The organism is Bradyrhizobium sp. UBA2491 (assembly GCF_002341725.1).
In the GTDB taxonomy this organism is placed as follows: Bacteria; Pseudomonadota; Alphaproteobacteria; order Rhizobiales; family Xanthobacteraceae; genus Bradyrhizobium.
The window spans coordinates 1-55734 of record NZ_DDOP01000018.1; the positions used below are offsets into that span (position 1 = coordinate 1).

At 65.6% G+C, this 55734-nt stretch carries 56 protein-coding genes; 22 read left to right on the top strand and 34 right to left on the bottom strand.

The annotated features are described in order from the left end of the window. Together B2W55_RS05705 and B2W55_RS05710 are read right to left on the bottom strand one after the other, a co-directional pair. Window positions 1–562, bottom strand: a 562-nt coding sequence (locus tag B2W55_RS05705) for an FHIPEP family type III secretion protein (RefSeq protein WP_291532191.1), incomplete at its 3' end; no start/stop codon positions are given. A 277-nt stretch (window positions 563–839) separates the two neighbouring features. Beyond that, window positions 840–1049, bottom strand: coding sequence for a hypothetical protein (locus B2W55_RS05710; RefSeq protein ID WP_024583944.1), 210 nt, complete (start codon window positions 1047–1049; stop codon window positions 840–842). A gap of 266 nt (window positions 1050–1315) precedes the next feature. Here B2W55_RS05710 and B2W55_RS05715 point away from each other — a divergent pair, with 266 nt between their 5' ends. After that, a complete protein-coding gene (locus tag B2W55_RS05715) occupies window positions 1316–1735 on the top strand; it encodes a hypothetical protein (RefSeq protein WP_024583943.1) in 420 nt (139 codons plus the stop codon). A 108-nt stretch (window positions 1736–1843) separates the two neighbouring features. Beyond that, entirely contained in the window at window positions 1844–3079 is a 1236-nt protein-coding gene (locus B2W55_RS05720) for an MFS transporter (RefSeq protein ID WP_043855708.1), read from the top strand. Window positions 3080–3148: 69 nt separating this feature from the next. Here B2W55_RS05720 and B2W55_RS05725 read toward each other — a convergent pair whose 3' ends face one another. After that, complete coding sequence (locus B2W55_RS05725) at window positions 3149–3640, bottom strand: MarR family winged helix-turn-helix transcriptional regulator (protein ID WP_024583941.1); 492 nt, start codon at window positions 3638–3640, stop codon at window positions 3149–3151. A 312-nt stretch (window positions 3641–3952) separates the two neighbouring features. Here B2W55_RS05725 and B2W55_RS05730 point away from each other — a divergent pair, with 312 nt between their 5' ends. From B2W55_RS05730 to B2W55_RS05740, 3 genes are all read left to right on the top strand, one after another. Next, complete coding sequence (locus B2W55_RS05730) at window positions 3953–5512, top strand: porin (protein WP_024583940.1); 1560 nt, start codon at window positions 3953–3955, stop codon at window positions 5510–5512. 417 nt (window positions 5513–5929) lie between these two features. Then, window positions 5930–6520: a MarR family winged helix-turn-helix transcriptional regulator gene (locus B2W55_RS05735; protein WP_024583939.1), complete on the top strand. Its 591-nt coding sequence runs from the start codon at window positions 5930–5932 to the stop codon at window positions 6518–6520. Window positions 6521–6977: 457 nt separating this feature from the next. Next, window positions 6978–8120 carry an alpha/beta hydrolase gene (locus B2W55_RS05740; RefSeq protein ID WP_024583938.1) on the top strand — a complete coding sequence of 381 codons (1143 nt, stop codon included), beginning with the start codon at window positions 6978–6980 and terminating at the stop codon, window positions 8118–8120. Between the two features lie 29 nt (window positions 8121–8149). On the opposite strand, the gene B2W55_RS05745 is transcribed toward B2W55_RS05740, so the two are convergent. From B2W55_RS05745 to B2W55_RS05780, 8 genes are all read right to left on the bottom strand, one after another. Beyond that, entirely contained in the window at window positions 8150–8554 is a 405-nt protein-coding gene (locus B2W55_RS05745; protein ID WP_024583937.1) for a DUF4864 domain-containing protein, read from the bottom strand. 78 nt (window positions 8555–8632) lie between these two features. Next, a complete protein-coding gene (locus B2W55_RS05750; protein WP_024583936.1) occupies window positions 8633–10198 on the bottom strand; it encodes a caspase family protein in 1566 nt (521 codons plus the stop codon). Window positions 10199–10341: 143 nt separating this feature from the next. Further along, on the bottom strand, window positions 10342–10620 hold the full coding sequence (locus tag B2W55_RS05755) for a cyd operon YbgE family protein (protein ID WP_024583935.1): 279 nt from the start codon (window positions 10618–10620) through the stop codon (window positions 10342–10344). Continuing rightward, window positions 10610–10726, bottom strand: coding sequence for a cytochrome bd-I oxidase subunit CydX (gene cydX / locus B2W55_RS05760; protein ID WP_063830200.1), 117 nt, complete (start codon window positions 10724–10726; stop codon window positions 10610–10612). The genes B2W55_RS05755 and cydX overlap by 11 nt, the downstream gene beginning before the upstream one ends. A 15-nt stretch (window positions 10727–10741) precedes the next feature. After that, window positions 10742–11878 (bottom strand): cytochrome d ubiquinol oxidase subunit II, encoded by a 1137-nt coding sequence (gene cydB, locus B2W55_RS05765; RefSeq protein WP_024583934.1) that lies wholly within the window; start codon window positions 11876–11878, stop codon window positions 10742–10744. Window positions 11879–11888: 10 nt separating this feature from the next. Further along, window positions 11889–13454 (bottom strand): cytochrome ubiquinol oxidase subunit I, encoded by a 1566-nt coding sequence (locus tag B2W55_RS05770; protein WP_024583933.1) that lies wholly within the window; start codon window positions 13452–13454, stop codon window positions 11889–11891. Continuing rightward, on the bottom strand, window positions 13451–13741 hold the full coding sequence (locus tag B2W55_RS05775; protein ID WP_029879882.1) for a hypothetical protein: 291 nt from the start codon (window positions 13739–13741) through the stop codon (window positions 13451–13453). Before B2W55_RS05775 ends, B2W55_RS05770 begins: the two co-directional genes overlap by 4 nt. Beyond that, on the bottom strand, window positions 13693–14127 hold the full coding sequence (locus B2W55_RS05780) for a hypothetical protein (protein WP_024583931.1): 435 nt from the start codon (window positions 14125–14127) through the stop codon (window positions 13693–13695). The genes B2W55_RS05775 and B2W55_RS05780 overlap by 49 nt, the downstream gene beginning before the upstream one ends. 140 nt (window positions 14128–14267) lie before the next feature. Between B2W55_RS05780 and B2W55_RS05785 the strand changes: the two genes are divergently transcribed. Further along, window positions 14268–15020: a Crp/Fnr family transcriptional regulator gene (locus tag B2W55_RS05785; RefSeq protein ID WP_024583930.1), complete on the top strand. Its 753-nt coding sequence runs from the start codon at window positions 14268–14270 to the stop codon at window positions 15018–15020. 218 nt (window positions 15021–15238) lie between these two features. On the opposite strand, the gene B2W55_RS05790 is transcribed toward B2W55_RS05785, so the two are convergent. Beyond that, window positions 15239–15787 carry a cupin domain-containing protein gene (locus B2W55_RS05790; protein WP_024583929.1) on the bottom strand — a complete coding sequence of 183 codons (549 nt, stop codon included), beginning with the start codon at window positions 15785–15787 and terminating at the stop codon, window positions 15239–15241. A gap of 136 nt (window positions 15788–15923) precedes the next feature. Here B2W55_RS05790 and B2W55_RS05795 point away from each other — a divergent pair, with 136 nt between their 5' ends. From B2W55_RS05795 to B2W55_RS05805, 3 genes are all read left to right on the top strand, one after another. After that, entirely contained in the window at window positions 15924–17264 is a 1341-nt protein-coding gene (locus tag B2W55_RS05795; RefSeq protein WP_100555245.1) for an aspartate aminotransferase family protein, read from the top strand. Between the two features lie 106 nt (window positions 17265–17370). Continuing rightward, window positions 17371–18636 (top strand): D-amino acid dehydrogenase, encoded by a 1266-nt coding sequence (locus B2W55_RS05800; protein ID WP_024583927.1) that lies wholly within the window; start codon window positions 17371–17373, stop codon window positions 18634–18636. A 98-nt stretch (window positions 18637–18734) separates the two neighbouring features. Continuing rightward, a complete protein-coding gene (locus B2W55_RS05805) occupies window positions 18735–19418 on the top strand; it encodes a FadR/GntR family transcriptional regulator (RefSeq protein ID WP_024583926.1) in 684 nt (227 codons plus the stop codon). A 3-nt stretch (window positions 19419–19421) separates the two neighbouring features. On the opposite strand, the gene B2W55_RS05810 is transcribed toward B2W55_RS05805, so the two are convergent. Genes B2W55_RS05810 through B2W55_RS05820 form a run of 3 tightly spaced genes read right to left on the bottom strand, consistent with a single transcriptional unit; the run spans window position 19422 to window position 23535 of the window. Further along, window positions 19422–20717, bottom strand: coding sequence for a spinster family MFS transporter (locus tag B2W55_RS05810; protein WP_024583925.1), 1296 nt, complete (start codon window positions 20715–20717; stop codon window positions 19422–19424). A 55-nt stretch (window positions 20718–20772) separates the two neighbouring features. Continuing rightward, window positions 20773–21912, bottom strand: coding sequence for a serine hydrolase domain-containing protein (locus B2W55_RS05815; RefSeq protein WP_024583924.1), 1140 nt, complete (start codon window positions 21910–21912; stop codon window positions 20773–20775). A gap of 3 nt (window positions 21913–21915) precedes the next feature. Further along, complete coding sequence (locus tag B2W55_RS05820) at window positions 21916–23535, bottom strand: FAD-dependent monooxygenase (protein ID WP_024583923.1); 1620 nt, start codon at window positions 23533–23535, stop codon at window positions 21916–21918. Between the two features lie 224 nt (window positions 23536–23759). Between B2W55_RS05820 and B2W55_RS05825 the strand changes: the two genes are divergently transcribed. The 3 genes from B2W55_RS05825 (at window position 23760) to B2W55_RS05835 (ending at window position 25151) form a co-directional block, all read left to right on the top strand. Continuing rightward, window positions 23760–24176 (top strand): hypothetical protein, encoded by a 417-nt coding sequence (locus B2W55_RS05825; RefSeq protein ID WP_024583922.1) that lies wholly within the window; start codon window positions 23760–23762, stop codon window positions 24174–24176. Between the two features lie 323 nt (window positions 24177–24499). Continuing rightward, entirely contained in the window at window positions 24500–24946 is a 447-nt protein-coding gene (locus tag B2W55_RS05830; protein WP_145987258.1) for a hypothetical protein, read from the top strand. 19 nt (window positions 24947–24965) lie between these two features. After that, on the top strand, window positions 24966–25151 hold the full coding sequence (locus tag B2W55_RS05835; RefSeq protein WP_145987257.1) for a hypothetical protein: 186 nt from the start codon (window positions 24966–24968) through the stop codon (window positions 25149–25151). A gap of 13 nt (window positions 25152–25164) precedes the next feature. Here B2W55_RS05835 and B2W55_RS05840 read toward each other — a convergent pair whose 3' ends face one another. Then, a complete protein-coding gene (locus tag B2W55_RS05840; protein WP_024583919.1) occupies window positions 25165–25794 on the bottom strand; it encodes a TetR/AcrR family transcriptional regulator in 630 nt (209 codons plus the stop codon). A 155-nt stretch (window positions 25795–25949) separates the two neighbouring features. Between B2W55_RS05840 and B2W55_RS05845 the strand changes: the two genes are divergently transcribed. Genes B2W55_RS05845 through B2W55_RS05855 form a run of 3 tightly spaced genes read left to right on the top strand, consistent with a single transcriptional unit; the run spans window position 25950 to window position 29764 of the window. Next, window positions 25950–26447: a (2Fe-2S)-binding protein gene (locus B2W55_RS05845; RefSeq protein WP_024583918.1), complete on the top strand. Its 498-nt coding sequence runs from the start codon at window positions 25950–25952 to the stop codon at window positions 26445–26447. Further along, window positions 26444–27490, top strand: a complete 1047-nt coding sequence (locus B2W55_RS05850) for an FAD binding domain-containing protein (protein WP_024583917.1) — start codon at window positions 26444–26446, stop codon at window positions 27488–27490. Before B2W55_RS05845 ends, B2W55_RS05850 begins: the two co-directional genes overlap by 4 nt. A 3-nt stretch (window positions 27491–27493) precedes the next feature. Next, entirely contained in the window at window positions 27494–29764 is a 2271-nt protein-coding gene (locus B2W55_RS05855; protein ID WP_024583916.1) for a xanthine dehydrogenase family protein molybdopterin-binding subunit, read from the top strand. A gap of 208 nt (window positions 29765–29972) precedes the next feature. Here B2W55_RS05855 and B2W55_RS05860 read toward each other — a convergent pair whose 3' ends face one another. From B2W55_RS05860 to B2W55_RS05875, 4 genes are all read right to left on the bottom strand, one after another. Beyond that, window positions 29973–30959, bottom strand: coding sequence for an alpha/beta hydrolase family protein (locus B2W55_RS05860; protein WP_024583915.1), 987 nt, complete (start codon window positions 30957–30959; stop codon window positions 29973–29975). A gap of 2 nt (window positions 30960–30961) precedes the next feature. Beyond that, on the bottom strand, window positions 30962–31369 hold the full coding sequence (locus B2W55_RS05865; RefSeq protein ID WP_029879872.1) for a PaaI family thioesterase: 408 nt from the start codon (window positions 31367–31369) through the stop codon (window positions 30962–30964). Further along, window positions 31366–31683, bottom strand: a complete 318-nt coding sequence (locus tag B2W55_RS05870; protein ID WP_024583913.1) for an NIPSNAP family protein — start codon at window positions 31681–31683, stop codon at window positions 31366–31368. Before B2W55_RS05870 ends, B2W55_RS05865 begins: the two co-directional genes overlap by 4 nt. 187 nt (window positions 31684–31870) lie before the next feature. Beyond that, window positions 31871–33460 carry a gamma-glutamyltransferase gene (locus tag B2W55_RS05875; RefSeq protein ID WP_024583912.1) on the bottom strand — a complete coding sequence of 530 codons (1590 nt, stop codon included), beginning with the start codon at window positions 33458–33460 and terminating at the stop codon, window positions 31871–31873. Window positions 33461–33562: 102 nt separating this feature from the next. Here B2W55_RS05875 and B2W55_RS05880 point away from each other — a divergent pair, with 102 nt between their 5' ends. After that, a complete protein-coding gene (locus tag B2W55_RS05880) occupies window positions 33563–34336 on the top strand; it encodes an enoyl-CoA hydratase-related protein (protein ID WP_043855683.1) in 774 nt (257 codons plus the stop codon). A gap of 9 nt (window positions 34337–34345) precedes the next feature. On the opposite strand, the gene B2W55_RS05885 is transcribed toward B2W55_RS05880, so the two are convergent. Further along, window positions 34346–35359, bottom strand: coding sequence for a zinc-dependent alcohol dehydrogenase family protein (locus B2W55_RS05885; protein WP_024579797.1), 1014 nt, complete (start codon window positions 35357–35359; stop codon window positions 34346–34348). A 202-nt stretch (window positions 35360–35561) separates the two neighbouring features. On the opposite strand from B2W55_RS05885, the gene B2W55_RS05890 reads away from it, so the two are divergent. Further along, window positions 35562–36449 (top strand): DUF2066 domain-containing protein, encoded by an 888-nt coding sequence (locus B2W55_RS05890; RefSeq protein WP_024579798.1) that lies wholly within the window; start codon window positions 35562–35564, stop codon window positions 36447–36449. Here the strand turns inward: B2W55_RS05890 and B2W55_RS05895 are convergent. The 8 genes from B2W55_RS05895 to B2W55_RS05930 form a co-directional block, all read right to left on the bottom strand. Further along, complete coding sequence (locus tag B2W55_RS05895; RefSeq protein WP_024579799.1) at window positions 36446–37399, bottom strand: helix-turn-helix domain-containing protein; 954 nt, start codon at window positions 37397–37399, stop codon at window positions 36446–36448. The two genes, B2W55_RS05890 and B2W55_RS05895, sit on opposite strands and share 4 nt — an antisense overlap. Before the next feature lie 241 nt (window positions 37400–37640). Next, window positions 37641–37922, bottom strand: coding sequence for a hypothetical protein (locus B2W55_RS05900; RefSeq protein WP_024579800.1), 282 nt, complete (start codon window positions 37920–37922; stop codon window positions 37641–37643). A gap of 144 nt (window positions 37923–38066) precedes the next feature. Further along, window positions 38067–38657, bottom strand: coding sequence for a MarR family winged helix-turn-helix transcriptional regulator (locus B2W55_RS05905; RefSeq protein WP_024579801.1), 591 nt, complete (start codon window positions 38655–38657; stop codon window positions 38067–38069). After that, the gene (locus B2W55_RS05910; protein ID WP_024579802.1) at window positions 38654–39967 is read right to left on the bottom strand and encodes an MFS transporter; all 1314 of its coding nucleotides are present in this window, start codon (window positions 39965–39967) and stop codon (window positions 38654–38656) included. Before B2W55_RS05910 ends, B2W55_RS05905 begins: the two co-directional genes overlap by 4 nt. Before the next feature lie 37 nt (window positions 39968–40004). After that, window positions 40005–40328, bottom strand: a complete 324-nt coding sequence (locus tag B2W55_RS05915; RefSeq protein WP_024579803.1) for a non-heme iron oxygenase ferredoxin subunit — start codon at window positions 40326–40328, stop codon at window positions 40005–40007. Window positions 40329–40336: 8 nt separating this feature from the next. Next, entirely contained in the window at window positions 40337–40852 is a 516-nt protein-coding gene (locus tag B2W55_RS05920; protein WP_043855705.1) for an aromatic-ring-hydroxylating dioxygenase subunit beta, read from the bottom strand. Beyond that, window positions 40852–42225: an aromatic ring-hydroxylating oxygenase subunit alpha gene (locus tag B2W55_RS05925; RefSeq protein ID WP_029878882.1), complete on the bottom strand. Its 1374-nt coding sequence runs from the start codon at window positions 42223–42225 to the stop codon at window positions 40852–40854. Before B2W55_RS05925 ends, B2W55_RS05920 begins: the two co-directional genes overlap by 1 nt. A 203-nt stretch (window positions 42226–42428) precedes the next feature. Then, window positions 42429–43325 (bottom strand): LysR family transcriptional regulator, encoded by an 897-nt coding sequence (locus B2W55_RS05930; RefSeq protein WP_024579806.1) that lies wholly within the window; start codon window positions 43323–43325, stop codon window positions 42429–42431. Between the two features lie 109 nt (window positions 43326–43434). Here B2W55_RS05930 and B2W55_RS05935 point away from each other — a divergent pair, with 109 nt between their 5' ends. The 5 genes from B2W55_RS05935 (at window position 43435) to ilvA (ending at window position 50360) form a co-directional block, all read left to right on the top strand. Beyond that, the gene (locus B2W55_RS05935) at window positions 43435–45054 is read left to right on the top strand and encodes an FAD-dependent monooxygenase (RefSeq protein ID WP_024579807.1); all 1620 of its coding nucleotides are present in this window, start codon (window positions 43435–43437) and stop codon (window positions 45052–45054) included. A 12-nt stretch (window positions 45055–45066) separates the two neighbouring features. Continuing rightward, a complete protein-coding gene (locus tag B2W55_RS05940) occupies window positions 45067–45858 on the top strand; it encodes an alpha/beta fold hydrolase (RefSeq protein ID WP_024579808.1) in 792 nt (263 codons plus the stop codon). 19 nt (window positions 45859–45877) lie between these two features. Further along, window positions 45878–47284, top strand: a complete 1407-nt coding sequence (locus tag B2W55_RS05945; protein ID WP_024579809.1) for an MFS transporter — start codon at window positions 45878–45880, stop codon at window positions 47282–47284. Between the two features lie 18 nt (window positions 47285–47302). Then, complete coding sequence (locus tag B2W55_RS05950) at window positions 47303–48493, top strand: M24 family metallopeptidase (protein ID WP_024579810.1); 1191 nt, start codon at window positions 47303–47305, stop codon at window positions 48491–48493. Between the two features lie 325 nt (window positions 48494–48818). Next, a complete protein-coding gene (ilvA, locus tag B2W55_RS05955; protein WP_024579811.1) occupies window positions 48819–50360 on the top strand; it encodes a threonine ammonia-lyase, biosynthetic in 1542 nt (513 codons plus the stop codon). Window positions 50361–50381: 21 nt separating this feature from the next. On the opposite strand, the gene B2W55_RS05960 is transcribed toward ilvA, so the two are convergent. The 5 genes from B2W55_RS05960 to B2W55_RS05980 form a co-directional block, all read right to left on the bottom strand. Continuing rightward, window positions 50382–51809 carry an adenylate/guanylate cyclase domain-containing protein gene (locus tag B2W55_RS05960; RefSeq protein ID WP_024579812.1) on the bottom strand — a complete coding sequence of 476 codons (1428 nt, stop codon included), beginning with the start codon at window positions 51807–51809 and terminating at the stop codon, window positions 50382–50384. Window positions 51810–51923: 114 nt separating this feature from the next. Next, window positions 51924–52760, bottom strand: coding sequence for a TIGR01459 family HAD-type hydrolase (locus B2W55_RS05965; protein ID WP_029878886.1), 837 nt, complete (start codon window positions 52758–52760; stop codon window positions 51924–51926). 99 nt (window positions 52761–52859) lie between these two features. Further along, entirely contained in the window at window positions 52860–53537 is a 678-nt protein-coding gene (locus tag B2W55_RS05970) for a class II aldolase/adducin family protein (protein WP_024579814.1), read from the bottom strand. Between the two features lie 31 nt (window positions 53538–53568). Continuing rightward, window positions 53569–54294 (bottom strand): SDR family oxidoreductase, encoded by a 726-nt coding sequence (locus B2W55_RS05975; protein WP_024579815.1) that lies wholly within the window; start codon window positions 54292–54294, stop codon window positions 53569–53571. Window positions 54295–54309: 15 nt separating this feature from the next. After that, window positions 54310–55629 carry a sn-glycerol-1-phosphate dehydrogenase gene (locus B2W55_RS05980; RefSeq protein ID WP_043855703.1) on the bottom strand — a complete coding sequence of 440 codons (1320 nt, stop codon included), beginning with the start codon at window positions 55627–55629 and terminating at the stop codon, window positions 54310–54312. Between the last annotated feature and the right edge of the window lie 105 nt (window positions 55630–55734).

Below are 55734 nucleotides of genomic sequence, written 5' to 3' on the forward strand. Positions count from 1 at the left end.
CCTCGATGACGTGGCCGGCGGACAGGTCGGCGTCGATCGCCATCTGCTTGCCGGGCATCGAGTCCAGTTGGAAGCGCGCCGCGACTTCGGCGATACGGCCCGAACCCTTGGTGATGACCACGAAGTTCACGATCACCAGGATCGCGAACACGATGATGCCGATCACGAAGTTGCCGCCCATCACGAAGTTGCCGAACGCCTCGATGACGTGGCCGGCGGCCGCCGTGCCCTCGTGGCCATGGCTCAGGATCAGCCGGGTCGAGGCCATGTTCAGCGACAGCCGCAGCATGGTCGAGATCAGCAGGATGGTCGGGAATGACGAGAATTCCAGCGGCGCCTGGATGAACAGCGAGGTCATCAGGATCAGGATCGAGACCGTGATCGAGACCGCCAGGAAGAGATCGAGCACGATCGCGGGCAGCGGCAGGATCAGCACCACCAGGATGGTGAGGACGCCGAGTGCCAGCGCGAGATCGCCGCGCTTCAAAACATCGGCGATCTCGCCGAGGCTCGGCAATCCGCTCTTGCCTGCCGTGCCCTGACCCGCCGTGACGTCGACCATGGTAGCCGCTCTCCCCCGCGACTGGCGGCTGCGGCCGCCAAGCGTCTGCGCGACGGCCGCAGGGCCGCCGTTCCGAAAGTGAGGCACCGCGCTGGCGTCCACGGGGATCTCCACCCGTCATACGCGTTCGACGACACTCGACTTCACTGGGCAATTCTTGCCGGGTGTATGGTTAGCAAAGGGTTAATAAGTGCTGGCTATGGCACTGCGCAGGTCGTCGCAGGCGCCGGGCAGGGGGACCTCGCCCGGCGACCGCCCCATGGCGCCCGCGGATTGCTCAATGGGCGGAATGCATCCAGCTGCGCCACTGCGTCGGCTGGATGTCGAGCTGCCTGCTGCTGGCATGGTCGACCCAGTCGGCACCGTCCTTGTGGCATGGGAATGTCAGCGCATGGACCATGCCGTCGTAATCGAGGACACAGACCTCGAGCTCGCGGTCCGTCGGCGCTGACGCAACGGGTAGCCATTCGGTTGACGACGCATGCATGATGATCCTCCGACACTGTGCGCTTCGATGCTGACCTTGCTAGCGGCGCGCCGTCCCGGTGCGCCACCGGTGTGAGGCGGCTCGCATTGTATCAATCGTTCTCGTCAGCATGGATCACCGTTCGGCGACCGATATTCCCGCAATGGTCGGTCTGGCCACGACCGGCGCGGCATCCGATGCGGGTTGAACTTTCGCGGCCCGCCCTCCGACCAAGTTGCGAGCAACGCAATTCAGAGGCATCGATGTCGAAGCGGGCAGGTCGAGCGATGCTGATCGGATCTGCTGCGGTTGTTGCGTTGTGGTCGGCGCAGGTCCCGGCCGCGACGCTCCCCGACGACCGGAGCTGGCTGATCCGCATGATCGCCTGCAAGGCCAATGGCGCACTGATGGAGGTCTACCTCCCGCAATCCGTCGTGCTCGCCCCGCGCGGCGGCATGGCCGCCGGCCAAACCGTGGACGGCTACTACACGCTCGATCTCACCGAATTCAACAAGGGCAAGGGCCTCGAGCCGGTGCACGTGACGATGAGCGCGGACAAGAAGTTCGTGACGGTCGATCAATACACGCGCGGGCTGTCGCCGACGCGCATTCCCGTCGGTGGCGGTACGGTCGATTTCGATCACCGGTTCGGGCTCGACGCCAAATGCGGTCCGTTCCAGGCGCAGGATCCGAACTACCGCAATTGAAACGTCTCACGCGCCGGTGGGTTCACCGCGCCCCCTTGCTGCTGCATGCCTAATCTCTCGGCAATGTGGCTTGACCTTGAGCCGAATGCCGACGAAGTTCCGGCTGCCGTGGTCATTTCTTCTCAATTTTCCCCTGAAGCCGCAACGTTCATTCCCGACTCGCGCCGGGCGTGGCTGCGCCTCATCGTCGCCGTGGTGATCGGTTCGCTCGGCAGCGTCGGCATGTGGTCGGTGGTGGTGGCCTTGCCGGCGGTGCAAACCGACTTCGGCGCGAGCCGTGGAACGGCCTCGCTCGCCTTCACGCTGGTGATGCTCGGCTTCGGCATCGGCCAGGTCGTAACCGGCAAGATCAGCGACCGCTACGGCATCGTCGCTGCGATCGGAGCCGGGATCGGCATTCTTGGCCTCGGCTATATCGGCGCCGGTTATGCGCCGTCGATCTGGGCTTTCATTCTGCTGCATTTCGCCATCGGCCTGTCGTCGGCCGCGACCTTCGGTCCGCTGATGGCGGAGGCGTCGCACTGGTTCGAGCGCTACCGCGGGCTCGCGGTCGCGATCGCCGCCAGCGGCAATTATGTCGGCGGCACGGTGTGGCCGCCGCTGGTCAATTTCGGCATCCAGAGCGTCGGCTGGCGCACCACCCATATCGCGATCGGCATCTTCACCGCGGTCGCGATGGCGCTCGCGCTCGCCGTGCTGCGGATGCTGATGGGGGCTGCGACCCGGCGCAGCCATGTCAATGCGGCGCCGCCGCGGGTCGACCTCAGGCTGTCGACCAACGCGCTGACTGCGATCCTGTCGCTGGCGTCGATATCCTGCTGCGTGGCGATGTCGATGCCGCAGGTCCACATCGTCGCCTATTGCGGCGATCTCGGCTACGGCGTGGCGCGCGGCGCCGAGATGCTGTCGCTGATGCTGGGCTTCGGCATCATCAGCCGGATCGGCTCCGGCTTCCTCGCCGACCGGATCGGCGGCATCCGAACGCTGTTGATTGGCTCGGTGGCGCAGGGCTCGGCGCTGCTGTTCTACCTGTTCTTCGACAGCCTGACCTCGCTCTATGTCATCTCGGCGATGTTCGGCCTGTTCCAGGGCGGCATCGTGCCGAGCTATGCCATCATCGTGCGCGAGGCGATGCCGGCATCGGAAGCGGCGACGCGGATCGGCATCGTGATCTTCGCCTCGGTGTTCGGCATGTCGTTCGGCGGCTGGATCTCCGGCGTGATCTTCGACGCCACCGGCTCCTATGCCGCGGCCTTTGCCAACGGTCTGGCCTGGAACCTGCTCAATGTCAGCATCGTCCTGCTGCTCCTGATGCGGGCGCGGCAGCGGCTGGCCGTGGCCTGATCCGGAACGCACGCCACCCGCCGCAAAGCGACGAGACCATGATGCGCTTCCGTCGCAGCGCACCAAGAACTAAAGACCGGCCGAAATCCTGGCGATCGCCTTCTCCAGGCGATTCTTGATGGAGTCCATCTTGCCAGCGAGCTGCACCAGCTCGCGCAGATCGAGGTCGGCATAGACGAACTCGTTCAACTCCCGCCGCTGCGAGGACAGGTTCGCCATCTGCTTCTTGGCGTGATCGGTCAACGACAGGTTCACGACACGGGCATCTTCGGTCGAGCTCTTGCGGCGCAGCAAATTCTTCTTCTCGAGCAGTTTCGACTGGGTGACCACGAACGATTGATCGACGCGCAGCGCCCGCGAAACGGCGCCGACGGGCAGGCCGACATTGCGGTCCTCGGCATTCGCCAGCACGGTCATGATCATCCATTGCGGACCCGTGATTCCGATCATCTTGGCCCAGATGCTGCGCAACTCCTCCAGGCGGGTGCTGGTCGACACGATTTCCCAGGCCAGTCGTTCGGCTGCGTCCTGCAGTTTGTCGGTCGATCTGCGCTCGGTCATGGCGTCCCTTAACAAAAATTCATCTTCACAGATATCGAGCGATTTTTGAAGGCGGCCAGACAAAAATGTTCGTCGATGCGTTGCCTGAAGGACACATGGGTGCGCAAACATAGAATGACTAACTAATATAAGTTGAATATGTGACTGCCCAATAGCATTGTTCCGCCCCGTAGATGGGGGGCATCCACCATCTCACGCCTGCAGTGGCCGAGTTGACCACGAGCATCTTGAAAGCGGCTGCGCGGCAGCGGTTTTCGAGACGGGGAACGTTTGTCGCTTTGCCGTCGCGCAAGGCATCACTTGGAGGATAGCATGAATATCGTTAAGGGCCTTTTGTTGGGCTCGGTGGCAGCTCTCGTTGCGAGCAGTGGCGCTATGGCGGCCGACCTTCCGGTCAAGGCCAAGGCGGTCGAGTATGTGAAGGTCTGCTCGCTCTATGGTCCGGGCTTCTATTTCATTCCGGGCACCGACACGTGCATCAAGCTCGGCGGCTATTTGCGTGTCGACGTTCTCGCCAACACCAACTCGGATCATACCGGCAACTATGCCGGTCAGGCCGGCGCACAGAACCGCTTCACCAACGGCTACACTTGGCGTTCTCGTGAAGACCTCAACGTCGATACCCGCACCGCCACCGAATACGGCGTGGTGCGCACCTTCTTCGACGCGACCTTCAACTGGACCTCGGACAGCTATGGCGCCGGCGCCGCTGCCGGCTCGACCGTCTACTCGCCGATCGGAACCAATGCTGCGCCGAACAATGGCAGCTCGGGCGGTGTCGCCGCCGGTACGGTTGGCGTCTACTACGCCTTCATCCAGTTCGCCGGCTTCACCATCGGTAAGGCGGTCTCGCAGTTCTCGGCGCCGTGGGCCAACTATCCCGGCAACAACTTCGACGGTCTGGTCGGCGGCGGCGGCACCATCACCGGCGTCAACCAGTTCACCTACACCGCGCAGTTCGGCAACGGCGTGTCGCTGTCGCTGTCGGCTCAGGATCAGTCGGCCTATACCCAGGCCGGCGTGCAGAATCTCGGCGCGCTCGGGACCGGTGCGCTCGGCGTCTACGGCGCGAGCGATTATGCCGGCACCATTGCGCCTGACCTGATCGCGGCTCTCCGCGTCGACCAGGCCTGGGGCCTGTTCCAGGCGTCGTTCGCGGCGCACGACAATCATGCGGCCTACTACGGCGGCACTGAGTTGACCGGTCATCCGGACGACAAGTGGGGCTGGGCCGGTGCACTGGCTCTGTCGATCAAGAACATCCCGACCGGAGCCGGCGACACCATCAACGTCCAGGGCGTCTATACCAACGGCGCGACGCGCTACAACATCCAGGATCTTTCGGGAGCCGGCGCGTTCACCTATTTCGGCAACACCAGCGTTCCCGGCGCCTACCAGAGCATCGGCTTCGGCATCGCGCCGGACAGCGTGTTCGTCACCGGCGGTCAGCAGCAGCTGATCACGACCTACGGCCTGCGCGGTGCTTACATTCACAACTGGAACCCGTACTGGAACACCAGCATCTATGGTGCGTGGGCCCAGGTGAACTACAACGGCACGGCCAAGAGCTACATCTGCGGGCCGGGCGGAACGGGTGTGGGTGGATCGTTCGGCATCCTGCTCGGTGCCACCTCGAACCTGACGTCGTGCAACCCCGACTACAGCATTGCCCAGATCGGCACGCAGACCCAGTGGACGCCGGTGAAGAACCTGACGTTCTCGGCCGACTTCACCTACACCCATCTGGATCAGAACTACGCTGGTACGGTCACCTATCCTGGCAGCGCTTCGATCGGCAAGCCGGCTGCTGTGTACTCTCTCAGCAACCAGGACACCTACATGCTGCTGCTCCGCGCTCAGCGCAACTGGTAAGCGCTTGAGCTGATCACCAAGGGGCCCCGGCGGGTAACCATCGGGGCCCTGATCTTTGAGCAAGACGTTGTTATATGATTTACTAACATTATTGCATCATGTACAAACGCGTGTCGGTTGCTCTGCCGACCATGATGATGAGGAGATATTGGACGTCTTCATGAACTAACCTCCAAAGCCTCCGGCAATGCCCTGCCGGAGGCTTTTTCATTTCAGCACCATCGGGCGTGCGTTTCAGCGGAGCACCGGCATCGCCGCGCAATGCTCCGGCGGGGCGCAAATCATCGTGAAGTCCGGGATCGAAATCCGGCTCGCATCGTGATGCGCGACGCGAGCGGATGATCTGGACGAACGAAGTTGCGTCAGTTATGTGACTATATCATTTAATTGTGCCGCTCTCAGGAAGCGCCGCTCGGCATGACGAAGGCAACCGCAGAATCCGGCCGCAACCGCAGGCCTTCGTCGGCCCAGTCCCGGCGCGCGTCCGGCGCTCCGCCGCGAACCGGTCGTGTCGCGAAGGCGACCGAGTTGCAGTTGCAGCGGCTCACCGGCTGCCTGCACTCCCTGTCGTCGCGCCACCATCACCTGACGCAGGGCTATGCGGCGCATGCCGGCATCGCGGGCATTCAATACACGATCCTGACCACGATCCGCTATCTCGAGACCAAAGGCGACGTCTTCCCGGTGACCATCGCCGCTTATCTCCGCCTGACCAGCGCCGGCGTGACGAAGGCGATCCAGCACCTGAGCGAACTCGGGCTGGTCGAGAAGGCCGGGGATCTGGATGATCGTCGCCGCACCAAGCTGGCTGTCACGCAAGGCGGCTGCGCGCTGCTGGACTCGCTCGCGCCGATGCAGTCGAACGTCAACGATGTCTGGCTGGAGTGCATGAGCGACGAGGAATTCTCGATCTTTCTCGATCTCGTGGAGCGATTCGTCAGATCGAGTGATCGCGCGCTCGCGGTGCAGGGCTACCTCGGCAAGGATGGCAGCATCGTCGCTCTTTAGCTTGCTGATCGACTGGCGCAACGCCGGCGTGTTCAAGCGGCTTGTGGTGAAGTCACGCTCGAGTGATTGGCGGTGCGCCAGTACTCGCGAACCCGTGAGCGCGCGTGGCGCGGCGGCCGGTTCGGCACGCTTCGCCACACGCAATGAGCCAGTCGAACACATTCGAGGCATTTACCGAGCATCTGCTCGGCAGACGATTGCTGCGGCAACATTCTGCCGCAGGCATAAGCGCAACGCATTCCTGCGCCGCCTTATCGACGATTGTCGCCGCCGAACGACTTCAATTAAATGAACGCCCATTGGAATAAGTTTGTGGGAGAGCCGGGTGATTGGCGTTTGCGATTTCGGCGCCAACGTCGCGTGGCGACAGACGCGGCGGCTCGTCGGCTCGGATTGGCGGACTCGTATCGATAATTCGTACCTGCCGCAGAGCCGGGTGCCAACGAGTTGACCACATATGCATGACAACCGTGAGGTGCGAGGCACCGCGTCAAGCAGCGTCGAGTTCGACGACAAGGGCTGGCCCGCGTGGCCGGAACGCGAGGATCTGTCGGCGGAGTTCATCAAGCTCCTGGCTGCCGCGCAGGAAGGTGGCTCGTCGGTCTCCGAATGTTGGTTGACGTTGAGCAAGATCGACCTCGCCTCGGAGAATTCGTGGTCGGGAGAGTGGATCAAGACCGCCGAACTGAACGAAGCGAGAGCCGAACATGCGTCGCTCGGCGGAAACATGATAACCGCCCGTCGCAACTGGCTTCGCGCGACGACGTACTTTCACGCCGCCGCAAGGCCACCCGGATACTCGAATGATCTGCTGAAGCGTGCCGTCGACGGCATGCGGCGATGCGCGATCAACTTTCTGAAGAGCCGGGTTCCGGCCGGCCAGGTGCTCTCGATTCCGTGGACCGATGAATTGTCGCTCCAGGCCTATTATTTGCCGTCGGCGTTTCGCGATGACGGGCCCGTCATTGTCTGCATCGGCGAGCCGGGTTCCTACAAGGAAGAGTTGATCACCAAATACGCCAGCCATGCCAACGAGCGCGGATTCTCGCTGCTCGCCGTGGATCTGCTCGGGACTCAGACGGCCCTGCCTCCGCAATGGCTCGACGGCCACAAGTTCGAGGCCGCCATGAGCCGCGTGCTGGATTTTCTTTCGGAGAAGCCGGGGGTCGACGACACCCGGATCGCCATCGTGGCGGACGCGTGCAATTCGTCCCTGGTCGCCCGCGCGGCGGCCACCGACGCCAGGTTTGCCGCGGCCGTTTGCGACGCCGGGATCTGGGACTTGCACGAGAGAAGTTTCTTCCATCGGCAAGCAGGCGACGACACGCAAATCTGCTGGATCGACGAAGCCAACGCGATTTCACGCGGCATCGAATGTCCGGTGCTCGTCACGGCCGGCGAAGCCGGCTGGCTTCTGCCGGGTGCCTTGACGAAATTCGGCGACCAATTGAGCCACATTCATCGCGACGCCAGGCTGATCCTGTTCCGGCGTGCCGAAACCGGTGCCATGCAGGGACACATCGACAACCCCACATTGGCCAATGAGGTGATCTTCGATTGGCTCGAGGACAGGCTCCGGATAAGGAAGGGCCTGTCCTAGGGGATCACCGGCGGATCCGGAGGCCGCGATCACACCGACTGGCCGGCCTTGAGCAGCGCGCAGCCGGTGATCTTCAAACTGCCGTCGGCCTGCCGCTCCAGCGTGTAGAGCGCCTCCCACGCCTCGCCGTTGGCGTCGACGATGTGGACGCGTTGCGCGATCCGGCCGCCGTCGCTCTGCGCCGCGCCGAACTCGAAGCTGCGGTGGCGGTAGACCGGCGCGTATTTGCTCTGCACCATCGACATGAAGATGTCGGCCTGCGGAAAGATCTGCCGGATCGCGGGCGCGGCATAGGAATAGGCGCCCGCGGCGTCGTCCCGGCCGAACGCCTGCTCCTGGGCGCGGATCACGTCCTGCGCGGCGCCGACGTCGTCGGCCCGGGCGGGCGAGGTGAGGGCGAACAGGATGGCGGCAATGAGGACGATCGCGCGCATGCGGGGCTCCGTGTCGGATACCTGTTGTTACGGATGACACCCCACGCCGGTTTCCGCCGCAAGCAACGAAGTTGCCGCTCAGTGCCGCATCCCGCGCAGGTTCTGCTTCGCCTCGGGATTGCCGAGCGCGGCAGCCTTCTCGAACCATTGCCGCGCAAGCCTGGCGCTGCGGGCAACGCCGTCGCCCTCGTTGTAGATCACGCCGAGGCCGTTCATGCTGGCGGCGTTGTTCAGCGCGGTGCCCAGCTCGAACAGGCGAAGGGCCTCGGCATAGTCGCGCCCGGTGCATTTGCCGCGCAGATAGAGCAGGCCGAGATTGTTCATGGCGTCGGGATCGCCGGCCGCCACCGCGCTTTCGTAGAGCCTGACCGCCTCGGCGCAGTTGCGGCCCACGCCACGTCCCATCTCGTAGAGCCAGCCGAGGTCGACCATCGCGATCGGCTCACCGGCATCGACCGACTTCCTGTACCACCGTGCGGCTTCGGCACTGTCGAGCGGCACGCCGTTGCCGCCCTCATACATGACGCCGATATTGTGGGCGGCGAGCGGATAGCTTGCCGCGGCCGCCTGGTCGAACAAGCGGCGTGCCTCGGCATAGTCCTTGCGCGCGCTGGCGACCCGGCCGGCCTCGAAGGCGAAGCGGCCGACGCCGGGATAGGCCTGCATCGCCGCGTTGCAGGCCGCGGTCGCCTCCGGAATCCTGATCTTGTCGATGTCGACGCCCGGCTCGCTGGCGGCATGGCCGAGGTCGTAGGGCATCGCGGCGAGACGATCGCAGTCGGTCACGAGATCGCGGCGCAGCGCCTCGTCCGACGGCCGCGATTGCGCGGCGGTCGCCTCCGAGGTCAGTGATGCCTTAACCGCTTGCGGCACCGGCTCGCCGGCAAAATAGAATTTGGTCGCGATCGGCGAGGAGGCGAGCCACGGCAGCTGCCGGCCGCGGGTCGCCTTCTCCACCGCAAGCCCGACCTCGTTGAAGGTCCTGAACAGGCCATAGCCCCGATGCCGGATGGTCTCGGCCAGCGCACGCGTGTACGGGCTGTGGCCATTATCGCCGTCGAGCGCGACGCTGCGCGGCTGGGTCGCGAACGAGATCAGCGTGCCGGGCGGCGCCTGCATCTGCGCCAGGCCGCCGGTCCTGGAATGCACGCCGCGATCGCGAAACGGATTGTCGCGGCAGGCATCCAGCAGCACGAGGTTGATGCCGGCGCCGGACTTTTCCATCTGGTCGATCACGCCGGCCATCCCGATGCCCTGCATGAATACGTCACCATCGTCGCCGGGATTGGCGTCGACCGGAACGAGGTAATTGAGGCCGTGGGTCTCGACGCCGTGGCCGGCGTAATAGAACAGCGCCACATCGGCGCCGTCGAGTTCGCGTCCGAATGCCTGCAATGCCGCCTCGAAGCCTGGCTTGGTCAGATCGACCTGCGCGCCGCCGCCGACCACCAGGAAACCGAGCGAGGCGAGCGTATCCGACATCAGCCTGGCGTCGCCGGCCGGGTTCGGCAGTTGCGGCGCGCTCCGGTAGGCGGAATTGCCGATCACCAGCGCGACGCGTTTCTCCGCCTGCGCCGAGGTGCCGATGCACAGCACGAATGCCGCGACGATCAGGCGCGACAGGATGCCGTTTCGGCCGGACATGGGGATGCGCTCCGCGGGGCGGGATGGCCTTGCTCGTGATTGGTCGGAATGGCCGGGGCGAAGGTTCGACCCGACGCTTCGCCCACGGTCCGGTCACCGGCGGCTGGTGGAGCGCCGGGCGTGCCGGCGCGGATTCCTGCCGCTCACGCCATGGCCATGAGAAGTGCCCCGGCCAGCATCAGGGTCCACGCGCAGGCGGGCCCGAACAGGATCCGGAGCAGGGCGCCGTCCGGCCGGTATCCGATGCCATGGACGAACGCAGCCGCGACGCCGAGCATCAGCACCGGCAGCGCGGTATGCAGTCGTGCCTCCGCCACGTGGCGGAGCAGGAACGGAAACAGCATCAGCGCGACACTGACCGCCAGCGCGGCGGCGAAGGACGCCGCGCGGACGGCCGCCGCCACCGTGCCGTCACGGCGCATTGCGGTCGTTGGCGCTGTCCTGGGCATTGAGCTCGAACCACATGGCGTTGAGGATGGCGAAGGTCGCGGCGAAGCCGACGCCGAGGATCCATGAAAAGTACCACATTGCTGGTGATCTCCCTCAGTAGGAATGTCCGCCGCGTTCGATCATCGCGGCCGTGATCGGTCCGCGCAGCACGCGGTAGACCCAGGCGGTGTAGAGCAGGATGATCGGCAGGAAGACGGCGGTCGCGAACAGCATGATCTTCAGCGTCAGGTGGCTCGACGAGGAGTCCCAGACCGTGAGGCTGGCGTGCGGGTCGAGCGACGACGGCAGCATGAACGGAAACACGCTGAGCCCCGCGGTGGCGACGACGCCGGCAACGCCGACGCTGCTGCACAGGAACGCCGCCATCGCGCGCCGTGCCGACACCAGCGCCGCGGCGAGCGCCAGCATCGCGATGGCGGCGATTGGCGCGGCCATGCTCCATGGATAGGCATGGTAATTGTCGAGCCAGGCGCCGGCGCGCCGCGTCACCTGCTTGGCGAGCGGGCTCGACGGTCCGTCATGCGCGAGCTGCGATGTGATGGTGTAGCCGTCGATGCCGAACGCGACCCAGGCGCCGGCGAGCACGAACAGCACGATCGCGACGGGCCCGGCCAGCCGCGCGGCCCGCGCCGCGCGATCGGCGACCGGTCCGCTCGCCTTCAGCGCCAGATAGCATGCCCCGTGCAGCGTCAGCATCGCGACGCTGACGAGGCCGCAGACCAGCGCGAACGGGTTGAGCAGGCCGAGCAGGTTGCCCTCATAGATCATCCGCAGCGTATCGTCGAAGCGGAACGGGACGCCGACGATCACGTTGCCGAAGGCGACGCCGAAGATCAGCGCCGGGACCAGCCCGCTGACGAAGATCGCGACGTCCCATGCAACCCGCCAGCGCGGGCGGTCCAGCTTGCTGCGGAACTTGAACGCGACCGGGCGCAGGATCAGCGCCGCCAGCACCAGGAACATCGCGAGATAGAAGCCGGAGAACGCCACCGCATAGAGCATCGGCCACGCCGCAAAGATCGCGCCGCCGCCCAGGATCAGCCAGACTTGATTGCCTTCCCATACCGGGCCAACGGTGTTGATCGCGATGCGGCGCTCGATGTCGGTGCGCGCCACGAATGGCAGCAGGATCGCCACGCCGAGATCGAAGCCGTCCATCACCGCGAAGCCGATCAGCAGGATCCCGAGCAGCGCCCACCAGATCAATCGCATCGTTTCGTAGTCGAACATGACAGTCTCCCTATTCGGCGGGGCTTGCGGCGAGCCGCAATGCGGGCTGCTCCGACGGGGCACCCGAGGGAGGCCCGTCCTTCACGGTCTTCACCATCAGGTAGACGTCGACCACCGCGAGCGTCGAATAGAACACGACGAATCCGATCAGCGTGGTCCACACATCGGCCGCGGAGATGCTCGAGACCGCGAGGAAGGTCGGCAATACGCCTTCGATCACCCAGGGCTGCCGCCCCACCTCGGCGACGATCCAGCCGAGCTCGGCCGCGACCCATGGCAGCGGCAGGCTGATCAGCGCCAGCCACAGGAAGCTGCGATAGCGCTCGAGCTGCCGCAGGCTCGCCAGCATGAAGGCGAGCGCGAACAGCGCAATGAAATAGAAGCCGAGTCCGACCATGATCCGGAAGCTCCAGAACAGCGGCGATACCGCCGGCACGGTGCTCCACGCCGCGGCGGCGATCTCGTCGGCCGTGGCATTGCCGATGTCGGGACGGATCCGCTTCAAGAGCAGCGCATAGCCGAGATCGGCGGCGGTCGCATCGAGCCGCGCCCGTTCGGCGTCCGATGGCTGCTTGCGCAGCTTCTCGAGCGCGTCATAGGCGATCAGGCCGGAGCGGATGCGCTGCTCGGCGTGGCCGACCAGCTCCTTGATGCCCGGCACGGTCTTGTCGATCGAGCGGGTCGCGATCAGACCGAGCATCCAGGGGATCTTGACCTCGTAATTGGTGCGCCGGTTGGCGAGGTCGGGCAGCCCGAACAGCGTGAACGAGGCGGGGGCCGGCTCGGTGTCCCACATCGCCTCGATCGCCGCGATCTTCATCTTCTGGTTCTCGCCGGCAGTGTAGCCGCTCTCGTCGCCGAGCACGACGACGGAGAGCGCGGCGGCGAGCCCGAAGCTCGCCGCGACCGTCATCGATCGCTTGGCGAGCTCGATGGGGCGGCCGCGCAGCAGATAGAACGCGCTGATCGAGAGCACGAACATCGCTCCGGTGACGTAGCCGGCGCTGACGGTGTGGACGAACTTGGCCTGCGCGACCGGGTTGAACAGCACGGCCATGAAGTCGGAGACTTCCATCCGCATCGTGTCGGGATTGAACTTGGCGCCGACCGGATACTGCATCCAGCCATTGGCGATCAGGATCCAGAGCGCCGACAGGTTGGAGCCGAGCGCGACCAGCCATGTCACCGTGAGATGCTGGATGCGGCCGAGCCTGTCCCAGCCGAAGAAGAACAGGCCGATGAAGGTCGCCTCGAGGAAGAACGCCATCAGGCCCTCGATCGCCAGCGGCGCGCCGAAGATGTCGCCGACATAGTGGCTGTAATAGGCCCAGTTCATGCCGAACTGGAATTCCATCGTGATGCCGGTGGCGACGCCCATCGCGAAGTTGATGCCGAACAGCACGCCCCAGAACTTGGTCATCTCCTTCCAGATCGTGCGTCCCGTCATCACATAGACGCTCTCCATCACGCCGAGCAGCACGGCGAGGCCCAGCGTCAAGGGCACGAACAGGAAGTGATAGAGCGCGGTCAACCCGAATTGCAGCCGCGATAGCGATACGACATCCATTGACGTCATCGGATGGATTCCCGGTTGTTGAGGGGTGGATGGTTCAGGATCTGGCGGTCGAGCGTGTCGGCATCGATGCGGGGGCGGCGGTCCGGTCCGAACACGAAGATCGCTGCGAGCACGACGATCACGATCTTGATCGCGACCACGGTCAGGACATTTCGCTTGAGATCGGAGGTGCTCATGGCACTCGGATCATACAGCAACTCAAGATTGCGTGCACTGATCCAGATCAAGACAGATTGTATCAATTGATCCGCCGGCTGGCGCGGCGCAGCGCCGCGGCGGTCGGGCATCCCGGGCCTCGCATATCCGATGTCACGAAGGGACGTTCGATGGTGACGGCCTGGCAGCCGTACTGCCGCGCAACATCGGCGATGACATCGGCCACCGCGTCGTCGATCTGCGATCCGGCAAGGTGGGCCACGATCAAATCGCTGATGCTGAGCCGCTTGCGGACGCGCAGGTCGCTGTCGATGCGATAGCTGAACAGCGCATGGATCACGCCGCGGCGATCGCGGATCGCGATCAGCCCGGTGCGGGGTGAACTGCTGCGGCCGTGCCGGCGTACGAATTGCAGCCACTGATCCGTGGTAATACTGGCATCATGCATGAAGACCAGCGGATAGGCCGCGATGGCGTAATGCTGGTCGATCGGATGTGCCTGGAATTGCTCGTTCATCGTCCGAATTCCCCGATGAGCAGCGAAACTGTCGGGGAACGGCCGATGCGGCATTGATCTGCATCAATGCCGCGGACGGTTGATCCAGGTCAAATGACAGCCGATATAGTCGGGATCGAAACCATGCGGACCCCTGAGCGATGAGCATTGCCGGCCCCCAGCACGAGACCTGTGCCGGCGCGACAGCGCGCGATTGCAAGCATGGCCGTGCCGCAAATGGCTGCGAGGACTGCAAGGTCAGGCTGTTCAGCGTCTGCGCGGCGCTGGAGGCGACCGAGCTCGACGAACTCGACCGCATCAGCCAGGCGAAGCTGGTCCCGGCCAGGACGACATTGTTCGAGCAGGGCGCGCTGGCGGGCAGTGTGTTCAACGTCACCGATGGCGTGGTGCGGCTCTACAAATCGTTGCCGGACGGCCGCCGGCAGATCGTCGGGTTTGCGCTGCCGGGCGATTTCCTCGGGCTCGCATTGCAGGACCGTTACGGCGTCACCGCCGAGGCGGTCACCGCGGTCTCGGTCTGTCGGTTCGCGCGGTCGGCCTTCCTCGGCTATATCGACGGCAAGCCGCATCTGTTGCGCCGCTTGCACGAATTCGCCGGGCATGAATTGAGCCTCGCGCAGGACCAGATGCTGCTGCTCGGCCGGCGCACCGCCGAGGAGAAGATTGCCGCGTTCTTGCTCAACATGCAGGCGCGTCATGCGCGCATCGGGGCGGTGTCGGTCACCGTGGCGCTGCCGATGAGCCGGCAGGACATCGCCGATTATCTCGGTCTCACCATCGAGACGGTGAGCCGCACGCTGACGCGGCTTGCGCGTGAGAAGGCGGTGTTGATCGTGCCGGACGGCGTCCGCCTGCTCGATCTGGAACGGCTCAAGCTCGCCGGCGCGGGCTGATCGTCACGATGTCGGTTTTGATCCAGCGCAAGGTGATGGGGGCGTCCGCGCGCTAGGCTTTCTCCGCAACATGCAGGAGAACAACGATGCCTCTCGACACCATCCTGGTCCTGATCGCCACCGTCGCGATGTTTGCCACCGTTGCCGCCGTGATCGCCTATGGCGATCGGCAGACCCGCGACCTCTGACGATGCTGCGGCCGCTGCCGGCAGCGGATCTCAAAATGTCGGCGGCGTGCAGGCCGAGATCACCTCGCACGGCTTGGCGCCGATGCAGCGGAAGCGGTGCGGGCGGCGACTCTCGAAATAATAGGCATCGCCGGCATTGAGCACCCGCCGCTCGTCGTCGACCGTGACCTCGAGCCGGCCCGAGACCACGATGCCGCCTTCCTCGCCCTCATGCACCAGCGGCACCCGGCCGGTGTCGCTGCCGGGCTCGTAGCGCTCTTTCAGGATCTGCAACGCCCGGCCGAACAGATTGTCGCCGACCTGGAGGTAGGAGATCGGCTTCTTGCCGATCTCGGTCAGCTCGTCGGCGCGGTAGAACGCCCTGCGCGGCCGCTCCGGCTCGATCGCGAAGAATTCGGCGAGCCCCATCGGGATGCCGTCGAGGATGCGCTTCAGGGCGCCGACCGACGGGTTCATCTGGTTGGATTCGATCAGCGAAATCGTCGAATTGGTCACCCCGGAGCGCTTGGCGAGCTCGCGTTGCGACAGCTTGTGCCGCGCGCGGATGAATCGAAGCCGACCGCCAATGTCGACGCTCATGGCAAATCCCTGTTGCAGGTGTTGCGGATCGAACAAATCTTCGCAGACTGCCTCAACAAGATCAATGGCTTGCGCTGCGACAGAAAAGGACTTGTTGAGTGCCGGGAAGAGTGGTCCGACTAGGCAAACCCAGCCCATGGAGTGCACCGTGACCGTTCATCAGATTCCGAACACCATCAAGACCGATTCGTTCTGGATGCCGTTCACGGCCAACCGGCAGTTCAAGAAGGCGCCGCGGCTGTTCTCCTCCGCCAAGGGCATGTACTACACCTCGGTCGATGGCCGGCAGGTGATCGATGGCTCCGCCGGTCTGTGGTGCGTCAACGCCGGCCACAGCCGCCCGCAGATCGCAGCCGCCGTCGAGCGCCAGCTCTCCACGCTGGATTTTGCGCCCTCGTTCAACATGGGCCACCCGATGGCGTTCGACTTCGCCGAGCGTCTCGCCGAGATCGCCCCGAAGGGGCTGGATCGTATCTTCTTCACCAATTCGGGCTCTGAATCGGTCGACACCGCGCTGAAGATCGCGCTGGCCTATCACCGCGCCGCCGGCCAGCCGACCCGCACCCGTCTGATCGGCCGCGAGCGCGGCTATCACGGTGTCGGCTTCGGCGGCATGTCGGTCGGCGGCATGGTGGCCAACCGCCGCCAGTTCGCCAACCACCTGCCGAGCATCGACCATATCCGCCACACCCACGACATGGCGCGCAACGCCTTCGCCAAGGACCAGCCGGAGCATGGCGCCGAGCTCGCTGACGATGTCGAGCGGATGGTGGCGCTGCACGGCGCCGACACCATCGCGGCCGTGATCGTCGAGCCGGTGCCGGGTTCGACCGCGGTGCTGCCGCCGCCGAAGGGCTATCTGCAACGGCTGCGCGAGCTCTGCACCAAGCACGGCATCCTGTTGATCTTCGACGAGGTCATCACCGGCTTCGGCCGCCTCGGCGCGCCATTCGCCGCCAACTTCTTCGGCGTCACGCCGGACATGATGACGACCGCCAAGGGCATCACCAACGGCACCGTGCCGTGCGGCGCGGTGTTCGCCAGCCGCCAGATCCATGATGGGCTGATGGTCGGTCCCGACAACGCGATGGAGCTGTTCCACGGCTACACCTATTCGGCGCATCCGGTGGCCTGCGCGGCGGGTCTTGCCACGCTCGACATCTACAAGGACGAAGGCCTGCTGACCCGTGGCGCCTCGCTCGCCGAGTACTGGCGCGATGGCCTGCATTCGCTGAAGGGCCTGCCGAACGTCGTCGACATCCGCAATGTCGGCCTGATGGGCGCGGTCGAGCTCTCGCCGCGCGACGGCGCCGTCGGCGCACGCGGCTACGACGTCATGGTCGACTGCTTCAATCGCGGCCTCTACTTCCGCATGAGCGGCGACTCGCTGGCGTTGTCGCCCCCCTTGATCGTCGAGAAGTCGCATATCGACGACATCGTCTCGATCCTCGGCGACGCCATCAAGCGCGTGGCCTGATAATTGCTAGCTATTTTCTAGCTAGCTCTACAAATTGCTGTCGCCGTTGCGAAGCAGAATGGTTTCGCAGCGGCGATTGCGTTTTCGTTGCAGGATGTGAGGAAAAGTGAAGGTCCTTGTTCTCGGCAGTGGCGTGATCGGCGTCACCTCGGCCTATTACCTCGCGCGTGCCGGCCATGAGGTGACGGTGATCGACCGGCAGCCGAAGCCCGCGCTGGAAACCTCCTTCGCCAATGCCGGCGAGGTGTCGCCGGGTTATTCGTCGCCCTGGGCCGGCCCGGGCGTGCCGGTGAAGGCGGTGAAGTGGCTGCTGATGAGACACGGCCCGCTGGTGATCCGACCGAAGCTCGATCCGGTGATGTGGCTGTGGCTGCTCAAGATGCTGCGCAACTGCACCACGGCGCGCTACGCCGTGAACAAGAGCCGGATGATCCCGATCGCGGAATACAGCCGCGACTGCCTGCAAGCGCTGCGCGGCGAGATCGGCATCAAATACGACGAGCGCGCGCAGGGCACGTTGCAGCTGTTTCGCGAGCAGGCCCAGCTCGATCACACCGGCGACGACATCGCCGTGCTCAAGCAATATGGCGTGCCGTTCGAGGTGCTCGACCGCGAGGGCTGCATCAAAGCCGAGCCGGCACTTGCCGGCGTCAAGCAGAAATTCGCCGGCGGGCTGCGTTTGCCGCACGACGAGACCGGCGACTGCCACATGTTCACGCAGGCCCTGGCGCTTGAAGCCGAGAAGCTCGGCGTGCGCTTCAACTTCAATACCGGCATCGACGGGCTGAACGCCGACGCGACCCGGATCACCGGCGTTGCGACCAGCGCCGGCGTGATGACCGCGGACGCCTATGTGCTGGCGCTCGGCAGCTATTCGCCGCATCTGGTGCGGCCGCTCGGCATCTCGTTGCCGGTCTATCCGGTCAAGGGCTATTCGATCACGGTGCCGATCAAGGACGCCAGCGGCGCGCCTGAATCGACCGTGATGGACGAGAGCTACAAGGTCGCGATCACTCGGCTCGGCGATCGCATCCGGGTCGGCGGCACCGCCGAGATTTCCGGCTACTCGACCAAGCTCTACGACGCGCGGCGCGCGACATTGGATCATTCGCTGACCGACCTGTTTCCGCGCGGCGGCGACCTGCCCAAGGCGACCTTCTGGTGCGGCCTGCGCCCGATGACGCCGGATGGTCCGCCGGTGATCGGCGCGACGCGCTATGCGAACCTGCACCTCAACACCGGCCACGGCACGCTGGGCTGGACCATGGCCTGCGGCTCGGGCCGGGTGCTGGCCGACATGCTGTCCGGCAAGACGCCGGAGATCGACACCAAGGAGCTGTCGATCAATCGCTACGATCATCGCTTTGGATAGCATGTCGCGTCGCGGGCCGGTCGCGTGAATAGCGCTATTCGGCTTCTTGCGGGGGGAGTAGACTCGCGCAACAGTCCTTTCAGGATAGCGAGCCCGACGTGCCGAGAGCGGCGCCATCAGATCAAGAGTCCGACGCCGAAGAAGCCAACGAGCTGCTCCATTTCATCGAGCAGAACGAGCTCGGCGAGGGCGACCGTCTGCCGCCGGAGCGCGAGCTCGCCACCGAGCTCGGCATCAGCCGCCGCGCGTTGCGCAAGATCCTCACCCAGATGGAGCTCGAGGGGCAGCTCTGGCGCGGCCGCCGCAACGGCACGTTTCTCGGCCGCCGCACCGCCGGTCCCGTCAGCATCGAACGCCTGATCGCGCGCGGCAGTCCGGCCGCCGTGCTCGAGGCCCGCCTCGCCGTCGAACCCTCGATCGCCGCGATCGCGGCGGTCAACGCCAGCGAAGCCGATCTCGCCAACATCGAGACCTGCATGCGCCGCACCACCGAGGTGAAGGACGATGAGGCCTGGGTGCGCTGGGACGGCGCGTTCCACCTCGCGATCGCGGAGGCGACCCGCAATGACATCCTGGTCGGCCTGGTAACGGCGTTCAACGCCGCGCGATCGACCGGGGACTGGCAGGCCTTGCGGCTAGCCGCGATCACGCCCGAAAAGCGGCGCCGCTCGTTCGCCCATCACCGCGCGATCTGCGAGACGCTGCGGCGGCGCTCGGCCGACGACGCGGCCCGCGCGATGCGCGATCATCTGCTGACGACGCGACGAAACCTGTTCGAGTAACCGTCAGCCGATTGACTTGGCCCGTCGCCCGAGGTGATAGGCCGCGCGCCAGTAGTGGATGGCGGCCCACGCCGACATCAGCGACATGATCCCGAGCGACCAGCGCAGCGACTCGGCGCCGACGAACGGCACCAGGCGGTCGCTCAACAATCCCGTCAGGAAAGCGCCGCCGGCGATGCCGACGGCGTTGATGCAGAACATCGTCACCGCCGATGCGAAGCTGCGCGCATTCGGTTTTGCCAGCGACTGGATCGTCGCATAGGTCGGCCCGGGATAGAACAGCTGTAAGAAGGCCGAGACCGCGCCGAACGCCAGGAACAGGACATAGCTTGAGGTCAGCAGCGAGATGATCTTGGCGATGGTCGAGATCAGGAACGCCGCCGCGAGCAGCCGGAAGCCATACCTGACGTCCTTGTTCGAGAGCCAGCCGGCGATCAATCCGCCTGCCAGCGTGCCGACGATCGCAAGGATGCCGAGCAGCGTGCCGTAGGTCGCGCCGGTTGCCGCGGCCGACAGGTGGAAGGTGCGCATGATGTAGGCCGGCCCCCACGCGCTCACCGAGCCGTTGGCGATGCCGAGGATCATGCCGCCGACGATGGTGTTGCGGATCGCCGGATCGCTCAGCAGCGCGACCAGGCTGCCTTCCGACATCTGCCGGCCCGAGGTGCTGAGATCGCGCGCCGGTTCGCGGACGGTGGCAGCGACGATGAAGGACAGCGCCAGGCCGACACCGCCGACGATCATCAAGGTGGTGCGCCAGCCCAGCCGATCGGACAGCGCGCCGCCGACGGTCAATGCGATGAAGCTGCCGATCGCAATCCCGCAGGAGTAGATCGCGATCACCTTGGAGCGCTGGCCCGCCGGGAAATAGTCCGCGAACATCGAATGTGCGGCGGGCGTCAGCGCCGACTCGCCGAGTGCGACGCCGGTGCGGCTGAGCATGAATGAGAGGAACGAGTGGGTGGCGCCACCGGCGGCCGTGAAGCCGCTCCAGATCGTCACCGCAACCGCGATGACGTATTTGCGCGCGATGCGGTCCGACAGTTTTGCGATCGGCATCGCGCCGGCGGCATACATCAGCGAGAAGGCAGGCCCCGCGATGATGCCGAGCTGGGTGTCGGTCAGCGCCAGGTCGCTCTTGATCGCCTGCACCAGGATGAACGGGATTTTCGAATCCACGAAGGCGAGCGTGTAGCAGGCGGTGAGGATGAACACGACGTACCACGCGTACCAACCGGCATCGGCGGCCGCCTGCTCCGATCGAGGGGCTTCCTGCGTATCCGGTACGGCGATCGTCACGGCAATCTCCCCGTTCGGCGGCGCAGAGGCTGGATCGTCGGCGGCCGATTGATGCTCATTGCAGGATCGCTGCGTGGACGAGCGTGCTCAGCGTATCCATGCGCTTGTTGTGCCATTCATTGTCCCTGCGGCAGTTGCTGAGGAAGGCGAACGACACGCCGCTGGTCGGATCGGCCCAGCAATACGACGTGCCGACCCCGCTATGCCCGAAGGTTCTCGGATGCGCGATCGCGCCAAGTCCGCGCACCGTCAGCGAATGGCCGCGGCAGAACGGTCCGAGGCCGCGATGCATCGGGTAGCCCATGTCATCGTCGACCATGTCGCCGGTGAAGTCGCGCGTCACGTAGTCGATCATCCGTGGCGACGCGATGCGCGTGCCCCGCCAGATGCCGCCTTGCGCCATCATCTGGTAGAAGACCGCCATCGCGCGCGCGGTCGCGTAGCCTCCGGCGCCGGGGATGCCTGCGCGCCTGAAGTGCGGCGTCGCTTCGATCGCGTCGGGTGGCCAGCGATCGTCCTGCTTCGGCGAATACATCAACGATCTGCGCCGGTCCTCACTCTCCGGCAGTCCGAGCACGATCTCGTCGGCGAGCCCGAGCGGCGCGATCACCCGCTTGCGGATCTCGTCGCGATAGTCGGCGCCGGTCAGCGCCTCGATGAGCACCGCGATGACCCAGTGCGCCGACATCCGATGATAGCTCAGCCGTGATCCGGGCGGCCAATCCAGCCTGAAATCGCAAACCGCCCGGCGCAGCAATTGGTGGTCGGTGAAGCATGCCGCTGGCACCTCGGCGGCGGGAAAGCCGGCCTGATGGGTCAAGAGATGCGCGACGGTGACGTCCTGCTTGCCGTGCGCGTCGAAGCCAGGCACATGCTCGGCGACGCGGTCGGTGAAGCGCAGCCGGCCGTCCTCGACCAGCGTCCAGACCGCGGCGGCGGTGATCACCTTGGTGTTGGAGAACAGCGGGAAGAGGGTGGTCTCGCCGACGGCATGCGCGGGATCGAGCATGGCGTGGCCGAAGCAGCGGTAGGTCGCCAGCCGGCCGTGCCGCGCGACGGCGAGCTGCGCGCCGGGATGAAAACCCGCCGCGATGTGGCCGTCGATGATGCCGCAGGCCCGTTCGAGCTTGGCCGGGTCGAGGCCGAGCTCTTGCGGAGAGGTGACAGCAGTTTGCGACGTCGCTCCGACAGCCATCGGTCAGGCCGCTTGCGTGCCGGCCTGGCGACCGAACAGGTGGGCGAACGCGTCGGCGAGCGCGCGCGCCGGATCGTTCGGCAGGGTGGCAACGCGCCAGGCCACATATCCATCCGGTCGGACCAGGACGGCGCCACCGTCCTGGACTCCATAGACGTCCATCCAGTTGCCTTCGATGTCGACGACATCTTCGCCGAGGATGTGCAGGTCGATACGCGGCAGGCCGCGCTGGCTGACCGCCGTCCGCCATGCCGCGCCATGCGAGGCCGCCAGCAGCACGAAGCCTCTGCCGAACAGATCGATTGTCGAGACCGGCTGACCCTTGCGCGTGAGCGGCACGTGCGGCGCGCGACAACCGGGATGCGCCGACGGCACGTAGTCCGTCACCGGGTCGCTGACGGCAGGCGGGTTCGAGCCGTCCGGGACCACGGCCGCGGACTTGTAGCAGGCGCCGAAGATCAGGCCGCGCTCGTTGAGGAATTCCTTGCGCGGAAGTTTTGCCTCGGCCTGACGCGCGGTGCGGTCGAAGCTCTGCATGTTGAGCAAAGTGGTCCGCACGACGTCGGAGGCGTGCGGCCGGCGTTCGGCGTCGTAGCTGTCGAGCAGTGCGGCATCGGCCTCGCCGTGCAACACGGCCGCCATCTTCCATGCCAGGTTCTGCGCATCCTGCACGCCGAGATTCATACCGAACCCGCCGCTCGGCGTGGTTTCATGCGCGGAGTCGCCGACCAGGAAAACGTTGCCGTCGCTGAACCTGTCGGCGACCATGGCCGAGCAGTTCCAGAAGCTGATGCCGACGAGCTCGACCGGCAGCTCCGGCACGCCGACGGCCTGGCGCACCAGCGCGATGCATCGCTCGGGCGTAAGGTTTTCGCGGGTGAAGCCATAGACGCTGAGGCTGTGGATCAGGAATCCCCACCGGTCGGTGCCGTTCACGGTCAGGAACGTGGCGCGGAGGTCCGGCTGCTCGATCAGGTACAGCGCCGCCGGCCGGTCTTCGACCCACGGCCGCAGATCCGCGCGGATATGGAGATTGACGGAATCGTAGATGTCCCGCTCGCCGGTCCTGCCGATGCCAAGCGTGTCGCGCACGAAGCTGCGCGTACCGTCGGCGCCGATGACGTAACGGGCGCGGAACGGAATCGTGTCGCGGTTCACGGCATCGGTCAGGGTGCCGCTCACCCCGCTCGCGTCCTGCCTGAGATCGCTGAGCTCGGTGTTGAACCTGATGCTGCCGGGCGCCAGCGCTTCGGCGTGACGCCGCAGGATGGGCTCGAGGATATCCTGCGAGCAGCCGCAATTGCCGGCCGGCGACATCGTCAGGCTCGCCGCCGAGCCGCGTCCGGGCGCGAGACGGTTGATCTCCTTTCCGGCCAGGCTTTCCGCCCACAGGATCATCTTGCCGTATTGCGCCGGCATCCCGGCCGCGCGGATGTCGTCCTCGATGCCCATCTGCCGGTACATCTCCATCGTGCGCGCGTTGATGCCGCGGGCCTTGGGCGCGATGGAGGTCGATGGATGGCGTTCGACCAGCACGGAGCGGACGCCATGCTGCGAGAGTGCGATGGCGGCCGTCAAACCGACAGGTCCGGCGCCGACGATCAGGACAGGCGTTTCCAACATGGCACTTCCTCTCGCGTCGCTGACGCCGCAGCGTTTCGACCTTTGCAGGGCGGCAGCTTGTTTTGTCCGGTCGTAAGTCTTTGGCCCACGCCATGTCAAGATCAATCGCGAATGGTACCGATGGTTTGATCTTGCTGGCGAGATATTCTGCGGATATTTGCGTGAACACCAGCTCTTTGCTGGAACCAATATATTGATTGGTATCAAATGGAGCGAGCAAATCGATGTCGGAAAATTCTCGTGCGGCTTGGCCGAAAGAGCTTCAGGACGCCTATGAAGCGGGCAAATGGAACGGTGCGGTCGGCAGCCTTCTGGTGTCCGAGACCGCAAAGCTCAGGGTCTGGCATCTGCACATACCCGCCGGGACCTGGTTCGGCTTTCATCGTCATGTGCTGAGCCATTTCTGGACCGCGATGGCGGATGGACGTTCGCGCAACTGGTTCGAGGATGGCTCCTCAGCCGAGCGCGTGCTCTACAAGGGTTTCACCCAGCACCGCGAGCTGGCCGCGAACCAATATCTCGTGCACGCCGTCCACAATATCGGCGACACCGATCTCGCCTTCACGACGGTCGAATTTCTCGACGGACCCAACAAGCCGTTGCCGGTTCCCGATCATGTTCGCCTGAAACCGCCGGAATAACCGGAATAAGGCCGTCAGGCGACGAAAAGGCCCGGCGCGATGGCCGGGCCGGATCGCAAATATGATCTAGGCGTTGGCAATGCGGCGATCTAGCCGAATGTCGGTCGGGCGGTCTGTACACTTTCGCACAACTCGCGGCTCTCTTGCCGGCGGCCACGGGCGCGGGGGCCCGTCGCGAACCTATGCCGCGCCTATGCGGTACATCGCGCGGCGCTCTCGAATTCATATCCCGTCCTGAAGATATTGGTCCCGAACGCTCCCGCATCGTGCAGGCTGGCCGATACATGGCCGGTTGCCCGCGTGGGCGAACGCGAACGGGTGACATGATGTCTTCAATTGAATTGGCCGCAGGCGACCGGATTATCGAGCCGATGATCGCGCTGGCCGGCTGCTCGACGCAGCAGCGCATCGTCGTGGCTGGCACGAGGAGCATCGAATTGATGCTCGAATTGCAGCGGCGCGGTTTCCTGCGAACGGCTGCTACCGCCAATTGCGGCCACCCGGCCGCGCAATATGACGCAGCGCTGGTCGATTGGCGGCGCCGCACGCTGCATGCGCTCGAACCGACGCTCGACTGGCTGACCGGTTTCCTCAGTGCCCGCGCGGTGCTGGTGGTGTGGCTCGACGCGCAGAAGCCCGCGGCCAGCCAGAGCCTGCGTACCGCGCTGGAGCAGCGCGGCTTCGTGGTCGAGCAGGGCATCGTGCATCAATGCGGATGCGCGCTGTCGGCGCGGCGGTCGCAGGCGCATCTGCTGCGGCTCGCGGCCTGACGCAGGGAAGGAGATGGCGATGTCCAAAGTGCGACGCGCGGTCATTCGCGAGTGGATGACGCTGGCGCCAGCAAGGCGGCAATCCGGCGCACAGGCATCGGCGTTCGCGACGGCCGCGCTGGAGCGGTACCACCTGCCGCGCCGCCGGCGGACGCCGCATGCGATCATCATGGCCTGGCTGGAGCCGCGCACGGGTCGTCCCTGAAGCGATCCGCCATCTAGCGTGACGGTTTTCGACTGGCCTTCCTCGCAGCCGTCGCCTCGCTCTCCGGCCGCACTCGCAAGCCATCGACGAACACATCCAGCAGCCGCAGCGCGGTGGTCTGCCAGCCTGCCTGGTCGTGCATGTAGCACATGCCGATCAGCGCCCGCAGCACGTCCTCGGCGCTGATGTCGTCGCGGATCGCGCCGGCCGCAACGGCGCGCGCAAGCAGCGTGCCGATCGACTTGGTCAGGCGATCGAACGAATAGGCCTGCAACTCGCTCGAGCCGGCCGCGACCAGCGCCAGTGCCGCCACCATGCCCTTCTTGGTCGCGACGAATTGCACATTGGCGCGCAGCCAGCGCCGTAACGCCTCGACCGGTTCGGGCGCGTTCTGGAGCTGCTCGGCGAGATCGCCGAGCTGCTCGACCTCGCGGCGATAGACCGCCTCATACAGCGCCTCGCGGGTCGGGAAGTGGCGATACAGCGTGCCGATGCCGACGCCGGCATGGCGCGCCACCGCCTCGAGGCTGGCCTCGCTGCCGCCGGCCGAGAACACGGCCTTGGCCGCTTCCAGCACGCGCTCGCGATTGCGCACGGCATCGGCGCGCGGCTTGCGGACAGTTTCTGGTGATGACCCGGCCATTGCTTTTTCTTCTCACCCTCCCTTGTAAACGGAGGATGCCTCCGTATATGGCGACCAGCACCGGGCCTGACAAGGCGCGCCGACCCCCCTGGATCGGCGGCCACAGGTGCGCGTTGCCTCGATTCAACCCGACCATACACGGATCGGAGCCCTGCATGAATCTCCCACTCAGTCTCACCATCAACGGCGTTCGACGGGACATTGTCCTCGACGACCCCCGCGTCACCCTGCTCGACCTGTTGCGGGAGCGGCTCGACCTCACCGGAACCAAGAAGGGATGCGACCGCGGCCAGTGCGGCGCGTGCACCATCCTGGTCGACGGCCGCCGCATCAACTCCTGCCTCGCGCTCGCCGTCAGCCATGACGGCGCCGACATCGTCACCATCGAAGGCGTCGCACGCGGCGGCGAGCTGCACCCGGTGCAGGCCGCCTTCATCGCCCATGACGGCTTCCAGTGCGGCTTCTGCACCCCGGGCCAGATCATGAGCGGCATCGGCCTGATTGGGGAAGGCCAGGCCGGCGACGATCCGGAGCGGGTCCGCGAATGCATGAGCGGCAATCTCTGCCGCTGCGGCGCCTATCAGGGCATCACCGAAGCCGTGCTCGAGGCCCAATCCAACATGACCGCCACCAAGCAGAGGCGCTCCGCATGATGAACTTCGATTATGTCAGGCCGGCCAATGTCGCGGACGCGATCGCGGCGGCCTCCGAGAAGGGCGCGAGCTATCTGGCGTCCGGCACCAACCTGCTCGATTTGATGAAAGGCGGCGTCAGCCGGCCGAGCCGTCTCGTCGACGTTACGCGCCTGCCCGGGCTCGATCGCATCGAGCATCTCTCCGACGGCGGCTTGCGGATCGGCGCGCTGGTGCGCAATGCCGATCTCGCGCATGACCCGGAGTTCGCGCGCAACTATCCCGCGATCGCCGAGGCGCTGCTGTCAGGTGCGTCCGCCCAGCTCCGCAATGCTGCGACCGTCGGCGGCAATCTGATGCAGCGGACGCGCTGCGCCTATTTCTACGACGCCGGCAGCGCCTGCAACCGGCGCTGGCCGGGCGCCGGCTGCGACGCCGTGAAGGGCGAGAACCGCCTGCACGCGGTGCTCGGCTGGAGCGAGGGCTGCATCGCAACCCATCCGTCCGATTTCTGCGTGCCGCTGGTCGCGCTCGATGCCGTCGTCGAGATCGAGGGCAAGGCCGGCCGGCGCGAGCTGCCGCTCGGCGAACTGCATCGGCTGCCCGGCGAGACGCCGGAGCGCGAGACCGCGCTCGAGCGCGGCGATTTGATCGTCGCGCTGCGGTTGCCGGCCGAGGCGAAAGACTTCGCCGGCCATGCCCGTTACATCAAGGTCCGTGAGCGCACCTCCTATGCTTTCGCCGTGGTGTCGGCTGCCGCGGCGTTGCGGATCGAGGACGGCAGGATCCGCGACGCGCGGCTCGCGCTCGGCGGCGTCGCGGCCAAGCCGTGGCGGGCGCGCGAAGCGGAGCAACTGCTCGCCGGCGCCGCGCCCGATGCGGCGCGCTACCGCGAGGCGGCACGCGCCGCGCTGTCAGACGCCAAGCCGTCCGGCGACAACGCTTTCAAGATCGAGCTCGCGCAACGCATCATCGTGCGCGCGCTCACCCTTGCCGCCCGGGGCACGCCGGATCGCATTGCCGCGCTGCCGGGCTCTCCCTTCTCCTCCGTTGCAGGAGCGTGACGCATGACGCTTGAGATCAGCCTGACCCGCGACCCCGCCCATATCCGTCATGGCTCGAACATCGGCCAGCCGCTGACCCGCACCGACGGCGTGCTCAAGGTCACTGGCAAGGCGCGCTATGCCGCCGACAATCATCCGCCCGGCATGCTCCATGCCGTGATCGCAAGCAGCTGCATCGCGCGCGGCCGCGTCACATCGCTCGACGTCGCCGCCGCGAAGCGCCATCCCGGCGTGATCGACGTGATGACGCCGGCGCACAAGCCGGAGCTTGCGGAAGACCCGGACGCCAAGGGCAATCCGTTCGCCTTCCGCATGGAGCTGTTGCAGAGCGACGAGGTGCGCTACGCCAACCAGGCGATCGCGGTGGTGATCGCCGAGACGCTAGAGGCCGCGACCGAAGGCGCCGCGCTGCTGTCGCCGCGCTACCAGGTCGAGATCGCGCGCGTCGGCCTCGATGCCGGCGAGGCCTATGCGCCGCCCGTGGTCGGCATCGGCAATCCGGCCGAGGTCCGCCATGGTGACATCGATGCCGGCATGGCTGCCGCTTCGAAGCTGACTGACGCGACCTACGAGACGCCGGCGCAGTATCACAACGCGATGGAGCCGCACGCGATCGTCGCGGTGTGGGACGGCGACCGCCTGTTCATCGACACGCCGAGCCAGGGCATGGGGTTCGCGCAGATGCGCGTTGCCGGGCTGTTCGGCATCTCGCCGGCCAACATCCACATCAACAGTCCGTTCCTCGGTGGTGGCTTCGGCTCCAAGGGGCTGATCTCCGGCCCGCAGGTGCTCGGCATCATGGCTGCGAAGCTGACCGGTCGTCCGGTCAAGCTGGTGCTGCGCCGTGGCCAGATGTATGGCCCGGTCGGCCATCGTCCGCCGACCCGCCAGCGCATCCGGATCGGCACCGACGATGCCGGGGCGCTGACCGCGATCAACCACGAGGCGCGCGTCACGACGTCGAGCTTCGATGATTTCTACGAGCCCGCGGCCGACGCCTCGCACACGCTCTATGCCAGCCCCGCGATCCGCACCGCGCATGAAGCCGTGCGCGTCGACACTGGCACGCCGCTGTTCATGCGCGCACCGGGCGAGGCCACCGGATCGATCGTGCTGGAAAGCGCGATCGACGAGGCGGCGTTCGCCTGCGGCATCGATCCGCTGGAGTTCCGGCTGAAGAACTATGCCGAGGTCGAGCCGACCACCGGCAAGCCGTTCTCCTCGAAGGCGCTGCGCCAATGCTACGCCAGGGCGGCCGAGCGCTTCGGCTGGGCCGGGCGCCCGTTGCAGCCGAAGCAGATGCGCGACGAGAACGGTTTCCTGGTCGGCTGGGGCATCGGCACCGCGACGTTCCCGGCGATCATGTTCCAGGGCAATGCGCGCGCGGTGATCCGCGCCGATGGCAAGGGCGTGATGGAGACCGGCGCACACGACATGGGACAGGGCGCCTGGACCGCGCTTGCGCAGATCTCTGCCGACTCGCTCGGGCTCGAATTCGATCAGCTCACGTTCCGCTCCGGCAGCTCCGATCTGCCCGATGCCGGCATTGCCGGCGGGTCGGGGCACACCGCGACCGTCGGCGCCGCGATCCACAACGCGGGCGATGCCGCGATCGCAAAGCTCGCCGAGCTTGCCACCACGGATGAGCGCTCGCCGCTGTTCGGCGCCGGCAATGCCGGCGTGGTGGCGCGGGCCGGGCGGCTGCATCGCCGCGACGACGATGCGCGCAGCGAAAGCTATGCCGAGATCCTGGCGCGCGCCGGCGTCGCCGAGGTCGAGGGCAGCGGCACCGGTGCGGCCGACGCGGCGGCGCAATCGCAATATGCGATGCACGCGCATGGCGCGGTGTTCGCCGAGGTCAAGGTCGATCCGGAGCTCGGCCAGATCCGCGCCACGCGGATGGTCGGCGCGTTCGCCGCCGGCCGCATCATCAATCCGTTGATGGTGCAGAGCCAGCTCTATGGCGGCATGATCTGGGGCCTCTCCTTTGCGCTGCACGAGGAGGCGGTAATGGATAAGAGGTCGGGCCGCATCCTCAATGCGAACCTCGCCGAGTATCATGTGCCTGTGAATGCCGACGTGCCGCCGATGGAGGTCATCACGGTCGACGAGCACGATCCGCACGTCAATCCGCTCGGCATCAAGGGCGTCGGCGAGATCGGCATCACCGGCAGCGCCGGCGCGATCGCCAACGCGGTCTTCCACGCCACCGGCATCCGCGTGCGGAATTTCCCGATCAAGATCGAGGAAGTGGCGATGGGGCTGATGTCGTGATGTGACGGCGGCGCAACGACCAGCGTCATCCCGGCTGGTGCGCAACTGCGCATCGAGCCGGGACACGTTGCCTCAAATGCTTGTTGTTATGTTGTGTCGGGGCCACCATCCCGCCCGCAATTGAATGCGGTGGTTATGGGTCCTGGCCTTCGCCAGGACGACACTGCTCGGGCGGCTCAGGCAATCTACTTGCAGCACCATTCTCGGACTACCGCGCTCCGGCTTCGCCCAAATTTCGTTTGAAGAACGCGATCGCCTCGGCGTGGAGGCGCTGGTGGAATGCGACGCGATCGAAGCCCGGCGCGTCAGTGCAGATGCTTGGAACCGTCTCGGTTTCCTTCGGTGTGCAGACCGCAAGGAAGGAGAAATGCTTTGCGTCCTTCACCAGGTGAAACTCGGGTTTGGCTGACAACTGCTCCTTGACGTCGGCAGCGCAGCAGCCGGACAAGCCGTCGCCGCTTTGCGCCGGGTCCGAGCTCCACAACTGAATCGGGATCGTCACGGCCTTCAGACCCTCGCTCCCGAAAAAGAACATCGGATACGGATCGATGATGATGGCGGCCTTGATCCGCGGATCATGGACGATCGGCCCGCTCGGGGTTTGCCCGGCCTCGAGTTCCTTGCAGGCCCGCAAGTCCGACGCCTGGCACTTCGGTACGCCCTTGCGCAGGTCGGGCTCGCCGCCGATGACGGCGAGGCCCGTGTAGCCGCCCCATGAGAAACCATAGAAGCCGATCCGTGCGGCATCGATGCGGCCGGCATCGGGCCAGCCCCCGAGCGCGTAGTCGATCGCGCGCTTGATGTCGGCGGGCCGTTCGACCATCACGGCAAGGCTGTCGGTGCCGCTGGTATCACGCCCGGCATCGGTCGGGTGATTGATCGCAAGCACGATGAAGCCGGCATCCGCCAGCGCGGCGGCGGTGTCGTGATGACCACCGAGCCAGCCGCGACGGCCATGCGAGATCACGATGAGCGGGAGCTTGTCGCCGACGATGGGGCAGTCGTTGACGGCGAAGAACGTTCGGCCGTCGCGGGCATCGATCTCGTGCGGTGTCTGCGCACAGGGATGCCAGACCAGCCCGCGGATCGCGGGCCCGTTCGGGTCGGCGGGCATGTCGAAGCGCCGCAGCCCGGCCGCCTGTGCCGTCGAGAGCCCGAGCAGCAGAGTTGACACGATGAGGAGAGCGCGACGCATGGTTACCGCTTGTCAAGAATCCGCAACGCGGCCGTGGCGGTGGCGACCGTCACGTCGTCCGCATCGATCAGGTCGGCCTCGACGATCATGTCGCGGTCGGTCTGCGCGACGACCTTCGCCCTGGCCGTGATCGGGCCGACGCGCGCGGGTTTGAGGAACCGGGTGGTGAGGGTCTTGGTCACCACGGTTTGGCTCTCGGGAAGCACCGCCAGCGCTCCGAGACCTGTGGCGGAATCCAGCATCGCGGCGAGGAAGCCGCCCTGGATCGTGCCATGCCGGTTGGTGAACACGGACTGCGCCGCGAAACGGATCGAGGCGATCTTGCCGTCGAAGCCGAGCCATTCGCGTCCAAGCAGCTGCGCGCCGGGCGGCACATCTGCACTTGTTTTGTTCAGGCTGGCCTCCGTCATTGCGCCGCTTTCGGAAACAAGGGTCGGAAGAACGACCGGTCGTAGCGGGTGAAGCAGCCCGTCTCCTTGGCGAAGGCGATCGCCTTCTGAACGTCCGGATCGGCGGCGGAATCCTTCCTATACTGCTCGTAGGCCGCGAGGCTCGGAAAGCTGAACATCGCCAGCGCGACGTCGCTCGCGCCTTCGGAGGGCAGGAAGTAACCGTGATGGACGCCGCCGAACCGCGGCAGCAGCTCGAGCCACATGGCGGCGTAAGCTTCGAAATCGGCGAGCTTGCCCAGCCTGATCTCATAACGCAGGTAGCAAGTAATCATTCCGCGGTGCTCCAAGCCGTCGTTGACCGAGGCGTCCGACTATAGCTCGACGGTAGGTTCGCGCCACATCACAGTGTTCGCTCGGCCGCATTGCCGGTTGAACACGATCGCGCTGCTGGGAGTGCAACACCCTCAGTGTCGTCCCGGCCTTCGCCGGGACGACGCGCGGAGCGTGCCCACGATTGCCTCACCCTTCGGCGATGGCATCGCTCCACGGATGAAACGGCTCGGTGGCGCCGCTGTTCGTCGTGCCGTCGCGCAGCACGATGCTGGGGCAGGCGAACTTCTTCGGTTGGGTCTGGATGCGGGCCTCCTCATAGTCGAAGCGGCCGCGCAGTGCGTCACGCACGGCTTGCGGCAGGCGGACATCGCCGATCACGATGGCGCCTTCGCTGGCGTCGATGCGCGGCTCGTGGATCGCGGTGTCGAGATCCATGCCGAAATCCATCACGAAGGAGACGAGCTGCGACACCGCGGGCAGGATGCGGCGGCCGCCGGATGCGCCGGCGGCAAGGCGGCGGCCATCGGCCGCTTCCGCCACCACGGGCGTGTAGTTGGTCAGGCAGCGCTTGCCGGGCGCGAGCGAGTTCGGATTGCCTTGCACCGGGTCGAACCACATGATGCCGTTGTTCATGGTCAGCCCGGTGTTCGGCGTTACGAATTTAGAGCCGAAGGTCGACAGCAGCGTCTGCGTCACCGCGGCCATGTTGCCGTCGCGATCGACTGCCGAGAAATGCGTGGTGCAGGATGGCGCGACCGCCTCGGCGCCGAGCGCGCGGCGGCCGTCGACGTCGCCCATGTCCTTCAGCCGCTCGCGATAGGCGGCTTGCAGCGCCTCGGCATAGGCCGCGTAGGCCGCCGCGTCCGGGCCGCCTTGTGCCGGTGCCAACGCCTTCTGCAACAGGCCGAGCGTACGCGCCATGGTGGGACCCGCGGTCAGCTCCGGCGTCGCATACACGGTGCCGCCGCGATAGGGAATCTTCAGCGGCTCGCGCAGGTGGGCGCGGAAGGCGGCGAGATCGCGCACCGACAGCGCGCCGCCGGCGGCCTGGATGTCGTCGGCGATGCTGCGCGCCAGATCGCCCTCGTAGAAATCGCGCGGACCCGCCGCGGCGAGTTGCGCCATCGTCGCCTTGAGCCGGTCCTGCGGCATGCGGACCGCCGCGCGGATGCTCCATTGCGCATTCGGCGGCAGGCCATCCAGCAGATAGGCCGCGGCGCTGGCCGGATAGCGCCGCAGATCGGCGGCGGAGCTGGCGATCATCTCGGTGGTCCACCAATCCACCAGCAGGCCTTCGCCGGCGAGCTTGACGCTCGGCGCCAGCAGATCCTTCCACGGCATCTTGGCGTGGCGGCGATGTGCTTCTTCCATGCCGGCGACGACGCCGGGCACGGCGATCGAGCCGGGGCCGTGCAGGTTGCGATCATCCTTGACCCGCGCCCAGGGGAACAGGTCAGAGGCCGCGCCGCCGGTCAGCGGATAATCCTCGATGCGCAGGCCGTCGGGCGCGCGCATGCCATAGTCGATCACCTCGACGCGGTTCTCCTTGGCGCGGTACAGCACCATCGCGCCGCCGCCGCCGGCGCCGCTCATCCACGGCTCCAGCACGCCAAGCGCGAAGGTGGTTGCAATCACGGCGTCAACGCAATCGCCGCCCGCCGCCAATACCTCCGCGCCGACTTCGGCCGCCCGGCGCGACTGCGCCGCGACGATGCCGCCCTTTGAACTGACGGCAGGCTTACGGATCACTTGCGAGTTAGAGAACTGATCGGACATGGCGTTGCTTTCGCTGTTCTTTGTTGCGGGCGGGTCACGTTGGCGTAGCATGTCAGGCATGGCACTGTCAGTGCAACAACAACCAGTTTCAGGGAGCGGAAAATGAGCAGCGTGAAGCGTGAACGGGACGGCAAGGTCGGCATCCTGACGCTGAATGATCCGGCCAGCCTGAACGCGATGACGCCGGAACTGCTCGGCGACCTGGCGCGCGCCGTTGGCGAGATGGGGCACGATCCCGGCATCCGCGCGCTGGTGCTGACCGGCGAGGGGCGGGGCTTCTGCTCGGGGCAGAACCTCAAGGCGTTCAATTCGCTCGGCGACAACATCTACACCGGCGTGATGACCCATTATTGGCCGGCGATGCAGGCGCTGCGCGAGTGCCGCATGCCGGTCGTGGTCGCGGTCAATGGCGTCGCCGCGGGCGGCGGCTTCAGCCTTGCGATGTCCGGCGACATCATCCTGGCAGCGCGCTCGGCGAGCTTCATCCAGGTGTTCAGCCGGATCGGGCTGGTGCCCGATCTCGGCTCGACCTGGCTGTTGCCGCGCCTGGTCGGCCGCCAGCGTGCGCTCGACCTGATGCTGCTCAACGAGCCGCTGCCGGCCGAGCGGGCGAAGGAGTGGGGCCTGGTGCGCGAGGTCGTCGATGACGCAAAGCTGCTCGACGAGGCGAAGGCACTCGCCGGCCGCCTCGCCGACGGCCCGACCCGCGCGCTGGTCGCGACCCGGCAATTGCTCGAGGAGAGCGAGCACGCCAGCTACGCCGATCAGTTCCGCCGCGAGATCGAGTTGCAGCAGGTGATCCGCGAAAGCGCCGATGCGAAGGAAGGCCGTCAGGCCTTCGTCGAGAAGCGCAAGGCGCAGTTCACGGGGCGCTAGCCAAGCATGCTAGCCGATCGCAATCGCGATCTTGCCGAAATGCGCGCCGCTCGCCATGTGGGCGAACGCGTCCTTGACCTGGTCGAAGGCGAACACCTTGTCGATCACCGGCTTGACGCGGTGCATGCCGATGCCGTCGCACATCGCCTGCAAATCCTCGATCGAGCCGACGGTGACGCCCTGCAGCCGCTGCTGCTGCATCACCATCAGCGGCAGCCTCGAGTCGGACGAGGCCGGGCCGGCGAGCACGCCGATGAAGGCGATGGTGCCGCCGATCCTGGTGGCGCGGATCGACTCGTTCAGCGTGCCGACGCCGCCGACCTCGACGACCAAATCGACGCCGTGCCCGGTCAGCTCGCGCGCCTTCTTGCCCCAGTCGGGCGTGGTCCTGTAGTTCAGCGTGACATCGGCGCCGAGTTCTTTCAGCCGCGCGATCTTGGCGTCGCTGGAGGAAGTCGCGATGACGCGGGCGCCGCACATCCTGGCGAATTGCAGCGCAAACAGCGAGACGCCGCCGGTGCCCTGGGTCAGCACCGTCTGTCCCGGCTTGATGTCGCCGAGCTTGACCACCGCGCTCCATGCCGTGAGGCCGGCGCAGGGCAGCGCGGCAGCTTCGATGTCGCTGAGATGGTCCGGCGTGCGCACCAGTGCGTGTGCCGGAAACACCCGGTACTCGGTCAGCACGCCGTCGACGCTGCCGCCGAGCGCTGCGCGCATCCGCGCCTCGCTCGGCTCGCCGCCGAGCCAGCTTTCGAAGAAGCTGCCGATCACGCGATCGCCGGGCGCGAAACCCTTGACCCCGGCGCCGACCGCCTCGACCACGCCGGCGCCGTCGGAGACCGGCACCAGCGGAAATTTCTGGCGCGAACCGTAGCCGCCCTTGACCGTGAGCAGGTCGCGATAATTCAGCGTCGCCGCCTTCAGCCGCACCAGCACTTCGCCCGGACCGGCCTGCGGAACCGGCTTGTCGACCAGCGCCAGCGCATCGACGCCGCCGGGGCCTTGCAACTCATAGCATTTCACGGGACGTCTCCTGCTCGATCGTCTTGTCATGAGCGGCGCAGTCGGCGCCGCGGTGCCGGCACCGAGCATATGCCAGGGCCGCGGCGCGTGGCCAGTGCGCGCAATGCGCCCGATGGAATGGCGCCCAGACCGGAACAGGTCGGCGCTGTCGAACATAACCGCCAATCAATACCTTTGACGACGTGACCGGGCGGAGGTGAGCATGGCTGCCTTGCTTGAGACGATGCGCAATCCGATCGCTGCGTTCGGACTTGGCGCGGTCCGCGCGCTGCTGGCCGTCGCATTGATCTGTTGCGGCGGCGCGATGGCCGCGGCGGATGACAGCCTCTATCGCGCGCAGACCGTCGTCACCGGCCAGGGCGAGCCGAACCGGATCATCGGCTTCGGCGCGTGCCTCGAAGACGTCCTGATCAAAGTCTCCGGTCAACCGGCACTGGCGGGAGATCGCCGGCTTGCCGGATACAAGTCGAGGGCCGGCGAGTTCGTCAGCAGCTTCGACTACCACGACCAATATGCCGGCAAGCCGCATCATGACGAGCAGGGCACCCGCGACCGGCCCTACGACCTCACGGTCGTCTTCGACGACAAAAAAGTCGACGGCATTCTCGCCAGGCTCGGCCTCAAGCCGTGGCGATCGCAGCGCCCGGTGCTCGGCGTCTTCGTCGAGATGCAGCACGGTCCGAAGGACATTATCGTCACGTCGGACGGGCCGCAGTCCGATTTGCAGCGCGACGCGCTTGCCGCCGCGGCCACCAGGCGCGGCATGCGCTTCGTGCTGCCCGATACGGCCGCGTTGACGGCCGCCAAAGTCAGCGCCGCGGAACTTATGAAAGTATCGCCCGCGAAGCTGGCCTCGATCCTGGCGCCACAGCGCGGCGAGGCGACGCTGGTCGGGCGGCTGGTCTGGGACGACAAGGATCTCGGCTGGGTCACGCAATGGCAGCTGGCCTGGCACAGCCGGGACTACAAATGGCGGTTTCGCGGCGTCACCTTCGATGAAGCGTTTCGCCGCGGCATCGGCGGCGCCGCGCAGGTGCTGTCGGGCAATGGCGATCCGGGGCGATCCAGATCAGCGGCAGTGGAGCGCTAGCCGGCGTAGCCGAGCGTCTGCGACGGATATTCCCCGAACATCGCGCGATAGTATTGCGCGAAGCGCCCGAGTTCGATGAAGCCTTGCTCGATCGCGACCTTGGCGACGGTGGTCTGGTCCGGCGTACTTTCACGCAGAATCGAGCGGATCGTGCAGAGCCGCTTGTAGCGCAGGAATGTCACCGGGCCGAGGCCGAACACCTCGTGGAAGGCGCGGTGCAGGCTGCGTCGCGACAGCCGAAGCTCGCTGCAGATTTCCGAGACATGCACCGGGCGGCTGCCTGCGGCACGCAGGTAGTCCTCGACATGGCGCACCAGCTTCATCGCCGACGGCAGATAGCTCGTGCCGTCGGGCGGCAGCGCGGCGACGGCGGTCCCCCTCACGCAGTCGATGATCGCGCGCTTCCAGAATTCGGCCGAGGTCTCCGACAACGAATCCGGGTAGCGGGCAAGATGCGAGATGATCTGCGGCAGCCTGTCTGCTCCGGCCATACCGATGGTGGGATCGGCGCGAAAGTGGTTCTTCGCCTGCCAGGTCGCGGCATCGGCCAGCCGCGGTTCGCCGCCAAACATGCTGGGGAGATCCGCCATGTCGAAGCGAATCGCCGCATAGGATGACGCCCGGTGGAACACGCCGTCATGCTCGACCGATGGCGGGATCACCAGCACGTCCGCCGGCTGCATGTCGAACGCCCAATGGGTGACGCGGTCGGTGGCGTTGAGCAGCATTCCGATGATCAGCTTGTCATCGGCCGAGGTCCGCTGGGTGCGGACCCCGACATTGAACGCACCGATGCTGAGCGAGAAATCGCCGATCCCGACATGGGACAAGGTGCCGCGCAGCTTGCCGCGCTCAAGCTGCATGACCTCGACATGCGAGCCCTTGACGGCTTCGTGGAGTCCCTCGAAGCCATCGAGCTCGCCGGTGTTGACCGACAGGTGCCCGCCCATATCCACGCTCACAAGTGTAGCGCAGCTGATCGCCTGACACCAAGTGTTGCGAGATCGTGGTGTCGTCTGCAAGGGGGTGGATTTTCGCCTGTCTTTTCAAGAAGGCAGGCAAGCGTCGTCACCGGACCGGGGACGCGATTGGCACAAACTGCACATCACACGGATGCGACGCCGGATGACCGTTTCATCCCGGCGCCAGATGCAATGCCTTCAACCGCGCGGAACGCGGCCGCGCCGATGGTCAGGCCGCCATCAGTTGCTCGAGCGCAACCGCCTGTTCGCGATTCTGGAAAGCGATGGCGGTGTGGGTAAAGCCCGACGAGGCCTGGGTCTGTGCGATGTGGTTGAGGACTTCGTTGCCCTTGACCACGTGAAGGTCCATGCCGGGGCCGGCCGGGAAAATCCCGAGCACGACATCGTAGGCGTCGACGATGGCCTTCAGGGCGCCGCCCTTGTCTTCCGACGCGTCGATGAAGATACGAACATCCGCGGCGATACTACGAAGTTCGTCAAAGTCGATCACTGGAAGTCTCCCATACGCAAACGCAACCTACGCAATGATCCTAGCTACAACTTGCTTACTGAAACATAAATTACGCCCGGTTCCGTCGTGCGCTCACCGCCACGTGATTCGTATTTCGATCGACGGGATCGGTGCTTCTGCGGACTAAGGTTTCGCGGTGCTGCGCTTCGTGATGCGTTTGACCGGCGCATGATCCGGTGCGGCGCCTGCGGATGGATCGCCCATGTGGGGAATGCGCTGCTCGATGTGATCGACGACACGGAAGAACGTGTCGAGCGTGCCGGCATCGAGGCCGGCGGTGAGGTTGCTGTGCCGGCGCAGGATCTCGTCCAGACTGCGGTCGAGCAGCGCCACGCCCTGGGCCGTCAGCCGGATCTCGGTCCGGTTCCGGGCGCTGCCCCGGACCGGCGTCAGCTCGATCAGGCCCTTCTTCCTGAGCGACGTCGTCTCGCGGCTGACGACCGCCTTGTCGAGCTGCGCGTTGGTCCAGATGTCGTAGGCGCTGGCCGGCTCATGCTCCCTCAGGAACGACAGCACCCGCCATTCCGCTAGCGACACGCCGTAGGCCTGCGGGAAGAACGCATTGGCATTCGCCCGCAGCTTCGCCACCAGGCTCGACAGCACGGTCGGCACGTAGCGCGCGAAATCGATCACCCGTTCCGAGCGCGCGTCCTCCTGCGGGGCGCGGCGCGGGTCGGGAGCCTTGGTCTTGCTTGCAACAGTGCGGCTTTTCATTCTTTCACGAGTTGGGAGCGGGCGATCAGCACCAGCGCCGCAGCGGCGACAAGGACCCCCGTCACCACGAGGAATCCGATGGTGAAGCTGCCCGAGGCGTCCTTGGCGCGTCCGATCACGACCGGGATGGTGGCGCCTCCGATGCTGCCGATCATGCCGACCAGGCCAATCGCGCCCGGCGCACTCTCCCGCGACATGTAGGACTGCGGAATGGTCCAGAACACGGCCTGCGTACCATAGACACCGACATTGGCAACCATGAATCCGATGATGATCCAGACCGGCGTCGCCGCGAAGGCGGCGATCGCGAAGCCGGCGGCTGCGATCAGGAAGGTCATGGCGGCATAGTAGAAGCGTTCGCCGACATGGTCGGAGTGCCGCGACAGCATGATCATGCCGATCAGGCCGGCGACCGGCGGAATCGCGGTCACGAAGCCGACCTGCGAATTCGGCAGGCCGAACGTCTTGATGATCTGCGGCAGCCAGGGGAACAGCGAGGCCAGGCCGCAGAACAGGCCGAAATTGCACAGGCCGAACAGCAGCACCATCGGCTTGGTGATGGTGCGCAGCACGCCCTCGGCATGCACCACGCCGGTTGCCTTGGCATCGCGCTCCAGCGCGCCGGTCAGCCAGTTGCGCTGCGCCGTCGACAGCCAGGTCGCCTGCTGCGGGCGGTCGGTCAGGTAGAAGATGCCGACGATCCCCAGGATGATCGGCGGCACGCCTTCGAGGATGAACAGCCATTTCCAGCCGGCGATGCCGAACGTGCCGTTGAGCTCGAGAATGGCGCCGGAGATCAGCGAGGCGAAGATGTAGGAGATCGGCACCGCATAGTTGAACATCGCATTGTAGCGGGCGCGGTAGCTGAACGGAAACCAGAGGCTGAGCAGCAGCATCACGCCGGGAAACAGGCCGGACTCGGCAAAACCCAGGAAGCCGCGGAACGCGTAGAGGCTCCACGGGCCCTGCGTGAAGGCCATCAGCACGGTGGCGATGCCCCACAGGATCGCGATCCGCGTCAGCGTGATGCGTGCGCCGTATTTGCTGAGGATCAGATTGCTCGGGATCTCGAAGATCGAATAGGTGAAGTACATGATCCCGACCGCGATGCCGAACATCTCGGCATTGAGCCCGAGCTCCTTGTTCATTTGCAGCGCGGCAAAGGAGATGTTTCCGCGGTCGAGGATGGCGAGAAAGTACATCGCCATCACGAACCACATCAGGCGCAGCGCGACCTTGCGGATCGTGGTGCGCTCGATCTCCGGATCGGCGGTCGTTATCGCCGCCTTGTCGATCGCGACTTCGGTCATTTCTGTTCCCCCCGTTTCTTGATTATTGATCGTCGCCCTACGCGGGCAGGCAGACCTCGAGCCGGTCGCCTGCGACGCGGACCGGATAGGTCTGGATGTCGATCTCGACCGGACTGGTCAGCGCCTCGCCGGTCCTTATGTCGAAGCGGCCCATATGCAGCGGGCATTCGATCTCGCAGCCGTCCAGGATGCCGTCCGACAACAGCGCCTCCGCGTGGGTGCAGATGTTGCTTGTCGCGTAATACTCCGTGCCGACGCGATAGAGCGCGATGTGGTGGCCGGCGATTTCGATGCCACATGGCTCGCCTTCGGTCAGCGCGCCGACTGCGGCGGCTTCGTGCCAGGTTCCTTGATCCGTCATGGGCCTTCTCAGATGCTGTAGAAATCGAGCACGGTCGGGATGCGGTCATTGACCAGCGTGATGACCTTGCGCGTGATCGTCCAGGTTTCGCCGTCGCGTCTCAGCGTGTGCGCATAGCGGCCATGGCGCAGATGCTCCTTGGCCACGCGCGGGTCGTAGACGTGGACCGAGAACACCGAGTGGCAGGTGATCTGCCCGGGGCCGGTCGCGGACGCTTCCAGGTTCGAGATCTGGTGCACGGTGCGCGGCAGCGGCAGCGCGGTGATCGACTTGCGCGACTCGATGCGCGCGATCCGCTCCTCCAGCCCGCGTCGCGCATCGTGATAGAGCAACGAGACCTGCGTCCTGGGATCGTTGGTGGTGGTGTATTCGTCGAGCCATGCCGGCACCCAGAACACGGCATCTTCGCTGTACATCGCCACCCAATCGGCCCATTCGCCGGTGTCGAGCAGCCGGGCTTCGCGGAAGATGGTCGCGGCCGCGGCCGCTTCGGCATCGGCTTGCCTGATTGCGTCACTTGCCATCATGCCGTCTCCCCTGCGGCGCGTTGCAGCAGCCTGCGCCATTCGCGATAGCCGGGATGGAAGTTCGTCTCGCCGCCGAAATTCGGAGCGCCGAACGACCATTCGGACGGGGCGACGCCGAGCTCGCGCGTATGCGGGCTCTCGCCGTGGCCGACATCAGCGACGCCGCGCAGATAGCCTTGCGTCGGCGCGGCGGTGGTGGCCTCGTAGCCGGTCTGGCAGAATTCATACATCACGTTGTCGTCGGAGCTCGCGAGCCCCGAGGCGTTGAAGAAATCCTCGTAGTTGCGGATGCGCAGCGTGCGGGCCGCGGCGCTCTCGCCGATCGGCGCGAGGCAGTGCGACACCATCTCGGTCTTGTCGGGCGCCAGCGGCCGCCAGGTGCGCACCTGCGCCGACAGGATGTCGATGACTTGCAGGTTCGGAAAGATCGTCAGGTTGCGCTGGCGCAGCATCCATTTGGCGCGGGTGCTGCCGACCCGCTGCCGCACGGCGTCGAGGCGCGCCGGATCCATGCCGAGCGGCCGGCCATAGAGCTGCGTGCGCTTGATCGACCAGTTGACCGCGTGGCCGTAGTCGAAGCTGAAGCTGCCTTGCCCTTCCTGCTCGCCGTCGGGCTCCGCGGTGAATCCGGCGTCCGGTCCGGCGGTGGCGTTGCGTTTTTTCAGGATGTCGACATAGGAGCTGTGGGTGGTCGCGAAATGATAATAGTCGAGGCCGTTCTCGAATTGCAGCTTCCAGTTTCCGTCGAACGTGTAGGTGCTGGCGCCGGGCACGAGCTCGACTTCGCCGCTGTCGCTCTGATCGACGATGAGGTCGAGGAAGGCGCGGGTGTCGCCGAGGAACGCTTCCAGCGGCGGAACGTCGGCCGAGAGGCTCGCAAACAGGAAGCCGCGATAGGAGCCAAGCCGGGCGACCGGGAGAAGATCGTGATTCCGGTTCGCGAACGATGGCGGATACTGCCCGCCGGCTTGCTCCGTCACCGAGATGTTGCGTCCGCTCGAATCGTAGGCCCAGCCGTGATAGCGGCAGACATGAAACTTCTGCCGGCCCTGCTTGAACGGGCAGACGATGGTGCCGCGATGCCGGCAGGTGTTGAGGAATGCGCCGACCTTGCCCTCGGCGCTCCGCATCACCAGGATCGGGTGCCGGCCGATATGGGTGGTGACGAAGTCGTTGGGCCTGGCGACCTGCGACTCCAGGCCGATGAAGTTCCAGGTGACCTCGAAGATATGGCGCAGCTCGGCATCGAATATCTCGGGATCGGTGAAGATCCGGCGATCGACCTCGAAGATGCGCTCGCTCGGTCGGTCGTCAATGAGCCGGGAAATCTCGCGCAGCCTTGCCGCGTGGTTCTGCGAAGCAGCGTCCATCATGTCCTCCCTTCGATCAACCGTCGGCGACGCACGGCGCCGCCCGCGGTGCCCTTGCGGGTTCACGGCTCGCGCCGTTCTTCGGCGGGAGCAGCCGGCTTGATCGCCAATCTTGGAATGACTCTATAGTTGTCATGACAACTATGGTCAAGACGGTAGCGGTTCGGTTGGCCGGGTCCGGCGGGATGCGCGGCGAGGGCTGTTCAGCTCTTGCGCGCCGGGACGGTCAGGATGATGCCCGCGTCGATCAGTGAACTGCTGATCGTCTTCAGCGCGGCGATTGCTTCACGCGTTGCCCTGCTGACCGGTCGGCCGCGCGGCAGCGCCAGCACGCGTTCGGCCCGCATCCACGGCAACAGCGCCGCAGACAGCGCGCCGGCAGCGACTTCCTGGTGAATTCCCGAGAACGGCAGCAAGGCATAGCCGAGGCCCAACGCCACCATGCGCTTCATCGGCGTGCTGTTGTCGACCCGCACCGCGGAGAGCGTCGTCGACGGAAACGGGTTGCGGCTGAGCGGAGCCACGGCCGCCGGCAGGGCGTCGAACTCCTTGCGGGTCAGCCTGCCGCGTTTCAGCAGCGGATCGCGCGGCGGTCCGATCAGGAATACCTGCTCGAACATCAATATCTCATAGTCGAGATGATCGTTGGGGGGCGGCGTCGTCACGATCGCCAGATCGAGCTCGCCGCGCAACAGGCGTTCGGATGCGCTCTCGGTCAGGCCTTCGTTCAGTTCGAGCCGCACGCGCGGAAACCGCTTCACGAAAGTCTGGGCGAGCGGCGGGTAGAGGATGTCGCCGAGGCTCGGCGGCGCGCCGATCCGTACCGTGCCGCTCGGCTCGCGGTTTTCCGTGCGCACCTCGGCCTTGATGTCGTCGATCGTGCCGAGCAGCCAGCGTCCGCGCGCGAGCAGCACCTTGCCGGACTCCGTGACGGAGACGCCGCGTGCGCCGCGTTCGAGCAGGGCGCCGCCCAACTCGGCCTCCAGCTCCTTGACGTGACGGCTGAGCGCGGACTGCGCGACATTCAGCGTGCTGGCCGCGGCGGCAAAGCCGCCACGCTCGGCGACGGCGACGAAATAGCGGATCTGCCGCAGGTCCATGACGGGCACTCCATCTCGGATCGAGATGGATACCATATCAAACATATTCTTGTGAGATATTAAAAAGAGCGCAGTCTCTCCGCAACGATCAAACGGAGGGGAGACGAGGATGGGCATCGCGACCGACGAGGCACGCCAGACATCCGTATTCATCGCCGGCGGCGGGCCGGTGGGGCTGGCGATGTCCTTGCTGCTCGACCGCTTCGGCATCGACTGCGTGGTGGTCGAGAAGAGCCCGACGACGACGGATCACCCGAAGTCGCGCGGCTGCTGGGTCCGCACCATGGAGATCTTCCGGCAGTGGGGCATCGAGCAGGCGATCCGCGAGCGCGGCTTGCAGGACAACTCCGACATGTTCGTGTTCCTCGACAGCATCGCGGGCCATGAATTCGGCCGCACCCGTCCCGAACCGAATGTCGGTCATACCCCGGCCTGGAAGAGCCTGGTCGCGCAGGATGCCGTCGAGGAGGAAATCCTGCGGGTGGTCGAAAAGTCCGAGCACGCCACGGTTCTGTTCAACACGTCCTGTGAATCGTTCGAGGAGACCAACAGCGGCGTCAGCGTCACGACGCGTTGCGAAAAGACCGGCGAGGTGACGCATTGGACGGCCACCTATCTGATCGCCGCCGATGGCGCCGGCAGTCAGACCCGGCGCAGCGCCGGCATCGACATGGTCGGGCCGTCGACGCTGGCGGTGATGTCCAACGAATACTGGCGCGCCGACCTGTCGCGGCTGCCGATCGCGCGCGAGGCCGCCGGCTTCATCATCGTCCCGGACAGGCCGGATCTGCCGCGCGCCGGCATCCTGAACACCAATGGCAGGGACCGCTGGCTGACCGTGACGCAGATCGGCCTGACCAAGGACGATCGCGAGCGGCCGTGGACCGACCAGGAGTTCATCGAGATCGCGCGCGGTCATGTCGGGATTCCCGATCTCGACGTCACGCTCTTGAACCGCTCGATCTGGCGCGTCAGCATGCAGGTCGCCGAGACCTTTCGAAAGGGCCGGGTATTTCTGGTCGGCGACTGCGCGCACCGGTTTCCGCCGACCGGCGGCTTCGGCCTGAACTCCGGGGTTCAGGACGCGCATAATCTCGCCTGGAAGCTCGCCTTCGTGCTGAAGGGCATGGCGGATGAAAAGCTGCTCGACAGCTACTCCAGCGAACGTCGCCCGATCGCGCAGTCGAATGCCAATTTCAGCTACGGCAACCGGCTGCGCTTCGGGCTGACCGACGATGCCGTCCGCTCGCGCAATCCGGACCGGATCAAGTTCTGGATCAACGATATGGACAATCATCTGCACAGCATCGGCCAGAACCTCGGACACAATTACGAGGAGGGCGCGGTGATTCCCGATGGCACCGTCGCGAAGGCGTTGAACTCCCGCTACTACATGCCGACCGATCGTCCCGGCGCGCGCTTCCCGCATATGTGGCTCGAGCCTTCGCGCAAGACATCGACGCTCGACTGGTTCGACAAGGAGTTCACGGTCGTCACCGGGCCGCTCGGCAGCGAGTGGCTGGAGGCGGGAAGGCAGGTGTCGGAAAAGACCCGCTTGCCGCTGTCGCTGAAGCAACTGCCGTCAGTCGACCCTGCGGATGGATTCCAGCTTGGTATGCGCGGCGCCGTGCTGGTGCGCCCGGATGGGCATGTGGCATGGCGGATGCCGTGGCTGCCGTCGGATCCGGCCAAGGAACTGGCCGGCGCGCTCTCGACGCTGCTGCACTGATAGGGGGTGCCGATGCAATCGTTGGAAGCCAACGGCGTCGTCACGACGTATGAGCAGACGGGACGTGGCGAACCGATCGTGCTGCTGCATGGCGGCGAGGCCGATCATTCGATGTTCGACAGCCTTGCCCGCGAGCTGTCGGTGCACTTCAGCGTGATCGCCTACGACCAGCGCGATTCCGGCGCCACCAGAAATCCGCCGTCGTCCTATTCGCTGGCCGATCTGGCCGACGATGCCGCGGCCTTGATCACAGGGCTTGGCTACGATCGCGTCCACGTCTTCGGCACGTCACTGGGGGGATTGATCGCGCAAGTGCTGGCGGCACGGCATCCCGGTCGGATCGATCGCCTGGTCCTGGGCAGCACCTGGAAGGTCAACAGGAGCCCGCTCGACGTCAACGCGGATGTCTTCCGTACGCTTGCTTCGTACCGCGGCGACACCGCCGCCAACGCGCCGAAAATCGCGGAATACTTCTTCCCGCCGGATTACCTGCGCGCCCGGCCCGAACTGATCGAGATCTTCCGCGGTTCGACCCGGGACGACGGCCAGAAGGCGCGACGCGGCGCTCTGCTGGGGCAGCCGGTCGCCGCCGATCTGGCGGGCTTCGATCGCCCGACGCTGTTGCTGGTCGGCGGCGAAGACCGATTGATCCCGAATGCGGAGACGTTCGCACTCGCCCGCGATCTTGTCCACGTCGAAACCAGGACGATCGCAAACGTGGGCCACGTCGCCTCCATCCAGGCGCCCGAACGGGTGGCGGAAGCGGTGACGGCATTCCTGAATTCAAAAAAGAAGGCGGCTTGATAACGACAAGGGGGAGACCATGACTGAGCAGGCGAGCGCGGTGCCGTTCGACGAAGCACCGGTGACGACACGCTATTGGCTATCGATCATCATCTTCGCCATCACCGGCGTGGTCGATTTCTTCGATTTCTTTGTGGTCGGATTCCTGGTTTCGGTGCTGGCGCCGACATGGCACCTGACATTCGGGCAGACCTCGATCATGCTGATGAGCGCCGGTATCGGGGCGATGCTGGGTGCGTTCGCGGCGGGATTCCTCGCGGACCGCTTCGGGCGTAAGCCGCTGGCGATATCGGGCGTCCTGCTTTGCGGCCTGACCTCGGGCGCGATCGCGTTCATTCCGGAAGACGGCTGGGTTGCGTTTGCGATCCTGCGCTTCTTCGTGGGCTTCGGCCTTGCCGCGGGCGCCGCGGCGGCGGTTCCTGCGATCGTCGAATTCGCCCCGACCCGTCATCGTACACTGGTCACGAGCCTCGTGGTGGTCCCGGTTGCCTTCGGTGTGCTGTCGGCGTCGGTCACCGCGAGCTTCCTGCTGCCGCTGGTCGGCTGGCGCGGATTGGCGGCGGTCGGCTTCCTGCCGATCATCCTCGCAATTCTGACCATGATCATCATGCCGGAATCGCCGCGCTGGCTGATCAGCAAGGGCCGTGTGCGCGAGGCGCAGGCGAGCATTCGAAAGCTCTATCGGGTCGGCGGCGACGAGTTCGTGCTGCCGGCGCTGCCGCCGGCCAATCCGGCGACATTCGCCGATCTTTTTGCCGAGCAGCGGCGCTTCTGGCTGACGGTTCTGGTCTGGTTCGGCGCCAGCACGGCGAACTACGGCGTCTTCCTGTGGGGACCGACGATCGTGGCGCTGCTGCTCGGCGTCGCACCGCAGGAGGCGGCCAAGATGTTCATCTATGTCAGCCTCGCCGGCGTGCTCGGCCGGACCGGCTTTGCTTTCCTCGCGCATCGGATCGGCCGCAAGCCGTGCGGTCAGTTGATGGGCTATGGCACCGCGGTCTCGCTGGCGCTCGCCGCGTACTTTCACAGCGACTTTGCCGGTTCGGTGCCGCTGTTTCTGGTGTTCCTGATCGTCGGCGCCGTGTTCTTCGACGGCGGGTTCTCCAACATCGGGCCCTATCCCGCGGAGATCTTCCCGGTCCAGCTTTCGGGACGCGCAGTCGGGCTTGCGCAGCTCGCGAACGGGGTCGGCAAGATCGTCGGCCCTTTGTGCCTCGCGCTGATCGCGGGTGCGGACAATCTGGTGCATCCGAGCGCGACCGCCGCGGCGGTGATGCCGGCGTTCTGCTTTCTCGCCGGCGCGGGCCTGTTGATCGGGCTCGCCTTCACGTTCCTCGGCGTCGAGCCGCACGGACGACCGGTGGCGCTGTTCGGCGAGAACGCGGGCACCGCACCGAAGCCGCTGGCCGCGAAAACGGCAACCTGAAAGACGGAAGGTCAATCCATGGACAATGCGCACGACACGATCGCAACCGCGGCGCCGTTCGACACTGCGAAGCTCGACCGGCTGATGGACGAGGCGGGGCTCGACGTGCTGATCGCGACCTCGCGGCACAACGTACAGTACCTGCTGGGCGGCTATCGCTTCTTCTTCTTCGATGTCATGGAGGCGATCGGCACGAGCCGCTATCTGCCGGTGTTCGTCTATCAGAAGGGACATCCGGAAAACGCGATCTACATCGGCAACCGCATGGAGAAGTTCGAGCACGATCTCGGACGGATATGGGCGCCGCTGGTCAGGACGGGCAGCTGGGGAACGATCGATGCGATGGACCTCGCGATCGATCATGTGCGGAAACTCGGGGCTGCGGCAAAGCGCGTCGGTATCGAGGCGAGCTTCCTGCCGGCCGATGCCAGGGATCATCTGCGTGCCGGGATCGACGGTGTCGAACTGCGCGAAGCCCATTTCACCTTCGAGCGGCTTCGCGCCGTCAAATCTCCCGCCGAACTCGATCTCATCAGGGAAGCCTCCGAACGGGTGGTCGACGCGATGCTGGCGACGTTCAGGAGCTGCGCGCCAGGCATGACCAAGCACGACGTCGTCACTCGTCTGCGGCATGAGGAGCATGCGCGTGATCTGGTGTTCGAATACTGCCTGATTGCCGGCGGCAGCAGCCATAACCGCGCGCCGTCGAACCAACGCCTTGCAGAGGGCGATGTGATCTCGATCGATTCCGGCGGAAACTACCGGGGCTATATCGGCGACCTCAGCCGCATGGGCGTGCTGGGCGAGCCCGACAGCGAGCTGCGCGAGTTGTTGCACGAAGTCGAGGACATCCAGCAGGCGGCGCGGCGCGTGATCCGGCCCGGCGCGATGGGTGGTGACATCATCGCGGCGGGCGAGGCCGCCGTCGCAACTTCACCGCACCGCGCCGTGCTTGACTATACCGCGCACGGGATTGGGCTGGTCAGCCACGAAGCCCCGCGCCTGACCGCGACCGGCCCGGTGCCCTATGCGCCATATGACGCCGACCGGCCGCTCGAGCCGGGGATGGTGATTTCAATCGAAACCGCGCTGCTGCATCCGGCGCGCGGCTACATCAAGCTCGAGGACACGCTGATCGTCTCCGAAACAGGCTGGGAAGCACCCGGCGATCATGGCCGGGATTGGAATTCACCGAAACTCATGGCGTGAACCGGTCCACGCCGGGGCGGCCTGTCGGATGGCCTCCGATGGGCTGCGGCGTTGGAGGCGCATGATTTCGGAATACTGGAAATTTACCCCTGATTTGCCCGACGTGTCAAGTTGCCGTCGGCAGCCGGCTGCTTTGCATGGGGTTGTTTTCGATATTTTGGCCGCGCCCCCCGCGACAGCCCGGATGACTTCACTCGCGCCTCCGGTCATGCGATGCTTCGACCTGGATGCAGCGGCAGTTCCGTGTCGTCTGCTCGCCGGGGCGGCGCCGACGATGGGCAGGTGCAACCGATAAGGATTGCCCCCCATCGACAGAAGCGACCCAATGACCGCAAACGCACTCCGCGACTACGCCCAGAGCATCCTGACCGCCCGCGTCTACGACGTCGCAGTCGAGACGCCGCTCGATCCGATGCCGCGGCTGACCGAGCGCTTGTCACGGACGGTGTTGCTGAAGCGGGAGGACTTGCAGCCGATCTTCTCGTTCAAGATCCGCGGTGCCTACAACAAGATCGTCAGGTTGCCGGATGCGCAGCGCAGGCTGGGCGTGATCTGCGCATCGGCCGGCAACCATGCGCAGGGCGTGGCGCTGTCGGCGCGCAAGCTCGGTATCCCCGCGACGATCGTGATGCCGCGGACGACGCCGGCGATCAAGGTCGAAGCCGTGCGGCGCTTGGGTGGCGATGTCGTCCTGCATGGTGATGCATTCGACGACGCGCAGGCCAAGGCCCGGGAGATCGAGGTCGCGCGCGGCCTGACCTTCGTGCATCCGTTCGACGACCCCGATGTGATCGCCGGCCAGGGCACCGTCGGCATGGAGATCCTGCGGCAACATCCCGATCCGATCGAAGCGATCTTCGTGCCGATCGGCGGCGGCGGGCTGGCGGCCGGCGTGGCCGCGTTCGTGAAATTCCTCAATCCCTCGATCAAGGTCGTCGGCGTCGAGCCGGCAGACGCCGCATCGATGGCGGCGGCGCTCGCCAAGGGCAACGTCGTCGCGCTGGACCAAGTCGGACTGTTCGCCGATGGCGTCGCGGTTCGCAAGGTGGGCTCGGAGACGTTCCGGCTCTGCCGCGACCTGCTCGACGAGGTGATCACGGTGGACACCGACGCGATGTGCGCGGCGATCAAGGACGTCTTCGACGACATGCGATCGGTCGCCGAGCCGTCCGGGGCATTGGCGCTCGCCGGGCTGAAGGCCTATGCCGAGCGCGGCGCGCTGAGCGAGGGCAGCCTGATCGCCGTCAACAGCGGGGCCAATCTGAATTTCGACCGGCTCCGCACCATCGCCGATCGTGCCGAGGTCGGCGAGCATCGCGAGGCGCTGCTGGCGGTGACTGTGCCGGAGAAGCCCGGCAGCTATCGGCACTTCATCCGCATCCTCGGCTCGCGGGCCATCACGGAATTCAACTACCGCTTTGCCGAGACCACCGCGCCGGCGCAGCTCTTCGTCGGCATCGCGCTGAGCCGAGGCGAGGCCGAGAAGCGGGAGGTGATGGAACTGCTGCGCCGCGAGGGCTATCCGATCCTCGATCTCAGCGAGAACGAGATGGCCAAGGACCATGTGCGCTACATGGTGGGCGGCCGCGCGCCGCTGCTCAAGGACGAGGTGATCTACCGCTTCGAGTTTCCGGAGCGCCCGGGTGCGCTGCTGAAATTCCTGGAGAGCCTGGCGCCGGACTGGAACATCTCGCTGTTCCACTACCGAAATCATGGTGCCGACTACGGACGCATCCTGGCGGGAATCGAAGTCAGGCCGCAGGATCGCGCCCGGTTCGTCCAGGCGCTGGATGCGCTCGGCTATCCCTACTGGAATGAGAGCGAGAACCCGGCCTATCGCCTGTTCCTCTCTGCGGAGCGGGGATGATGCGCCCGGCTGCATCTCGGATCATGCCCGGGCGAGATGATAGACCGGCATGGCCTTGCTGACGCCCTTGAGCTCCGCCTCGCTGCTCGTCACCGGGTATGGCGCGATGATCTCGGCCACTTCAGGCGCGCGGTAGACGTCCTCGGTGATGCAGATCTCGTCGCCATCGGCGAGGTTCTGCACCCGCGCGGCGATGTTCACCGTCTGGCCGAAGTAATCGAGCCGCTCGTTGAGCGTGACCGCGATCGAGGCGCCGCGATGCACGCCGATCTTGAGGATGAAATCGCGCTGCGAACGGTCGCGATTGAGTTCGTCGACCGCCTCGCGCATCTCCAGCGCCGCCTGCACGGCATCGGCCGCAGTCGAGAACGCCGCCATCACGGCGTCGCCAATCGTCTTGGTGACGGCGCCATTGTGCCGGACCGTGACGTCGAGGAGGTGCTGGAAGTGCCGCTGTACCTGGATGTAGGCGTTGAGGTCGCCGATTCGCTCGTAGAGCGCGGTCGAGCCCTTGAGATCGGTGAACACCAGCGTCACGTCGAGAACCGCGATGCCTTCGGTCGCGCCGATCACCTCCGAACGGAAGAAATCGCGGAAAGTTTGGGTCATCAGCAGCCGCTTGCCGGACAGGTATGCCGGGAAGCGAAGCCTCGGTCGCTCAGATGCCGCTGCCGGAAGTTGCAAGATGCCGAAGACGACCGGCAGCTTGCCAGCGTTGTGAACCTCGAAGGTGACCTTGCCCGGTGCGATGCTTGCGGCAGTGGCTGTGCAACTACCGTGGTCGAGCGTGACCCGCACGCCGGCAGGCGTTGTGCCCACTCCCTCCGTCACCGGAAAAAGGAATTGGGCGTCGCTGTCGAAATCCTGGCCGAACAGCGCGCCTTCGGTGGCGTCGACCTCGAGGCTTGCGGTCGAACCCGGTTCGATGCGGGTAAGCACCCGCACCAGGCCTTTTGCGGTCTCGTTCCACGGCACCCCGTCCGGCATGAGGCCGCCCGACGTCAGCTTGTAGTGGAAGACGTAATCCCAGGCCGAAAGCGCCTCCGGCTTGTGGAAGCGGATGCCGCGCACCGCCGGCGAAACCGTGAACGTCACGGTGATGTAATCGTCGAGCGCGGCGTCGTAATCGCTTTGACAGAGATGGCAGTGGAAATGCGTGTGCAGCTTGCGCAGGCTCCGGAAGCTCTCGACGACGTCGGAGCACATCGGACACACCAGGAGCCAATCCATGTCGAACAGCCCGGCGACACAGGCATGGAGGAAAAGATCGATCCCCTCAGCTTCGGCGATCGACTTCTCATCGGCGAATTGGATCGGATTGATACGGTACAGCGCCTCGTCCGGGCCGGAGCGCAGCAGCGTCTCCAGCCGCGAGACGACGCGCGGGCTCCAGGACTTGGCTGCCTCGAGCACGACCAGGCGCTCTTCGAGCTTCTTCTCGTCGATCATCGTGTGAGACTCGCGACATCCCCGGCGTTCCGCCAGACCTGAATACACAATTCATGGCGTCGGGGCGAGCCCGTCAGGCTGGTATCCCAGCCGGGCGCGAGTCGCGGCTGGCATTCACCATGCGAAGGCCGGGATAACGAAATCCGGGACGCCGTCGGATCGGTCGCACAGACGCAGCAATCGGCACTTTGGCAAATGGCGATAATTCTCGCTTTGGACCTGAAGCGTCGATAGTCCCATCGGCCTTGCGCCGGCCACGTCATGATGCGGGCTATCGCCCATCACGAGCCGCGCGCCGGGCTGCAATTCGGCGGATGCGATCGCGTGTGCGAAGATCAGCAGATGCGGCTTGCCGATATACTCGACCGCGCCGCCGAGATCCTCGTAGAGCCTCGCGATGGCTCCTGCTGCCGGCACGATCTCGCCATGGCGGATCGTCGCGATATCCGGATTGATGCAGATCGCGGGCACGTGCGCTCTGGCGGGACTTGCCAGCACATCTTGATAGGCCCGCAGCGAGACCCGCGGTATGTCGGATCCGGCAAACACCAGAAAGGCGGCGTCTTGCGGTTGGTCGACCAGTTCGAAGTCATCCGACGAAAAGGCATAGCGGTCGTCGGGATCGCCGATCACGCAAACGGCTGCGCCCGTCGCGAAGGGTGGCCCCAATACCCCGCTCTTGACGCATTGCAGGGCCACGTCGCCCGAGCTGACGATGCCGCTCAGGCAAGAGCCGGCAAAACCCAGCGCGTGGAGGTCTGCCCGGTTTGCTGCCGCGCATTTTCCGGAGTTCGTCAGGATGATGATCTTTCGGCCGCAGGCCGCGATCTTCGCCAATCCGTCGATCGTGCGGGGGTAGGCGGCGACGCCGTCGTGCAGCACGCCATACTGCTCGATCAGGAAGAGGTCGAACTGATCTGCGATCTCGCGTAACCCGGCGATGCGTTTCATGACCATGCTCCGACCGCGAGCGGTGCCGTGGCCGCAGCTTCTTCCGTCCGGATTCCGATCGGAGCCAAGCTGATCACATGATGCCTCTCGGCGGTGCCGCTATGCCTGTAAATTTCCGACTGGTGGATCCTGCACGCCGTAACTGCCGAAGGCGGCGGCAGTCTCGCCGATCTGGGCTTCGTTCAACAGCACCGGCCCACCGATTGCCAGCGTCAGATAATATTGCCGGGCGATCGTCTCGAGCTCGACGGCGAGCCACATCGCCTTGTCGAGCGACGCACCCGTGGCGATCATTCCGTGATTGGCGAGCAGGCAGGCGGTGCGGCCTTCGAGCGCGGCGAGCGCATGCTCGGACAGCTCCGCGGTGCCGAACCTCGCATAATCGGCGAGACGGACGTTCATGCCGCCGAACGCTGCCATCATGTAGTGGCACGCCGGAATCTCCTTGCGCGCGATCGCCAGTACGGTGGCGTAGGTCGAATGGGTGTGCACGATCCCGCCGACGTCCGGCCGGGCCTTCATGATGTCGAGATGGAAGCGCCATTCGGTGGAGGGCTTGAGCGGCCCCTTCCACGATCCGTATTCGCCGTCGATCGGCATCGCGGCGATCATGTCGGGGGTAAGGGAATCGTATGGCGTCGCGGACGGCGAGATCAGCATGGTGTTGCCATGGCGTGCCGAAATGTTGCCGGACGTTCCCTGGTTCAGCCCGGTTGCATTCATCCAGCGGCACTTCGCGATGATCGCCTCGCGCAGCTGAAGTTCGGTGTCGGTCATGATCGGCTCCTGGAAGCGAGCGCTGGCGCGCTCAGTATTTCTGTCGGGTCGGCGTGATGCAGATCTCCTGCACCAGCGCGTTTTGCGGCAGGTTGTAGGCGTCGAGGATCAGCTTCGCGACGTGCTCCGCCCCGATGCCGCCGCCGATCGCTGCCTTGTTCGCCTTGTAGTTCGCGAGCGTGTTCGGGTCCCTCACGCCGCCCAGCACCTCGGTCTCGATGATGCCGGGCGAAACGACGAGAACGCGGACGTCGTAGCCGGACAGATATTCACGAAGACTCTCGGAGACCCCGTGCACGAAGAATTTGGTGCCGCAATAGACCGTGTGGTCGGGATAGACCTTTCGCCCCGCGATCGAGCTCATCATCACGAGCGTGCCGTGGCGGCGCGCCATCATGCCCGACATCACGGCATGCACGCTGTTCATGACGCCGTTGACGTTGATCGCGATCATCTCATCCCAGTCGGCCGGATCCTGCTTGCCGATGTCCCCGAGCCTGGCAATGCCAGCATTGGCGAACATCATGTCGACCGGGCCGAACGCTGCCTCGGCGTCCCGCACGGCGGCGGTCAGCGCGGCGCGATCGCGCACATCTACCTTGCGGCAGATCGAATTGGGCAGGCGCATGGCATCCAGCCGTTCGATCCGGCGCGCCATCAGCAGGACGGGATGGCCGGCCGCAGAAAAGGCGCGGGCGGTGGCTTCTCCGATGCCGGAACTGGCACCGGTCACGGCGACGAGCGGCTTTGCAGTCATGTCAGGGCCCTCCGATCAATTTTCGCCTTGCGCAAATGCCTCCAGCGTTCCGGCATCCGCGGCAATGTCGAGGAAGGAAAAGCGGTTACGCATCTCCCGACAATGCACGATGGCTTCGCGATAGAAGTCCACCGGCACGCCGAGCTCGGTTGCCGTCGTGGCACCGCCGGCGGCTGACAACAGCCGCTTCATTTCGTGAACCGGAATCGTAAAGGCGGAGAGCTCGCGCCGGAGCTCGGGCCATGCATCCTCCAGCTTGCGGTTGAACGCGATGGCGCCATCCTGGTCGAACGCCTTCTGCTTCAACTCGGCCTCGCATTGCAGGGCGACTTCCGCGCCGAAACGGCGCTTCATGTCGGCCAAATCGATGTGGGTCGCATGAACTGACAGAGGACGATCGGCGGCGAGCATCTGCTGCTGTAGCCGCGCCATGCTCAACGCCGCGATGCCCACCTGCTGGCCATGCAGGGAACCGGGATGACGTTCACCCGCGAAGCAATCGATGTAGTGGGAGATCTGGTGCTCGCCCATCGAGCCATGATGCGACACGCCGGTAAAGGAGATGCCGAGGCCGCACAGGGTCAGCACGCGATAGAGATATCCCATCGCCTCGATGTCGCCCTTGGGCAGATTGCCGGCGCGCTGGTTGAGCTCGACCTCGTCGGCGGCCTGGATCGTGTAAGGCTCCTGGAAATAGGCGGTGCCCAGCAGCCGGTGCGACATCCACCAGTCGGTCTGCGCAACCGAGCGGGCGAGGCAATCCGCGAAGCCGGAGGCGGCGAGGTAGGGCGGCGCGGCGGCGGACACCTTGAGGTCGACGAAGAATCCCGCAGGCGTGTGCGAGGGCAGCGACACCTTCAAGCCGCTGTCGAGGGTGAGCGATGCCGTGGAGGATGTGTAGCCGTTCATCGAGGCGGCGGTGGCGAACACGCAATAGCGCCGGTCGTCCAGCCCCGTCACGTATTTGCAGAGGTCGTTGACCGTGCCGGAGCCGACCGCGACGACCGCGTCATACCCGCGCAACTTTTCCGTCAGGCTGCGGACCTCGGCCATGTCAGCGTGGGGATGATCGAGCACGACGGTCTCGACCGGACCGAGTTCGCCCAGCGCCTTGGCAACGCGCGCGCCCATCGCCCCATACGTCGCCTCGTCGGCGACCAAAGCAAGGCGATGTCCGAGTCTCAAGGCGGCGACCAGTTCGGCCTCCCGTCCCTCGAGGCTGTCTTCGATCACGATGGAATCGTAAGGCACCCTTACCGCTGCACCGGTGAGCGGATTGATCCAGCGGCCTGCCACCAGATCGTCGATCAGCGCGGTCCAGTTGTGCTGTGACATCGGCAAAATCCCGGGCAAGTCCTGCGCCGCAGCATCGCCGTCGCGGCCCGATCGTGACATTTGACAAATCGTGATGGCAATTAATCGGGCTGATTGACAATTGTC

Bases quoted from the DNA above. Each gene is read 5' to 3' on its own strand.
- B2W55_RS05710 (WP_024583944.1), bottom strand. From the start codon at position 1,049: ATGCATGCGTCGTCAACCGAATGGCTACCCGTTGCGTCAGCGCCGACG.
- B2W55_RS05715 (WP_024583943.1), top strand. From the start codon at position 1,316: ATGCTGATCGGATCTGCTGCGGTTGTTGCGTTGTGGTCGGCGCAGGTC.
- B2W55_RS05725 (WP_024583941.1), bottom strand. From the start codon at position 3,640: ATGACCGAGCGCAGATCGACCGACAAACTGCAGGACGCAGCCGAACGA.
- B2W55_RS05730 (WP_024583940.1), top strand. From the start codon at position 3,953: ATGAATATCGTTAAGGGCCTTTTGTTGGGCTCGGTGGCAGCTCTCGTT.
- B2W55_RS05735 (WP_024583939.1), top strand. From the start codon at position 5,930: ATGACGAAGGCAACCGCAGAATCCGGCCGCAACCGCAGGCCTTCGTCG.
- B2W55_RS05740 (WP_024583938.1), top strand. From the start codon at position 6,978: ATGCATGACAACCGTGAGGTGCGAGGCACCGCGTCAAGCAGCGTCGAG.
- B2W55_RS05745 (WP_024583937.1), bottom strand. From the start codon at position 8,554: ATGCGCGCGATCGTCCTCATTGCCGCCATCCTGTTCGCCCTCACCTCG.
- B2W55_RS05750 (WP_024583936.1), bottom strand. From the start codon at position 10,198: ATGTCCGGCCGAAACGGCATCCTGTCGCGCCTGATCGTCGCGGCATTC.
- B2W55_RS05755 (WP_024583935.1), bottom strand. From the start codon at position 10,620: ATGCGCCGTGACGGCACGGTGGCGGCGGCCGTCCGCGCGGCGTCCTTC.
- cydX (WP_063830200.1), bottom strand. From the start codon at position 10,726: ATGTGGTACTTTTCATGGATCCTCGGCGTCGGCTTCGCCGCGACCTTC.
- cydB (WP_024583934.1), bottom strand. From the start codon at position 11,878: ATGTTCGACTACGAAACGATGCGATTGATCTGGTGGGCGCTGCTCGGG.
- B2W55_RS05770 (WP_024583933.1), bottom strand. From the start codon at position 13,454: ATGACGTCAATGGATGTCGTATCGCTATCGCGGCTGCAATTCGGGTTG.
- B2W55_RS05775 (WP_029879882.1), bottom strand. From the start codon at position 13,741: ATGCCCGACCGCCGCGGCGCTGCGCCGCGCCAGCCGGCGGATCAATTG.
- B2W55_RS05780 (WP_024583931.1), bottom strand. From the start codon at position 14,127: ATGAACGAGCAATTCCAGGCACATCCGATCGACCAGCATTACGCCATC.
- B2W55_RS05785 (WP_024583930.1), top strand. From the start codon at position 14,268: ATGAGCATTGCCGGCCCCCAGCACGAGACCTGTGCCGGCGCGACAGCG.
- B2W55_RS05790 (WP_024583929.1), bottom strand. From the start codon at position 15,787: ATGAGCGTCGACATTGGCGGTCGGCTTCGATTCATCCGCGCGCGGCAC.
- B2W55_RS05795 (WP_100555245.1), top strand. From the start codon at position 15,924: ATGGAGTGCACCGTGACCGTTCATCAGATTCCGAACACCATCAAGACC.
- B2W55_RS05815 (WP_024583924.1), bottom strand. From the start codon at position 21,912: ATGGCTGTCGGAGCGACGTCGCAAACTGCTGTCACCTCTCCGCAAGAG.
- B2W55_RS05820 (WP_024583923.1), bottom strand. From the start codon at position 23,535: ATGTTGGAAACGCCTGTCCTGATCGTCGGCGCCGGACCTGTCGGTTTG.
- B2W55_RS05825 (WP_024583922.1), top strand. From the start codon at position 23,760: ATGTCGGAAAATTCTCGTGCGGCTTGGCCGAAAGAGCTTCAGGACGCC.
- B2W55_RS05830 (WP_145987258.1), top strand. From the start codon at position 24,500: ATGATGTCTTCAATTGAATTGGCCGCAGGCGACCGGATTATCGAGCCG.
- B2W55_RS05835 (WP_145987257.1), top strand. From the start codon at position 24,966: ATGTCCAAAGTGCGACGCGCGGTCATTCGCGAGTGGATGACGCTGGCG.
- B2W55_RS05840 (WP_024583919.1), bottom strand. From the start codon at position 25,794: ATGGCCGGGTCATCACCAGAAACTGTCCGCAAGCCGCGCGCCGATGCC.
- B2W55_RS05845 (WP_024583918.1), top strand. From the start codon at position 25,950: ATGAATCTCCCACTCAGTCTCACCATCAACGGCGTTCGACGGGACATT.
- B2W55_RS05850 (WP_024583917.1), top strand. From the start codon at position 26,444: ATGATGAACTTCGATTATGTCAGGCCGGCCAATGTCGCGGACGCGATC.
- B2W55_RS05855 (WP_024583916.1), top strand. From the start codon at position 27,494: ATGACGCTTGAGATCAGCCTGACCCGCGACCCCGCCCATATCCGTCAT.
- B2W55_RS05860 (WP_024583915.1), bottom strand. From the start codon at position 30,959: ATGCGTCGCGCTCTCCTCATCGTGTCAACTCTGCTGCTCGGGCTCTCG.
- B2W55_RS05865 (WP_029879872.1), bottom strand. From the start codon at position 31,369: ATGACGGAGGCCAGCCTGAACAAAACAAGTGCAGATGTGCCGCCCGGC.
- B2W55_RS05870 (WP_024583913.1), bottom strand. From the start codon at position 31,683: ATGATTACTTGCTACCTGCGTTATGAGATCAGGCTGGGCAAGCTCGCC.
- B2W55_RS05875 (WP_024583912.1), bottom strand. From the start codon at position 33,460: ATGTCCGATCAGTTCTCTAACTCGCAAGTGATCCGTAAGCCTGCCGTC.
- B2W55_RS05880 (WP_043855683.1), top strand. From the start codon at position 33,563: ATGAGCAGCGTGAAGCGTGAACGGGACGGCAAGGTCGGCATCCTGACG.
- B2W55_RS05890 (WP_024579798.1), top strand. From the start codon at position 35,562: ATGGCTGCCTTGCTTGAGACGATGCGCAATCCGATCGCTGCGTTCGGA.
- B2W55_RS05895 (WP_024579799.1), bottom strand. From the start codon at position 37,399: ATGGGCGGGCACCTGTCGGTCAACACCGGCGAGCTCGATGGCTTCGAG.
- B2W55_RS05905 (WP_024579801.1), bottom strand. From the start codon at position 38,657: ATGAAAAGCCGCACTGTTGCAAGCAAGACCAAGGCTCCCGACCCGCGC.
- B2W55_RS05910 (WP_024579802.1), bottom strand. From the start codon at position 39,967: ATGACCGAAGTCGCGATCGACAAGGCGGCGATAACGACCGCCGATCCG.
- B2W55_RS05915 (WP_024579803.1), bottom strand. From the start codon at position 40,328: ATGACGGATCAAGGAACCTGGCACGAAGCCGCCGCAGTCGGCGCGCTG.
- B2W55_RS05920 (WP_043855705.1), bottom strand. From the start codon at position 40,852: ATGGCAAGTGACGCAATCAGGCAAGCCGATGCCGAAGCGGCCGCGGCC.
- B2W55_RS05925 (WP_029878882.1), bottom strand. From the start codon at position 42,225: ATGGACGCTGCTTCGCAGAACCACGCGGCAAGGCTGCGCGAGATTTCC.
- B2W55_RS05930 (WP_024579806.1), bottom strand. From the start codon at position 43,325: ATGGACCTGCGGCAGATCCGCTATTTCGTCGCCGTCGCCGAGCGTGGC.
- B2W55_RS05935 (WP_024579807.1), top strand. From the start codon at position 43,435: ATGGGCATCGCGACCGACGAGGCACGCCAGACATCCGTATTCATCGCC.
- B2W55_RS05940 (WP_024579808.1), top strand. From the start codon at position 45,067: ATGCAATCGTTGGAAGCCAACGGCGTCGTCACGACGTATGAGCAGACG.
- B2W55_RS05945 (WP_024579809.1), top strand. From the start codon at position 45,878: ATGACTGAGCAGGCGAGCGCGGTGCCGTTCGACGAAGCACCGGTGACG.
- B2W55_RS05950 (WP_024579810.1), top strand. From the start codon at position 47,303: ATGGACAATGCGCACGACACGATCGCAACCGCGGCGCCGTTCGACACT.
- ilvA (WP_024579811.1), top strand. From the start codon at position 48,819: ATGACCGCAAACGCACTCCGCGACTACGCCCAGAGCATCCTGACCGCC.
- B2W55_RS05960 (WP_024579812.1), bottom strand. From the start codon at position 51,809: ATGATCGACGAGAAGAAGCTCGAAGAGCGCCTGGTCGTGCTCGAGGCA.
- B2W55_RS05965 (WP_029878886.1), bottom strand. From the start codon at position 52,760: ATGAAACGCATCGCCGGGTTACGCGAGATCGCAGATCAGTTCGACCTC.
- B2W55_RS05970 (WP_024579814.1), bottom strand. From the start codon at position 53,537: ATGACCGACACCGAACTTCAGCTGCGCGAGGCGATCATCGCGAAGTGC.
- B2W55_RS05975 (WP_024579815.1), bottom strand. From the start codon at position 54,294: ATGACTGCAAAGCCGCTCGTCGCCGTGACCGGTGCCAGTTCCGGCATC.
- B2W55_RS05980 (WP_043855703.1), bottom strand. From the start codon at position 55,629: ATGTCACAGCACAACTGGACCGCGCTGATCGACGATCTGGTGGCAGGC.